This window comes from Streptomyces spectabilis (assembly GCF_008704795.1).
In the GTDB taxonomy this organism is placed as follows: Bacteria; Actinomycetota; Actinomycetes; order Streptomycetales; family Streptomycetaceae; genus Streptomyces; species Streptomyces spectabilis.
This window is the reverse complement of the sequence record NZ_CP023690.1, coordinates 1990172-2046865: the sequence shown is the minus strand read 5'-3', so window position 1 is coordinate 2046865 and position 56694 is coordinate 1990172. Positions and strand designations below refer to the sequence as shown.

The following is a 56694-nucleotide window of genomic DNA, read 5'->3' as shown; positions in this document are numbered from 1 at the left end:
GCAGGGCGTAGTCCGTCCCCGCGCCGAAGACGAGCACGGTGAGGATGCCCGCGCTCTGGCCGTTGACCGTCAGGCCCGCGTGCTCGGCTAGCACGTAGATCAGCGCCTGGGCGACGAAGAGCGAGACGACCGCGGAGAACAGCGGGACGAGCAGGAGGACGGGGCTGCGATAGGTGATCAGGAGCGCCACCACGACGACGGCGCCCGCGGAGAGCAGGAGCGTCGAGTCGATGTCGGCGAAGGCCTTTGAGAACTCCGCATTGATCCCGGCCGGGCCGGTGACGTAGACGTCCAGGCCGTCGGCGCTCTCGCCCACCGCGTCGCGCACGTCGTCGACGGCGTCCGGCAGGTCGTTGTAGGTGTCGTTGTTCACCGTGAGCGGCACGTACACCTGGGCCGCGCGGGCCTCGCCGCCCTTCTTGCCGCCGTCCTTCCTGTCGAAGGCCGGGCCGCGGGTCTCGTCCCCGCGGATCCAGTGGGAGCGCAGCTGCTTGATCCCGCCGACGCCCTTGTCGATGCGCTCGCGGTCCGCGGCCGTCAAGGGGCCGCCCTCGCGCGCGTACACGACGACCATCGGCATCGTCTCGGGCCTGAACTCCTCGGAGATGTCCAGGACTTGGGTGGATTCGGCGGACCGCGGCACCCAGGACGAGGTGGTGTTGTCCTGCTCGTCGGCGAGCTTCTGCGCGAACGGCGCCGCGACGACGAGGACGACCAGCCAGAACCCGAGCACCAGCCACTTGACGCGCGGCCCGCACACCAGCCACGCCACCCCCTGGCGGGCCTGGCCCCGCTCGCGCTGCGTTCTCGGCGTTCCTGGCATAGGTGCCCCCTGCCGCCCCACGCGCTGCCGGTGGACGGCCAGCATGGCACGCGCCGTGCGGGTGCGGGAGGGCGCGAGGGGACGGCCCGCGCACCGCGGCGGGACCGGGGCGGGCAACCACCGCCGGGCATGGCAGGCTTGGGGGCATGGCCCCGCAGATCAACCCCAGCATCCTGTCCGCCGACTTCGCCCGCCTCGCCGAGGAGGCGAAGGCCGTCGAGGGCGCGGACTGGCTCCATGTCGACGTCATGGACAACCACTTCGTGCCGAACCTCACCCTCGGGGTGCCGGTCGTAGAGTCCCTGGCCCGTGCGACGGACACGCCGCTGGACTGCCATCTGATGATGGAGGACCCGGATCGCTGGGCCCCGCAGTACGTCGAAGCGGGTGCCGGGTCGGTCACCTTCCACGCGGAGGCCGCCGCGGCGCCCGTCCGGCTCGCCCGCGAGATCCGCGCCAAGGGCGCCCGCGCCTCCATGGCGCTCAAGCCCGCGACGCCCGTCGAGCCGTACGAGGACCTGCTCCCCGAGCTCGACATGCTGCTGATCATGACGGTCGAGCCCGGCTTCGGCGGCCAGGCCTTCCTCGACATCATGCTCCCCAAGATCCGCCGCACCCGTGAGCTCATCGGCAAGCACGGCCTCGACCTGTGGCTCCAGGTCGACGGCGGCGTCTCGGCCGCCACCATCGAGCGCTGCGCCGAGGCGGGCGCCGACGTCTTCGTCGCCGGATCCGCCGTGTACGGCGCCGAGGACCCGGCCGAGGCGGTCCGCTCCCTGCGCGCCCAGGCCGCGGCCACGACGGCGACCGCCGGATGGGCGTGCGGTCACTGAGCCCCCCTGCGGCCAACGGCTTGGCCACGGGAACGTGAACGCGGCCCATCGAGGCTGATCAAGTACGCCGGATCTGCGAGGATGAACAGCGAATCCAGGTGTACGAATGTCGTGAACAGCAGTGAGCAGTGAGGAGAGCGCCGTGTCGGCCATGTCGGCGGGTCGGTCAGCCATGCGGATGGGACCCGCGGAGCTGGTGCAGGCGGCGGCCATGGCCCGCCGCTTCTATCTCGAGGGCAAGTCCAAGATCCAGATCGCCGAGGAGTTCGGCGTCAGCCGCTTCAAGGTGGCCCGGGTCCTGGAGACCGCTCTCGAACGGGACCTTGTACGGATCGAGATCCGCGTGCCCGCGGAGCTGGACGCCGAGCGCTCCGACGCGCTCCGCGCCCGCTACGGCCTGCGGCACGCCGTCGTCGTCGAATCGCCGTCCTCCACGGACGACGTCGACGAGTCGCCCGACCCGGAGAACCTCGGCGAGGTCGCGGCGGGCCTGCTCGGCGAGCTGGTGGCCGAGGGCGACGTCCTCGGCCTCGCGTGGGGCCGCTCGACCATCAACATGGCGGCGGCCCTCGAAGCGCTGCCGCCGTGCACCGTCGTGCAGCTGACGGGCGTGTACGACGCGGGCACCGCGGAGCGCGGCTCCGTCGAGGCCGTGCGCCGCGCCGCCCAGGTCTCCGGCGGCGACGCCCACCCCATCTACGCGCCGATGCTCCTGCCGGACGCGGCGACGGCCACCGCCCTGCGGCACCAGACGGGCATCGCCCGCGCCTTCGAGTACTTCGACAAGGTGACCGTCGCCGCGGTGTCCATCGGCTCCTGGGAGCCGGGCATCTCCACGGTGCACGACATGCTCACGGACGAGGAGCGGGCGCACTACGCCTCGCTCGGCGTCGCCGCCGAGATGTCCGCGCACCTCTTCGACGCCGAGGGCCGCCGCGTCGGGCGCGACCTCGGCGAGCGCTGCATCACCGTCGAGGCGGACCGGCTGCGCCGCATCCCGGAGGTCGTCGCGATCGCCGGAGGCCAGCGCAAGGCCGCGGCCATCGACGCGGTGCTCCGCTCCGGGCTCGTGACCAGCCTGGTCACGGACACGGCGGCGGCCGACCACCTCCTGGAGGCGGGTCCGGCGCCGCGCCCCGCGCTCGACCGCGCGGACCCGGACGGGGTCTGACCCGCGGCGGGACGACCAGGGGCCCGGTGGTGTCCGGCGTCCGGACGCCGGCGCGTGCCGGTGCGCGGAGGCTGTGGCAGCATCGGGCCCATGATCATTCGGTCGGCGGGGCGCGTCCTGTGCGCGCTGCTCGTCTGTCTCGCGGCCCTCGCGATGGGCTGCGGCACCCAGCGGGACAGCGGCGCGGCACGCGACGGCGGCGCGGCCTCGACGCCCGCCTGGGCGCGCGGCATGCCGACCGTCACGGTCGACCGGCTGCCCGCCGAGGCCCGCAGGACCCTGCGCCTCATCGACGAGGGCGGCCCCTTCCCGTACCCGAAGGACGGCACCGTCTTCGGCAACTTCGAGGGCCGGCTGCCCCGTGAGCCGCGCGGCTACTACCGCGAGTACACCGTCCGTACGCCGGGAGAGCGCGGCCGCGGCGCCCGGCGCCTGGTCACAGGCCGCGAGCACGAGACGTACTACACGGACGACCACTACGCGTCGTTCAAGGCGGTGCTGAGATGACGGAGGCACGAGCGTGACGACGGGTGACTGGGCGGGCGGGGACCCCGCGGCGGCGGACGGCGGCTCACCGGGGGCGCTCGCGGGAGTGCTCGGGGCCGTGCGCGGCACCGGGTGGAGCACCGTCGCCCTGGAGCTGGGCGGCGTCCGGGACAAGGACGCCTTCATGGAGCGGTGCGCCACCGCGTTCGCGCTGCCGGGGTGGTTCGGGCGCAACTGGGACGCGCTGGCCGACTGTCTGACGGACCTGTCGTGGCAGGGGCCCGCCCAGGGGCGCCTGGTGGCCGTCACCGGCTGGCAGGAGTACGCGCGCGCGGCACCCGGCGACTGGGAGATCGCGCAGGACGTCTTCGCCGCGGCGGTCGAGCACTGGCGGGACACGGACACGGCACTGGAGATCGTGCTGGCGCTGGGTCCTTCGGACTGACGGCGTACGCCGGACCGGGGCCTGCCCGTCGCGGGTGCCCGGTCCGCACCGCACTCTCCACCGGATCGGGCAGGGCGTACAGGGCGAAGCCGCTGTGCCCGTGCTGGGCAGCACCGAGCGCGTCGAGGCGGCGACGGCCGAAGATCCGGCCGGAACCGAACCGTCGCCATCTTGGAGGATCTGACCAGGGGGTTCCCGCGCCCCCTGGGTGATCGTCCCAGGCGGCGCAATCGGTTGGGCATGGGACAATGAAGTACGTGCTTTTCCCCCGGCTGTCCGGTTCGGGGGCCACCTCTGATCGACTGGGATGAGCAGCACGTGCGTTTCCTCAATGACATTCAGCCTGCGTACGACCTGACGTACGACGACGTCTTCATGGTCCCGAGGCGCTCCGCCGTCGGCTCCCGCCAGGGTGTCGACCTCGCCTCGCCCGACGGCACCGGCACCACGATCCCGCTGGTCGTCGCCAACATGACGGCGATCGCGGGCCGTCGCATGGCCGAGACCGTCGCCCGGCGCGGCGGCCTCGTCGTCATCCCGCAGGACATCCCGATCGAGGTCGTTACCGAGGTCATCTCCTGGGTGAAGACGCGCCACCACGTCCTGGACACCCCGATCGTCCTCACGCCGTCGCAGACCGTCGCGGACGCGCTCGCGCTGCTGCCCAAGCGTGCGCACAACGCGGGCGTCGTGGTGGACGCGGACCACAAGCCGGTCGGCGTGGTCACGGACGCGGACCTGAGCGGCGTCGACCGCTTCACGCAGCTGGCCGAGGTCATGTCCAAGGACCTGGTGCTGCTCGACGCGGACATCGACCCGCGCGACGCGTTCAACAAGCTGGACGGCGCCAACCGCCGCTACGCGCCCGCCGTGGACAAGGACGGCCGCCTCGCGGGCATCCTCACCCGCACCGGCGCCCTGCGCGCGACCCTCTACAAGCCCGCCCTGGACGCGGACGGCAAGCTGCGCATCGCCGCCGCCGTCGGCATCAACGGCGACGTGGCGGGCAAGGCCAAGCAGCTGCTCGACGCGGGCGTCGACACGCTCGTCGTGGACACCGCGCACGGCCACCAGGAGTCGATGATCGCCGCGGTCAAGGCCGTGCGCGCGCTCGACCCGCAGGTGCCGATCGTGGCGGGCAACATCGTCGCCGCCGAGGGCGTGCGCGACCTGATCGAGGCCGGTGCCGACATCATCAAGGTCGGCGTGGGCCCCGGCGCCATGTGCACCACCCGCATGATGACCGGCGTCGGCCGTCCGCAGTTCTCCGCCGTCCTGGAGTGCGCCGCCGAGGCCAAGAAGTTCGGCAAGCACGTGTGGGCCGACGGCGGTGTCCGCCACCCGCGCGACGTCGCCATGGCGCTCGCCGCCGGCGCGTCGAACGTCATGGTCGGCTCCTGGTTCGCGGGCACGTTCGAGTCCCCGGGCGACCTCCAGCACGACGCCCAGGGGCGCGCCTACAAGGAGTCCTTCGGCATGGCCTCGGCCCGTGCCGTGCGCAACCGCACGTCCGACGAGTCGGCGTACGACCGCGCCCGCAAGGCGCTCTTCGAGGAGGGCATCTCGACCTCCCGCATGTTCCTCGACCCGGCCCGTCCGGGCGTCGAGGACCTGATCGACTCGATCATCGCGGGCGTCCGCTCCTCCTGCACCTACGCGGGCGCCGGCTCCCTCGAGGAGTTCGCCGACAAGGCCACCGTCGGCATCCAGAGCGCCGCCGGATACGCCGAGGGCAAGCCGCTGCACGCCAGCTGGAGCTGACCTCCCGGCCCTTCGGGCCAACTCATCGACGGCCCCCGCGAGTTCGCTCGCGGGGGCCGTCGGCGTTGCGCGCAGGGGTCGGAAAGATCACAAACGGAATACGGATCGGTCGACGCACGGGATACGGGGGTCGTGCCGGTGGCGGCCGGAGCGGAAACAAACGGAATCCCCGGAGGGGGGCAAAACGGGCGTCACGCAACGGACGAAAGGGGCGGCGCAATAAAGGTCCGTACAATCGATGCTCACGCAACGATCTTCCGCCGGTGCGCAACGTTGCTGCATTTCGGCTGGGAAGCGGAACCGCTTAGAGTCTGGCGCTGTACGTGGCGTGGCGGGGACTGCCTGCTCGGTGGGTTCCCGTGGTGATGCTCGGGCTGCCGTGGGTCCCGGCCATTTCGACCGGCAGCGATTAAGGAGCCACCCGTGCTCGACCAGGGCGCACCCCCGAAGACCCGCCCCCGCCCCCAGGGCGGCGCCGGTTTCGGCAGCCGAATAACGCGGCGCAAGCCGGTGGACCGCCTGGTCGCCGAGGGCGGCCAGGGCGAGGGCGGCACGCTCCGCCGGACCCTCGGCATGTGGCAGCTGACCATGATCAGCATCGGTGCGACGCTCGGCACCGGCATCTTCGTGGTGCTCGGCGAGAGCGTCCCCAAGGCCGGTCCGGCCGTGACGATCTCCTTCGTCATCGCCGGTCTCACGGCCCTGTTCTCGGCCCTGTCCTACGCCGAGCTGGCGGGCACCATCCCGGTCGCCGGATCCTCGTACTCGTACGCCTACGCGACCATGGGCGAGCTCGTGGCCTGGGTCTGCGGCTGGTGCCTCGTCCTGGAGTACGGCGTGTCCGTCGCGGCCGTCGCCGTCGGCTGGGGCGAGTACCTGAACGAGCTGCTCGACGGCACGATCGGCGTCACCATCCCGGACGCGCTCTCCGCGGCGCCCGGCGAGGTCGACGGCGCCATCATCAACCTGCCCGGCCTGATCGTCGTCCTGCTCGCCATGGTGTTCCTGCTCGGCGGCGCCAAGGAGTCCGCCCGCGCGAACACGATCATGGTCATCGTGAAGATCGCGGCCCTCGTGCTGTTCTGCGCGGTCGGCTTCACGGGCTTCAAGTCCGGCAACTACTCCGACTTCATGCCGCTCGGCGTCGCCGGGGTCAGCGCGGCCGGAGCCAGCCTGTTCTTCTCCTACATCGGCTTCGACGCCGCCTCCACCGCCGGTGAGGAGGCCAAGAACCCGCAGCGCGACCTGCCCCGCGCGATCATGCTCTCGCTGATCATCGTCACCGCCCTGTACGTCCTGGTCGCCGCCGTCGCCGTCGGCGCCTGGAACTGGAAGGACTTCGAGGGCTCCGAGGCGTCGCTGACCGCGATCATGAACGACGTCACCGGCCAGAACGTCTGGGGCACGCTGCTCGCCGCAGGCGCCGTCATCTCCATCGCCAGCGTCGTCCTGACCGTCCTCTACGGCCAGACCCGCGTCCTCTTCGCGATGTCCCGCGACGGCCTCGTGCCCAAGACGTTCGCCAAGGTCAGCGGCAAGACCGGCACGCCCCGCGTGAACACCGTCCTCGTGTCCCTGTTCTGCGGCGCCCTCGCCTCGGTGATCCCGCTCGGCAAGCTCGTCGACGCCACCAGCATCGGCACGCTCTTCGCCTTCGGCCTGGTCAACGTCGCCGTGATCATCCTGCGCCGCACCCGGCCCGACATGCCGCGCACCTTCCGGGTGCCGCTCGGCTGGCTCTTCCCGGTGCTCGGCTTCGGCTTCTGCGCGTACAACATGTACAACCTCGACGCGGCCACCTGGAAGGTATTCGGTGTCTGGATGGTCGTCGGGCTCGTGTTCTACTTCCTGTACGGGATGCGCCGCTCCCGCCTGGAGACCGAATCGCCCGCCGCAGAGGTCTCCGCAGTGAAGTGACACGCAGAGAAGTGAACGACCCCCTGTGCGACTGAACGATCTCGACGAACGCATCGTGCACGCCCTCGCCGAGGACGCCCGCCGCTCCTACGCCGACATCGGCCAGCTCGTCGGCCTGTCCGCGCCCGCCGTGAAGCGGCGCGTGGACCGGCTGCGGGCCACCGGAGCGATCACCGGGTTCACCGTCCGCGTCGACCCGGCCGCGCTCGGCTGGGAGACCGAGGGGTTCATCGAGATCTACTGTCGCCGCAACACCTCTCCGGAGGCGATCCAGCGCGGTCTGGAGCGCTACCCGGAGGTCGCGTCCGCCTCCACCGTCACCGGGGAGGCGGACGCGCTCGTGCAGATCTTCGCCGCGGACATGCGGCATTTCGAGCGGGTCCTTGAGCGGATCGCGGGGGAGCCGTTCGTGGAGCGCACCAAGTCGGTGCTGGTGCTTTCGCCGCTGATGCGGCGCTTCTCCTCCGGGTCGCCTGCCTAGTTCTTCGGCCGCGGGCGCGTCGTCGCTGGTCGCGCAGTTCCCCGCGCCCCTTCGGGGCGCTTCCTCTAGGAGCGCGGGCCGCCCGACCCCCGTGCGGGCTGCCCGCGCTCCGGCTCAGCGGGCCTCGGGGTACGGCGGGGTCCACGGGGTCACGTGGAAGTCGCCCGTGCCCTTCTTGACCACTTCGAAGGGGGCGGCGCTGTTGCACTTCGGCAGCTTCTTGTCGCCGGTCGGGCGGCCGGTGGCGGCCCAGCTGTAGCCGACGCGGTCCAGCTTGCCCGGGCCCTTGTCGTGGACGCTGAAGCCGACGCGGCCGCCCTCGATCTTCTTGAGGTTGGTCTCGGTGACGATGCCGGTCACCGTCGCCACCTTGCCGCCCGTCACCAGGCAGTCGATCCGGCCCTTGGCCCAGCCGCCCTTGCCGCCCGGCCTGTCCAGGTGCACGAACGTGAAGGTGCCGGTGGCCTTGCTCGGGTCGCCGTTGTTCCGCTTCGCCAGATGCGCGTCGAACGTGAACGTCACGTCCTCGGTGGTCTTGCGGAACATCTTGGCCTTGCCGGTCAGCGCGGCCGCCTCACGGGTCTCCGCCTTCTTCTCGGCGCGGTGGACTCCGGCGGGGCGCGTGACGTCCTCGCCGGACGCGGCGGCTGCACCCGCCACACCCGCGGTGACCAGGAGCGCGGCGCCCACGGCGAGGGCGCGGGTGCTGTTGCGGGTGAAGGTGGTGCGGCTCACGGGAAGTCCTCCGTCTGTCGAAGCGGCCCGGTCGTTCCGGGTGACTTCACGATCCCCCGGGGAGGGGCCCCGGCACGTCGGGCCCGAGGCTGTTCTCCGCTTCCCCCGCGCGGGGGAGCCGCGGGGCGGCCGTCTGCGCCCCAGGTCTGACCCCCGTAGCACAGGGGGTGGCGCGCGTACGCGCCTCGTACGCCGTCCATACGCCACCCGTACGCCGCCCCGCAACGAATCTCCGCCCGGGGCCTTCGACGCGCAACGGATCGCACGGGCAGGCGCAACGGTCATGTCTTGTCCCGTCACTCCCGCGAAACGTACGGTCTATCCGACTCACCCGCCCTTGTCCGCGTCCCTTCTGTGCCCCCGAGGTCCGCCATGCCGCCGCTGCGCACCGCCCTGCTCCAGAGCTCGGGGCGTCCCGGCTCCGTCGCCGCCAACCTCAAGGTCCTGGACGAGGCCGCCGCCCGCGCCGCGGCCGCCGGGGCGCGGCTCCTGGTGACGCCGGAGATGTTCCTGACGGGCTACGCCATCGGCGACGACGTGCCGCGCCTGGCCGAGCCCGCGGACGGCGACGCGGCGGACGCCGTCGCCGAGATCGCCGTGCGCCACGGCCTGGCCGTCGCCTACGCCTACCCGGAGCGCGACGGCGAGCAGGTGTACAACGCCGTCCAGCTCATCGACGCCGACGGCACCCGGCTCGCCAACTACCGCAAGACCCACCTCTTCGGCTGCTTCGAGCGCGACCACTTCACGCCCGGCGACCGGGCCGTCGTCCAGGCCGAGCTCGACGGCGTCCGGATCGGCCTGATGATCTGCTACGACGTGGAGTTCCCCGAGAACGTCCGCGCGCACGCCCTCGCGGGCACCGACCTGCTGCTCGTCCCGACGGCCCAGATGCACCCCTTCCAGTTCGTCGCCGAGTCGGTCGTGCCCGTGCGGGCCTTCGAGAACCAGATGTACGTGGCGTACGTCAACCGCGTCGGCCACGAGGGCGAGTTCGAGTTCGTCGGCCTGTCGACGCTCGCGGGCCCCGACGGCGTGGCCCGCGCCCGTGCCGGGCGCGGCGACGAGCTGGTGTTCGCCGACGCCGACCCGGAGTTCCTGGCCGCCTCCCGCGAGGCCAACCCCTATCTGCGCGACCGCCGCCCCGGCCTGTACGCGTCCCTCGGCTGAGGCCGAACCCCCACCCGCACCACCGTTCCGTACTGTGCAAGGAGTCCGTACCCCATGACGTCCACGGTGCCCACCGCCGTCCAGCACACCGACGCGCAGCCGCCCATCACCATGTTCGGGCCGGACTTCCCGTACGCGTACGACGACTTCCTCGCCCACCCGGCGGGGCTGGGTCAGATACCCGCGACCGAGCACGGCACCGAGGTCGCCGTCATCGGCGGCGGTCTGTCCGGCATCGTGGCGGCGTACGAGCTGATGAAGATGGGCCTCAAGCCCGTCGTGTACGAGGCCGACCAGATCGGCGGCCGGCTGCGCACCGTCGGCTTCGAGGGCTGCGACCCGGGCCTGACCGCCGAGATGGGCGCGATGCGCTTCCCGCCGTCCTCGACGGCGCTCCAGCACTACATCGACCTGGTGGGCCTGGAGACCCGGCCGTTCCCCAACCCCCTCGCGGAGTCGACGCCGTCGACCGTCGTCGACCTCAAGGGCGAGTCGCACTACGCCGAGACCGTCGCCGACCTGCCGCAGGTCTACCGCGACGTGGCGAAGGCGTGGAACGACTGCCTGGAGGAGGGCGCGGACTTCTCCGACATGAACCGCGCGCTGCGCGAGCGCGACGTGCCGCGCATCCGCGAGATCTGGGCCAAGCTGGTCGAGAAGCTCGACAACCAGACCTTCTACGGCTTCCTCTGCGAGTCCGAGGCCTTCAAGTCCTTCCGGCACCGCGAGATCTTCGGCCAGGTCGGCTTCGGCACCGGCGGCTGGGACACCGACTTCCCGAACTCCATCCTGGAGATCCTGCGCGTCGTCTACACCGAGGCCGACGACCACCACCGCGGCATCGTCGGCGGCTCCCAGCAGCTGCCGCTGCGCCTGTGGGACCGCGAGCCGCAGAAGATCGTGCACTGGCCGCTGGGCACCTCCCTGGCCGAGCTGCACGAGGGCCGCGCGCCGAAGCCCGCCGTGACCCGGCTGCACCGCACCGCGGGCAACAACATCACGGTCACCGACGCGAACGGCGACATCCGCACCTACCGGACGGCGATCTTCACCGCGCAGTCCTGGATGCTGCTCTCCAAGATCGAGTGCGACGACTCACTGTTCCCCATCGACCACTGGACGGCGATGGAGCGCACCCACTACATGGAGTCCAGCAAGCTCTTCGTCCCGGTGGACCGGCCGTTCTGGCTGGACAAGGACGAGGAGACCGGGCGTGACGTCATGTCGATGACGCTCACCGACCGGATGACGCGCGGAACCTACCTGCTGGATGACGGACCGGACAAGCCCGCCGTCATCTGCCTGTCCTACACCTGGTGCGACGACAGCCTGAAGTGGCTGCCCCTGTCGGCGAACGAGCGCATGGACGTCATGCTCAAGTCGCTCGGCGAGATCTACCCGAAGGTCGACATCCGCAAGCACATCATCGGCAACCCGGTGACCGTGTCCTGGGAGAACGAGCCCTACTTCATGGGCGCGTTCAAGGCCAACCTGCCGGGCCACTACCGCTACCAGCGCCGTCTGTTCACGCACTTCATGCAGGACCGCCTCCCCGAGGACAAGCGCGGCATCTTCCTCGCGGGCGACGACATCTCCTGGACGGCGGGCTGGGCCGAGGGCGCCGTGACGACGGCCCTGAACGCCGTGTGGGGCGTCATGCACCACCTGGGCGGCGCGACCGACGCGACCAACCCCGGCCCCGGCGACCTCTACGACGAGATCGCTCCGGTCGAGCTGCCGGAGGACTGAGGCGACCGGGGCCCCGCACCCCAGGGGCGGGGCCCCGGCGCCGCGCTACACCCCCGCGGCCCGTGCCGCCGCGTACAGCTCGGCGGCGACGTCCTTGAGCTCCTGCGCGTCGCGCACACCGGCCTGGACGTCGACGAGGATCTCGTCCAGGCCCACCGCGGCGTGCGCGGCCAGGTCCTCGGTGATCTGCTCGACGCTGCCCCGGAACGGCGCCCGGTCGGGGCCGTCGTAGGCCTTGGGGGTGTACTGGGGGTTCACCCGCAGCACGGTCCGGACGGGCTCCGCGCGGCCGCGCTCGGCGGCCGCCTCGCGGACCCGCCGCCACTGCTCGGCGAGCTTGTCGGCGCCCGTGCCGATCGGCATCCAGCCGTCCGCGCGGTCCACCAGGCGGCGCAGCGCGCGCGGGCCGTTCGCGGGCAGCAGGATCGGGATGGGCCGGGCGGGCTTGGGGCCGACCTCCGACGGCACGATTCGCGTCAGCTCGCCCTCGTACGCCACCGGGTCCGGGCCCCACACCGCCCGGCACACGTCGATGACCTCGTCGAGGACCGCGCCGCGCCGCTCGAAGGGGGCCGCCGCCGCGGCCGCGTACTCGTCCACGGACCAGCCGGTGCCGAGGCCCGCGACCACCCGGCCGCCGCTCGCCGCGTCGAGCGAGGCCAGCGAGCGGGCCAGCTGGAACGGCACGTGCAGCGGGGCCACCAGGACGCTGGTGCCGAGCCGGGCCCGCTCGGTGGCCGTCGCGGCGAGCGCCAGCGTGACCAGCGGGTCGGCGACCGAGCGGTAGTCGTCGGGCCAGGGCAGGCCCGGGACGCCGTACAGGCCGTGGGCCGCGGGGTCCGGGAACAGGACGCGCTCGAAGACCCACACGCTGTCGAAGCCGGTCCGCTCGGCGAAGCGCGCCACGTCCGGGACGTCGCGCCCCAGGTCGGCCCACTTCAGCTGCGGCAGACCAAGGCCGAGTCGGGTCGTCATCGTCGTCCTCCTGCGGTCGGGAGCGCGCTGTCCGGTTCAACGTACGACGATCAAAAGGGAGTTCCGGGGCGTGCGCCCCGAGTCGGCCGGATCGGTGCGGCGTCAGTCGGGCAGCGGCGTGAGCAGCATCCGCCCCACCAGGCCCACCGCTCCATCGAGCCGCTCCCGCAACTCCCCGGCGAGTCCCGGGAACTGGCGCAGCGCCCACAGGGCGCGCGCGGTCGACCAGGCGCTGTCCCGGGCCCGCTCTAGGCTCCAGGAGCCCAGCAGATGGGTGAGGGGATCGGCGACCTGGAACACGTCGGGGCCCGGCATCAGCTCTTCGCGGACGCGCTCCTCCAGCGACACGAGGATGTCGCCCACGCGGTCGAACTCGTCCTCCAGGTCGGCCGGTTCGCAGCCGATGGAGCGGCAGGTGTCCACCACGGCGAGCGCCAGGTCGTGCCCGATGTGCGCGTTGACGCCCGCGAGGGCGAACTGCAGCGGCCGTACGCCGGGATGCCGCCGGAGCTGGAACAGCGGGCGCCAGCAGGCGGGCGGGCACCGGTCGGCGGCCACCGCGTCCACGGCCGCCAGATAGCGCTCGGCGAAGCGGACGTCCAGCGTGACGGCGGCCTCGACGTCCTCGAACGCGCCCGCGCCGACGTGCCGGCCGACCTCCTGAGTCACCGCGAGGTACACGCGGTTGAAGACCGCGACGCCGTCCCGGCGCGGCCACGTCCTGTCAAGGGCGCGCATGCGCGCCACCACCGCGTCCACTCCCCGCGCCACCACGTCCACTCCGTGCGCCGGGTGAGTGCACTCGGCCAACCGCTCCAACCGCGCCATGGGGGCAGGGTCCCAGCCCTAGCCTTGCGCAGGGGTCCGCCGGGCGGGCGCTTCCCCAGAACGGGGGAACGGCCCGCGAGGACCCCGGGGGAGCGGCACGAGGGGGGAGCGGGACGTGGGGGAGACACGTGCGCGCGGCCGCGGCGGACGGCGGCGCGGGCTCGGCGGGGTCACGGCGACGGCGGCCCTGCTGGTCGCGGCCGTCGGGGTGCTGGCCGGAGCGGTGACGGTGGCCGGGGACGACGGGACGGGCGGAGGCCGGAGCGGGACCGGGGCCGTGGAGGGGTCGCGGTCGGGCCCGGAGCCGCCCGGGCCCGCGTCGTCGGCGCGGCCGTCGCCCGGACGGCCCGGAGCGGGCGGTGCCGACCGCCTCTTCCGGTACGAGGGCGCGCAGGCCGTGGCGTGGGTGCGGGCGCACGGGGACGACCCGAGGCAGCCGCTGATCGCGTCCAGGATCGCGGCGCGGCCCGCCGCCGTGTGGTTCACCGACCCCCGGCCGTGGGCCATATCGGCGCGGGTGCGGGCCGTGACGTCCCGGGCGGGCGACCGGGTGCCGGTGCTCGTCGCGTACGCCATTCCGAACCGCGACTGCGGCGGTCCCTCACGGGGCGGCGCGCCGCACCTCGCCGCGTACGGGCAGTGGATCAAGCGGTTCGCGGCGGGCCTCGGCTCCCGCGAGGTGGTCGTCATCCTGGAGCCGGACGCCGTCGCGCTCGCGGACTGTCTGTCGCCCGGCGAGCGGTCGCGCCGGTTCGCGGCGCTCGCCCGCGCGGGCCGCGTCCTGAAGCGGGCGAATCCCGCGGCGCGCGTCTACCACGACGGCGGGCACTCGGGCTGGCACCGGGCCGAGCGGCAGGCGGCCGCGCTGCGGCGCGCGGGCGCGGCGTCGCCCGCCGGGTCGGACGGCGTGTTCACGAACGTGTCCAACTTCCACCGCACGGCCACCGAAGCGGCCTACGCGCGCCGGGTCCTCGCCGCCCTGGGCGGGCCGCGCGGCCTCGGCGCCGTCATCGACACCAGCCGCAACGGCAACGGCGCCCCGGCAGACGGCCAGTGGTGCGACCCGGCGGGGCGCAGCGTCGGCCGCCCGCCCACGCTGCGCACCGGCGCGGCCCGCATCGACGCCTATCTGTGGGTCAAGCTGCCCGGGGAGTCGGACGGGTGCCGGGGCCGGCCCGGCACCTTCTCGCCCGCCTACGCCTACGACTTGGCGCGCGGCTGAGCGGTGGGTCCTGCCGCCTTCCGGTCCCCGTCCGCCTCCTGCTCGTCGTACGACGACGTGCCCGAGTCCAGCAGCGGTTCCTGGGACTTGAGGTGGGCGGGGGCGAAGGCGCGCAGCACGTGGTAGCCGGTGATCACCACGATGGTGCCGAGGGCGATGCCGCTGAGGGAGAAGGTGTCGGTGAACTTCAGCGAGACGTTGCCGACGCCGATGATGATGCCCGCGGCGGCCGGGACGAGGTTCAGCGGGTTGCGCAGGTCGACCCCGGCGTTGATCCAGATCTGGGCGCCGAGCAGGCCGATCATGCCGTACAGGATGACGGTGATGCCGCCGAGCACGCCGCCGGGGATCGCGGCGACGACCGCGCCGAACTTCGGGCACAGGCCGAAGAGCAGCGCGAAGGCGGCGGCCGCCCAGTACGCGGCCGTGGAGTAGACGCGGGTCGCGGCCATCACGCCGATGTTCTCGGAGTACGTGGTGTTGGGCGGGCCGCCGACCGCGGTGGACAGCATGGACGCGGCGCCGTCCGCGGAGATCGCCGTGCCGAGCTTGTCGTCCAGCGGGTCGCCGGTCATCTCGCCGACCGCCTTGACGTGGCCCGCGTTCTCGGCGACCAGGGCGATCACGACGGGCAGCGCGACGAGGATCGCCGACCACTCGAAGCTCGGCCCGTGGAAGGTGGGCAGCCCGATCCAGTCCGCGTGGCCCACCGCCGACAGGTCCAGACGCCAGTGGTCGGTGACCTTGCCGGAGCCGTCGGCCGAGTGGATCTTGCCGAAGACCGCGTCGAGGGCCCAGGACAGCGCGTAGCCGAAGATCAGCCCCAGGAAGATCGCGACCCGGGACCAGAAACCGCGCAGGCACACCACGGCCAATCCGGTGAACAGCATGACGCACAGCGCCGTCCACTGGTCCTGCGGCCAGTACGTCGCGGCCGTGACCGGGGCGAGGTTGAAGCCGATCAGCATGACGACCGCGCCGGTGACGATCGGGGGCATCGCCGCGTGGATGATCCGCGCGCCGAACCGCTGCACGGCGAGCCCCACCACGAACAGCGCCGCGCCCACCACGAACACCGCGCCCGTCACCGTGGCGCTGGAGCCGCCCTGGGCGCGGATCACGGCCGCCACGCCCACGAACGACAGCGAGCAGCCGAGGTAGCTGGGCACCCGGCCGCGGGTGGCGAGCAGGAAGATGACGGTCGCGACGCCCGACATCATGATCGCGAGGTTCGGGTCGAGGCCCATGAGGACCGGGGCGACGAACGACGCCCCGAACATCGCCACCACGTGCTGGGCGCCGAGGCCGAACGTGCGGGGCCACGAGAGCCGTTCGTCGGGTCGGACGACGGCCCCGGGCGCGGGGGTGCGCCCGTCGCCGTGCAGTCTCCAGCGCACGCCGAGATCCATGGTGAGTTCGCTTTCTGTGCGCGGGACGAGCTGTGCCGTCGCGGGGGACGGGCCGTGTCGTCATGTGGACGATCAGCGTCGACATGTTAATGCGACGTAAGTGCGACTTCTTTCCGACGGCTTCCGGTACGGTGGCGCAGCCAGGTCGATGAACTACGTTCACGTATCTGATCGGAGTGTCATGAGAGCCCGCTTCTTCGCCCGCTTCTTCGTCCGCTCCTCCATAGGTGCCCTGCTGGCGGCGGTGACCCTCGCCGCGGTGCCCCTGCCCGCTCCCGCCGCCGCGGCGGGGCCGCGCGTCGTGCCCGACACCGTCGTCCTCGACGGCCGGCGCCTCGCCGCCGCCAAACAGCGCCTGGACAAGGGCGACCCCCGACTATGGCGCGCCCTGCGGGGCCTGACGGCCCGCGCCGACCGCTGGCTCGGCCAGGGCCCCTGGACCGTTGTCGACAAACCGAGGCCCGCGCCCGGCGGCGACCCGCACGACTATCTGAGCCAGGCCCCCTACTGGTGGCCGACCGCGCCGAGGACCCCCGAGAACCCCTGGGGCTGCCCGTACGAGCAGCGCGACGGCGAGCGCAACCCCGAGGTCGACACCGGCACCGACCGCCGCGACCTGGAGAACGTCTTCGACTCCGCCTACGAGCTGTCCCTCGCCTGGTACTACACGGGCGAGCGGAGGTACGCCGAGCACGCCGCGACCGTCCTGCGCACCTGGTTCCTGGACCCGGCGACCCGGATGAACCCGCGCCTCGACCACGGTCAGTTCATCCCCTGCAAGTACGACGGCCGCGCCATCGGCATCATCGACTTCTCGCAGTCCTACACGAGCGTCCTGGACGCCCAGGCGATCCTCGCCGCGGGCGCCCCCGGCTGGACGCGGACCGACCGCGCGCGGATGACCGACTGGAACGAGGACTTCCGCGACTGGCTGACGCACAGCGACTTCGGCAGGCAGGAACGCGCCGCGAAGAACAACCACGGCACCTTCTACGACCTCCAGCTCGCCGGCCTCGCCCTCGCCACCGGCGACGAGGCCCTCGCCCGCAAGACGGTCCGGGACGCGCGCGCCCTGCGGATCGACCCGCAGATCGCCGCCGACGGCGGCCAGCCGCAGGAGCTGGGCCGCACCCGCAGCTGGCACTACTCGACCTTCGACCTGGTCGCCTACGCGCGCCTGGCCGACATCGGCCGGCACGTGGGCGTCGACCTCTGGGCCCACCGCGGCCCCGCCGGGCAGAGCCTGGTCAAGGCCGTCCGCTATCTGCTGCCCGCCGCCACCGGGGAGCGGCCGTGGCCCCACCCCGAGCTCGACTTCCGCCGGTACGCGGCGACCGACGTCGTGCACGCGGCCGCCGACGCGGGCGACCGGGCGGCACGGGCCGCGGTGGCGCAGCTCGCGGCCCCGCCCGGCGGCGATCTGTGGGCGCTGCGGCCCGCGGCGGAGCAGCTGGACTCCCTCGCGGGCTGAGGCCGCCTCAGCCCTTGCGGTCCACCGGCGCCGTCTGCGGGGCGGACGCCTGCGCGGGCGTCCGCCCGGCCGTGCGCAGCACCCCGGCGAAGACCATGAGCCCGCACGCGAGCACGGTGACCAGACCGAAGGAGGTGACCAGGCTGGTGGCGTCGGCGAGCGTGCCGATCGCCGACGGCGCGATCAGGCTCGACGTGTACGTGATGGTGGCGACGCCCGCGATGGCCTGGCTGGGGTTGGGCCCGCTGCGCCCGGCCGCGGCGAACGCCAGCGGCACGACGACGGCGATGCCGAGGCCCATCAGCGCGAAGCCGGTCATGGCGAGGGCCGCGTTCGGCGCCGTCACCACCAGGAGCCCGCCGAGCGCGGCGAACGCCCCGCTCACGCGCACCGTGCGCACCGCGCCGAACCGGTCGACCACCTTGTCGCCCGCGAACCGGGCGATGGCCATGGTCAGCGTGAAGCCCGTGGTGCACGCGGCGGCCAGTCCCGCCGACGAGTCGAGCACGTCCTTCAGATACACCGCCGACCAGTCCAGGCTCGCCCCCTCCGCGAACACCGCGCAGAATCCGACCGCGCCGATGAGCAGCGCCGACTTCGGCGGCAGCGTGAAGCGCGGCGGCGCCTCCTCCTCCGGCGCGCTGCGCAGGTCGAGCACGCCCTGACAGGCCACGAGACCGGCCACGGTGAGCACCGCGGCGGCGAGCGCGTGGTGCACGCGCGCGTCCGAGCCGAGGTGCGCCGCGACCGTGCCGCCCGCCGAGCCGAGCAGGGCACCCGCGCTCCACATGCCGTGCAGGCCGGACATGATGGACTTCTCCATGCGGGTCTCGACCTCGATGCCGAGCGCGTTCATCGCGACGTCCGCCATGCCCGAGGTCGCGCCGTACACGAAGAGGGCCGCGCACAGCGTGACCAGGTTCGGCGCGAGCGAGGGGAGCGTGAGCGCCAGCGTCCACAGCGCGAGCAGCCCGCGCAGCGCGGCGCGGGCGCCGAAGCGATGGCTCACCCAGCCCGCGAGCGGCATCGCCACCGAGGCGCCGATCGCGGGGAACGCGAGCGCGAGGCCGAGCATCCCGGCGCTGACATCCGCGTGGTCCTGGATCCACGGCACCCGGGTCGCGAACGACCCGGCGACCGAGCCGTGCACGCAGAAGATGACCGCGACCGCGAGCCGCGCCCGGCTCAACTGCGGTTTGCTGTACACCACTTGGCCCTGCCCCTCACTCATCCGCTCCACCCCTTCACCGTCCCCTCCGGGACCGCCGCAGTAAACTATCAGGAACCCTGCCTGATAGAAGAGGGTCAGGGAACCGAATATCGCGCGCAGCACGGACGCCGCCCCGGCGGACCGGTACGAGCGCTGTGGAAGGATCCGGCCATGCCCGCATCACCGAGCACCGCTCGGGCCATCAACGACCGGCTCGCGCTGCGCCTCCTGCAAAGCGAAGGCCCCTTGACGGCAGGGCAGTTGAAGCAGCTCACCGGCCTGTCCCGCCCCTCCGTCGCGGACCTCGTGGAGCGGCTGCAGGACTCCGGCCTGATCGCGGTCGTCGGCGAGGCGGGGGAGCGTCGCCGGGGCCCCAACGCGCGCCTGTACGGCATCGTCGCCGACCGGGCCCAGCTGGCCGCCCTCGACGTCCGCACGGAGAGCGTCGCCATCGTGGTCGCCGATCTGCTGGGCACGCCGCTCGCCGAGGCCTCTCTCCCGATGGGTGACGGCACGGGCACCGGGAGCGCCGTCGAGCGGGCCGTCGCCCTCGTCGAGCGCACCGCGGGCGCGGCCGGTGCCACGCGACTGCACACGGTCGGCGTGGGCGCGCCGGGCCTGATCGACCCCGCGACCGGCGACCTGCGCGACTCGGCGGGCCTGCCCGCCTGGCACCGCCGTCTGGTGACCGCCCTGACGGACCGGCTCCCGGCGCGCGTCCTGGTGGAGAACGAGACCAATCTGGCCGCCCGCGCCGAGCGGCGCGACGGCGCCGCGCACGACCGCGACACCTTCGTGCTCCTGTGGCTCGGCGCGGGCACGGGCGCGGCCGTCGTCCTGGACGGCGTGCTGCGCAGGGGCGCGTCCGGCGGCACCGGCGAGATCGGCTTCCTGCCGGTGCCGGGCACCGACGGGCTGCCCTCGGCGACCGCCTGCGACGGCGGCTTCCACACGCTCGCCGGGTCGGGGGCCGTGGCGGACCTGGCGGCGGACCACGGCCTGAAGGCCGAGCCCGAACCGGGCGAGCTGCCCGCCGCCGCGCTCGTGCGGCACGCGGTGGAGACGGCCCACGAGCCGTTCCTGGCCGCGCTCGCCGGGCGCGTGGCCATCGGCGCCGCCTCCGTCGCGGCCGTGCTCGATCCCGGGTGCGTGGTGCTCGGCGGGGAGCTGGGGCGTGCGGGGGGTCAGGCGCTGGCCGAGCGCGTGGGGGAGCGGGTCGCCGCGATGTCGCCGCTGCGGACGGAGGTGCGGGCCAGTGCGCTGGGCGGCGCGGCGGTGTTGCGGGGGGCGTTGCTCACCGCGCGGGATGCAGCGCAGGAAGAGCTTTTTGCGACGTAAGCGTCGTTGGGGTTGGGCTGCCTCGGTCTCTGCGGGTGGGGGGTGGCTGGTCGCGCCCGCGCGGCGGAGCCGCATATTGACACAGTCCCGCGCCCCCTCGGGGCGCTCCAGTAACGCAGTGTGTGGAGAGCCCGGCGGCGGGGCAAGGGCAGTTCTTCCCGCCGCCGGGCGTATGGGGGGCGTTCGTTCAGAGGGTCAGCAGGCTCCCAGGTCCTGCCAGACGCCCCACTGACCGGTGGCGCCGGGCTCCTCGCCCTTCGTCCACCACTTGGCCTTCCAGGTGTGCGACTTGTGGGACACGGTGGTCCCGGAGCCGTACTCCGAGGTCGCGCTCCACGCGGGCGGGGTGCACTTGCCGGGCGGGTCCGTCGGCCCGGGCGGGTCCGTCGGGCCGGGGCCCGTGCCGGGCTCGACCACCGTCGTGCCGCGCGCCAGGCCACCGGCGAGCGCGTAGGTCGTACCGCCGATGTTCACCGTCCAGTTCGAGGGCGTCGACACCGGCAGGTAGTAGTTGAACGACAGGTCCACGGACGCGCCGGGCGCGAGGGTCTGCCAGGCGGGCAGCTTCAGCGAGACGCGGTGGAAGTCGCCCTTCAGACCGCCCACGTTGGTCCCGGTGTGGCCGCTGCTGATCACCTTCGTGCCGAAGCCGGACTGGTCGGAGGCGTTGGCGGGGGCCGAGGTGGAGTAGTCGAACTGGAACTCCGTGCCGCCGGGCAGCGTCGTCTTCGTGTTGTTGGTGATCTTCAGCTTGGGCGTGATCGGGTAGTTGGAGTCGCCGAGCTTGAAGTCGCCGAACTCCACGCCGATGTCCACGGCCTTCGCCGGCAGGTCCTTGCCCGCGACCTTCGCGCCGTACGGGGTGGCCGACTTGAACTTCTCGTACATGGCCGTGGTGAGCGTGTCACCGATCTCGTACTGGCCCTTGCCGGCGTTGAACCTGTAGTCACCGGCCAGCTCCCACACCATGGTGCCGCCGATGCCCTTGTCGACCACGTAGTCGGCCTTGGCCTTCACGGACTGCTCGTCCTCGGTGGACAGGAACACCTTCTTGTCGGCGTTCCACAGCCAGGGCGCGACCAGCGTCGAGTCGTACTTGCGGGCGTAGGTGCCGGTGAGCTTGGTGTCGGCGGGGAAGCCGTACTTGGTCACGTAGTCCCCGACGACGCCCTTCTCCAGGTTCTTGGCGTGCCACATCGGGTTCGACCCGGCCGGGGACTCCTTGCCGTTGTCGTCCTTGTCGTGCCACAGGTTGTCGATGCCGACCGCGCCGTCACCGCACTTGGTGAGCCCTGAACCGGCCGGGCAGTTCGTCGTGGCCGCCTTGCCCCACAGGCCGTCCGTGCCGCCCTGCACGTTCTTGAAGCCGCGCGTGTAGTACGGAAGGCCGATGTTGATGCGCCCCGCGGGCATCGAGCCGCGGAAGTAGTGGTAGGCCCAGTCGGTGTTGAGATAGCCGATGCCGCCGTACTGCTGGCTGCCGTACACGCCCGCGGCCGCGAGCTCGCCGTCCTTGCCGTCGTCGTACAGCGAGGCGTTCGGGCCCACGTACTCGTTCCAGGCGCCGTGCAGGTCGTACGACATGATGTTGACGTAGTCCAGGTACTTCTGGACCTGGAAGGTCTCCATGCCGCGCAGCAGATAGCCGGAGGAGGGCGCGGCGACGGTCAGCAGGTAGTGCCTGCCGTCGGCGGCCCCGGCCTTGTCGAGCTTCTCGCGCAGCGTCTTCATCAGTACCGCGTAGCCCTTGACCAGGCCCGCGCGGCGGCCGTTGGCGAGCTGCCAGTCGAGCGGGTTGCCCGCGTCCTTCATCGTCGTCGGGTACTCGTAGTCGATGTCGACGCCGTTGAAGCCGTACTTCCTGATGAACTCGACGGTGGAGTCGGCGAAGGTGCTGATGCCCGCCTGGTTCACCGAGCCGTCGGCGTTGGTGGCCATCGAGTAGAAGCCGCCGGAGTTCACGCGCTTGCCGTCGTCGCCGAAGTAGCCGCCGGTCTCGGCCCAACCGCCCACGGAGACCAGGGTCTTCACGTTCGGGTGCTTCTTCTTGAACTTGTTCAGGAGGTTGAAGTGGCCCTTGTAGGCGAACCCGGGGTCCATCTCGGCGCCCGCGACGCCCGGCCACGTCATGCCGGTGGCGGCGTTCTTCTCGCCGTCGGAGCCGACGGAGATCTTGTTGTCCTTGTCGACGTGCGCGAAGGCGTAGTTGAGGTGGGTGACCTTGTCCCAGGGGATGTCGGACGCCAGGTAGGCGGGCTCGCCGTTCTTGCCGGTGCGCCAGCCGGTGAAGTAGCCGATCACGCGGCGCTGGTGGTCGGCGCCCATCTTCTCGCGGCCGTCGGCGTCGTAGACGGAACAGTAGGGGACGTCGACGCCGGGGGTCTGGTAGAGGCCGTCGGGTCTGCACGACTCGTTGGCCACGGGGTCCGCGGCCTGGGACGTCGTCGCGGCGAGCGTGCTCAGGAGCAGACCGGCGACGGCGGCGCCGGTGGCCAGGAGCGTGGTTCTCGCGCGAGTGGGGGTGGGCACGTTGTTCCTCCTGGGGAGGCTCGGTGTCGCACAACGGACGGGGACGTCGGCCCACGATGTGCGCACACCGGGCGGGCCTTTCCGCAGAGTGACGCAGACGTTAAAAGGACTAGACCAGAGCGTCAATAGGTATGGACCAACCCTGTTGCGGAGGGGGATTCGCCATTTCCGGACCGGCCCTCGGCGGAATCCGGTCAGAACGGGGCGACATGATCCGGCCGGGCCGTGTCAGGGGGTGCGCGTCGCGTTCTGTGAGCCAGCCCACAGAAGGCGGCCCGCACGGCCGCTACCGGGCGTGGCACACTGGCTGCGTACCAAAAGCAGCGCACTCCGGGGTCGGTGTAATTCCGAACCGGCGGTTACAGTCCGCGACCCGGTCACCTCCAGTGGCCGGTTGACCAGGTGAAACTCCTGGACCGACGGTGAAAGTCCGGATGGGAGGCAGTGCGCGGCGAGTGGGCACACCTCTGTGTGCCGTGTCGTCGTAGTGGCTTGTTCCTGACAGGGGACAGGTCCCTTCCGGCGTCCGCGGCCCCCTGTGCTCCCGCTCGTACGTATGCGTCGTCATCGACGTGCCCCGGAGTCCGTGCCCGAAGAGGCAGGAGGACCCGGTGGCCACCCAGGCCGAAGCAGCCGCCATGCGGCACGCGCTCGCACTCGCCGTGCGCGGACTCGGCTTCACCAGCCCCAACCCGGTCGTCGGCTGCGTCATCGTCGACGCCACCGGACGCACCGTCGGCGAGGGCTACCACCAGCGCGCGGGCGGCCCGCACGCCGAGGTCCACGCCCTGCGCGCGGCGGGCGACCGGGCCCGCGGCGCCACCGCCGTCGTCACCCTCGAACCCTGCAACCACACCGGCCGCACAGGGCCCTGCGCCCAGGCCCTCGTCGACGCCGGGATCACCCGCGTCGTCTATGCGGTCGGCGACCCGAACCCGCAGGCCACCGGCGGCGCGACCACCCTGCGCGCGGCCGGGGTCGACGTCGAGGCGGGCCTGCTCGCGGCCGAGGGCGAGGAGGCCAACGCCGCCTGGCTGACCTCCGTGCGCCGCGGCCGCCCCCACGTCACCTGGAAGTACGCCGCCACGCTCGACGGCCGCACCGCCGCCGCCGACGGCACCAGCCGCTGGCTCACCTCCGCCGAGGCCCGCGCCGACGTGCACCGCCTGCGCGCCGAGTGCGACGCCGTCGTGGTCGGCTCCGGCACCCAGCGCGCCGACGACCCGCACCTCGCCGTGCGCGGCATCGAGGGCGCCCGCCAGCCGCTGCGGGTCGTCGTCGACACCCGCGGCACCGCCGTGCGCCCCGGCGCCCGCGTCCTGGACGACGCGGCCCCCACGCTGATCGCGGTGGCCGACGACTCCGACGACGCGGTGGCCGCCCCGTCCGGCGCCGACACGGTGCGCCTGCCGCGGGCCGCGGGAGGCCTGGACGTCACGGCCCTGCTCGCCGCGCTGCACGCCCGCGACGTGCGCTCCGTCCTGCTCGAGGGCGGCGCCACGCTCGCCGGAGCCTTCGTCGCCGCGGGCGCCGTCGACCGCGTCGTCGGCTATCTCGCGCCCGCGCTGCTCGGCGCGGGCCCCGCCGTCCTCAGCGGCGGCGGAATCACCACCGTCACCGAAGCGTTGCGGCTCGACATGACCGAGGCCGTCCGCATCGGACCCGATCTGCGGATCACCGCCACCCTCGCAACGAAGGAGCACTGAGCGTGTTCACCGGAATCGTCGAAGAGCTGGGCGAAGTCACCGCCGTCGAGACCCTGGCCGACGCGTCCCGCTTCCGCCTGCGCGGTCCCGTCGTCACCGACGGCGCGAAGCACGGCGACTCCATCGCCGTCAACGGCGTATGTCTGACCGTCGTCGACCACGAGGGCGACGAGTTCACCGCCGACGTGATGGCCGAGACGCTGAACCGCTCCAGCCTCGGCGCGCTCGCGCCCGGCTCGAAGGTCAACCTGGAGCGCCCCACCGCCGTGGGCGCCCGGCTCGGCGGGCACATCGTGCAGGGCCACGTGGACGGCACCGGCACCGTGCTCGACCGCAAGACCTCCGAGAACTGGGAGATCGTCAAGATCGCCCTGCCCGCCGACCTCGCCCGCTACGTGGTCGAGAAGGGCTCCATCACCGTCGACGGGGTCAGCCTGACCGTCGTCGACGCCGGGCCCGACTACTTCACCGTCAGCCTCATCCCCACGACGCTCGCGCTCACCACGCTCGGCGTCAAGCAGTCCGGCGACCCCGTCAACCTCGAGGTCGACATCATCGCCAAGTACGTGGAGCGCCTGCTCGGCTCCCGCGCCCAGACACAGGAGACCACTCGATGAACCAGTTCGACTGGCTCAACGCGGAGGCCTTCACGGCCTTCGGCCAGCACATCATGTGGTCCGACATGGTCGGCAACAGCGTCGGCCTGATCGCCCTCGCCCTCGGCTGGCGCCGCTCGATCTGGACCTGGCCCGCCCAGTTCCTGTCCGGCGTGATCCTCGTGGCCGCGTACGCCTCCGCGCAGCTCTCCGGCGGCGTCGGCAAGCAGCTCCTCGTCATCGGCGTCGCGGTGTGGGGCTGGCGGCAGTGGACCCGCGGCAGCCAGAAGGCGCAGGACGGATCCATCGCCGTCCGCTTCGCCACCTGGAAGGAGCGCGGACTGCTCATCGGCGGCACGGCGGTCGGCACCCTCGCGGTCGGCGCGCTGTTCTCCGCCGTGCCCGACCTGTCCTGGAACCCCTGGCCGGACGCCTACATATTCGTCGGCACGCTCGCCGCGATGGTCGCCCAGGCACGCGGCCTGGTCGAGTTCTGGTTCGCGTGGCTGCTCGTCGACGTCGTCGGGGTGCCGCTCGCGTTCTCCAGCGGACTCGCCTTCTCCGGCCTCGTGTACGTCGTCTACCTCGCCCTGGTGCTGTGGGGCCTGCGCGACTGGTGGCTGCGCTCGCGCGGCGCCGCCGCCCCGCAGCCGCAGCCCGTCATCGAAGGAGCCCCGGCATGACCACCCACACGCCTCCCGCCGCCCCCGATGACGCCGGGCCGGTGCACCCCTTCTACTACACGACCGACAACTCCGAGGACCTCTGCCTCGACCCCGTCGAACTGGCCGTCCGGGACATCGCCGCGGGCCGCCCCGTCGTGGTCGTCGACGACGAGAACCGGGAGAACGAGGGCGACCTCGTCGTCGCCGCCGAGAAGGCGACCCCCGAGATCGTCGCCTTCATGATGACCGAGTGCCGCGGCCTGATCTGCGCCCCCATGGAGGCCGACGAGCTCGACCGCCTCGAACTGCCGCAGATGGTCACGGAGAACACCGAGTCGATGAGCACGGCCTTCACCGTGACCGTCGACGCGGGCCCCGCGCACGGCGTGACCACCGGCATCTCCGCCGCCGACCGCGCCACCACCCTCCAGATGCTCGCCGGCGGCAAGGCCAAGGCCGACGACTTCGTCCGCCCCGGCCACATCTTCCCGCTGCGCGCCAAGGACGGCGGCGTCCTCGCCCGACCCGGGCACACCGAGGCCGCCGTCGACCTCGCGCGGCTCGCCGGCCTGCGCCCCGCCGGGGCCATCGTCGAGATCGCCGGCGAGGACGGACGCATGCTGCGCCTGCCCCAGCTGATCCCCTTCGCACGGAAGCACGGACTGACCATCATCTCCATCGAGGACCTGATCGACTACCGGCGCTCCGCCGAACCCACCGTGCGCCGCGAGGCCGAGGTCCACCTGCCCACGGCCTTCGGCGAGTTCACCGCGTACGGCTACCGCTCCACCGCCGACGGCGTCGAGCACGTGGCGCTCGTCCACGGCGACATCCAGGACGGCGAGGACGTCCTGGTGCGCGTCCACTCCGAGTGCCTGACCGGCGACGTCTTCCACTCCCTGCGCTGCGACTGCGGCCCCCAGCTCCAGGAGTCCATGCGGCGCATCGCCGCGGCGGGCCGAGGCGTCGTGGTCTATCTGCGCGGCCACGAGGGCCGCGGCATCGGCCTGATGTCCAAGCTGCGCGCGTACGAGCTCCAGGAGCGCGGCAGCGACACCCTGGACGCCAATCTGGAGCTGGGCCTGCCCGCCGACGCCCGCGACTACGGCGCGGGTGCCCAGATCCTCGACGACCTCGGCGTGCGCAGCCTGCGCCTGCTGACCAACAACCCCGACAAGACCGAGGCGCTCGCCCGCCACGGCCTCAAGGTCATCGCCCGCGAGCCCATGCCGGTCACCGCGGGCGAGCACAACCTGCGCTATCTGCGCACCAAGCGCGACCGCATGGGCCACGACCTGCCCTGGCTCGACGCCACGGACATGTCCGCCTGCGGCAATCAGTGACCCAACCAGTGACCGTCCTCCCCACCACCCCTAGGAGAAGCGCGTGAGCGGCAAGGGTGCCCCCGAACTGAGCGTGAAGAACTGCGGTGACCTGCGCGTCGCCGTCATCGCCGCCCTGTGGCACGAGAAGGTCATGGACGGCCTCGTCGACGGCGCGCTGCGCGCCCTGCACGAGCTCGGCATCGACGAGCCGACGCTCCTTCGCGTGCCCGGCAGCTTCGAGCTGCCGGTCGTCGCCAAGGTCCTCGCGGGCCGCGGCTACGACGCGATCGTCGCCCTCGGCGTCGTGATCCGCGGGGGCACCCCGCACTTCGAGTACGTGTGCCAGGGCGTCACCCAGGGCCTGACCCAGGTGTCCGTCGACACCGGCGTGCCGATCGGCTTCGGCGTGCTGACCTGCGACACCGACGAGCAGGCCCTGGACCGCGCGGGCCTGGAGGGCTCCACCGAGGACAAGGGGCACGAGGCGGTCACGGCCGCCGTCGCGACGGCGGCCACCCTGCGCAGCATCTCCGAGCCCTGGCGCTGAGGGCCCACCCGGGGGCGCGTAGAGTGAACGGCATCATGTCCAAGAAGACTTTCGAGGAGCTCTTCACCGAGCTCCAGCACAAGGCAGCCCACGGCGACCCCGCCACCTCCCGCACCGCGGAACTGGTGGACAAGGGCGTCCATGCCATCGGCAAGAAGGTCGTCGAGGAGGCCGCCGAGGTGTGGATGGCCGCCGAGTACGAGGGCAAGGAAGCCGCCGCCGAGGAGATCTCGCAGCTCCTGTACCACGTACAGGTGATGATGGTCGCCCGCGGCATCTCCCTCAGCGACGTATACGCCCACCTCTAGGACGAACGTTCTATCCGGCGCGCATGTAGTACGCCGCCCTGCCCCGCATCTACACACCCGCACCTTCACGCAAAGGAATCCGACCTCATGCTGCGCATCGCCGTCCCCAACAAGGGTTCACTGTCCGGACCTGCGTCGGCGATGCTGCATGAGGCCGGATACCAGCAGCGCCGCGAGTCCAAGGAACTCGTCATCGTCGACCCCGAGAACGAGGTCGAGTTCTTCTACCTGCGCCCGCGCGACATCGCCATCTACGTCTCCTCGGGCAAGCTCGACATCGGCATCACCGGCCGCGACCTGCTGATCGACTCCGGCGCCAACGCCGAGGAGATCCTGCCGCTCGGCTTCGCCCGCTCCACCTTCCGCTTCGCCGCCAAGCCGGGCACCGCGCAGGGCCTCGCGGACCTCGCGGGCCGCACCGTCGCCACCTCCTACGAGGGCATCGTCGCCAAGCACCTGGCCGACAGCGGCGTCGACGCCTCCGTCATCCACCTGGACGGCGCCGTCGAGACCGCCATCGAACTGGGCGTCGCCCAGGTGATCGCGGACGTCGTGGAGACCGGCACCAGCCTGCGCAACGCGGGCCTCGAGGTGTTCGGCGAGCCGATCATGAAGTCCGAGGCCGTGGTCATCCGGCGCACCGGCGCCGAGGCCGACGACCCCAAGGTGCAGCAGTTCCTGCGCCGCCTCCAGGGCGTCCTGGTCGCCCGTACGTACGTGATGATGGACTACGACTGCCGCGCCGAGCACCTGGAGCAGGCCGTGGCCCTCACCCCCGGCCTGGAGTCGCCGACCATCTCCCCGCTGCACAACGAGGGCTGGGTCGCCGTCCGCTCGATGGTGCCCACCAAGGACGCCCAGCGGGTCATGGACGACCTGTACGCCATCGGCGCGCGCGCCATCCTGACCACGGCGATCCACGCCTGCCGCCTGTGACCGGACAGGGAAGCACCGTCATGACTGAGTCCTCCGCCCCGCCCGCGCTCCCGGTCACCTTCCGGCCCGGACGCACCCGCGCCGTCCTGCTCGCCGCCGCGGCCGCCATCTTCGCGGTCCTGGTGGTGATCGCGGTGATCCTGCCCGACCTCAACCCGGGCGAGCGCGTCAGCTTCGTCTTCACCGGAGCACTGCTCTCCGGTGCGCTCGTGCTGCTCAGCAGGCCCAAGGTGATCGCCGACGAGTCCGGCGTGACCGTCGTCAACATCGCCACCCGGCGCCGTCTCGCCTGGGCCGAGATCGTCCAGGTCAATCTGCGCCCCGGGGACCCCTGGGTGTTCCTCAACCTCACCGACGGCACCAGCCTGCCGGCCCTCGGCATCCAGCCGGGCATCGCCAAGCAGCAGGCCATCAGCGACGCCCGGGCGCTGCGCGCCCTCGCCGACGCGCGTTCGGGCAGCGAGCACGGCTGACCCCGGCGGGGGGTCTTGATTAACCTGGTGGCGGGGTCGGCCCGGTGTGCCGCCCCGCCCCTGCCGGGCCCGCGGCCCCCAGGGGCTCCTGCTACCCGAGGAGTGACTCCCTCCGGCGATGGACGGATCGTCCTGTAGTACCTGCGCCGCCCCCTCCCGACATACCGGGACCCGCGCACCGGGCGAGGCGGCGGCATCATGACCATCCCCCTGCTGCTCCTCGGAGCGGCCTTCCTGCTGATCCTCGCCAACGGCTTCTTCGTCGCTGCCGAGTTCGGCCTCGTCACCGTCGAGCGACCCGATGCCGAGAAGGCGGCGGCCGACGGCGACCGCCGCGCCCGCAGGGTCGTGAGCTCCCTGAAGGAGCTGTCCTTCCAGCTGTCGGGCACACAGCTCGGCATCACCCTCACCTCCCTCGTCGTCGGCATGCTCGCCGAACCGGCCCTCGCGCACCTGCTCGCGGGCCCGTTCACCTCCGTGGGTCTGCCCGAAGCGGCGGTTCCCGGCGTGTCCGTGGCCGTCGGCATGCTCCTCGCGTCCGCCGTGCAGATGGTGATCGGCGAACTCGTGCCGAAGAACTGGGCGGTGTCGAGGCCGCTCCAGGTGGCCCGCTTCGTGGCGGGGCCGCAGCACGTCTTCGCACGGCTGTTCCGGCCGGTGATCGCCGCCCTGAACGCCGTGGCCAACCGGCTCGTCCGCGCCCTCGGCGTCGAGCCCACCGAGGAGCTGGCCTCCGCCCGCACCCCCGGCGAACTGGTGTCGCTCGCCCGGCACTCGGCCCGCGCCGGGGCCCTGGAGCAGGACACCGCCGACCTGTTCGTGCGCACCCTCTCGCTCGGCGAGCTCACCGCGCAGCACGTGCTGACGCCGCGCGTGAAGGTCAGCGCGCTGCAGTCGTCCGCGACCGCCGAGGACGTGGTCAACCTGACCCGCGCCACCGGTCTGTCCCGCTTCCCGGTCTACCGCGAGCGGATCGACGAGATCGTCGGCGTGGTCCACCTCAAGGACGCCCTCGCCGTGCCCGGGCACGCACGCCTTCGCACGCCCGTGAGCCGCATCGCCAAGGCGCCGCTGCTCGTCCCCGAGACGCTGCCCGTGCAGCCCCTCCTGGAGCGGCTCCGCAGCGAGCAGCCGATGGCCGTCGTCGTCGACGAGTACGGCGGCACGGCGGGCGTCGTCACCCTGGAGGACATCGTCGAGGAGCTCGTCGGCGAGGTCCGCGACGAGCACGACCGCCAGGACCTGCCCGAGCTCGCCGCGGCTCCGCCCGAGGACGGCCGCCCGGCCTGGGACGCCGACGGCGGCTGCCGCGTCGACACGCTCCAGCGCATAGGACTCGACGTCCCCGAGGGGCCGTACGAGACGGTGGCCGGGCTCGTCGCCGATCTGCTCGGGCGCATCCCGGCGCCCGGCGACCGGGCCGAGCTGCCGGGCTGGCGGCTCGCGGTGCGCCAGGTCGGGCACTACCGCGCCGAGCGCGTACGGCTCGTACGGACCGCGGGCACGCGGGCGGGCGGCGACCCGGCGACCGCCGCCGCGGGGGAAAGGGCCGTCGCGGAGGCGGTGGTATGAGCGCCCTCCAGCTCCTCCTCGCCCTCCTGCTCGTGCTCGCCAACGGCTTCTTCGTGGGGGCCGAGTTCGCGCTCGTCTCCGTGCGCCGCAGCCAGATCGAGCCGCTCGGCACGGCCCGGGCCCGCCAGGTCCTGTACGGCCTCGAACACCTGCCGCAGATGATGGCCGCCGCCCAGTTCGGCATCACCGTCTGCTCGTTGACGCTCGGCGCGGTCGCCGAGCCGACGGTGGCGCACCTCCTGGAGCCGCTGTTCGAGGCGGCCCATCTGCCGGAGAGCGTGATCCACCCCCTCGGGTACGTGATCGCGCTCGCGGTGGTCGTCTTCCTGCACCTCGTCATCGGCGAGATGGTCCCGAAGAACCTCGCGATGGCGGCGCCGGAGCGGACCGCGCTCTGGCTCAGTCCGGGCCTGGTCGCCTTCGCCCGGCTGTGCCGCCCGGTGACGGCCGCGCTCGGCGCCTGCGCCCGGGTGATCCTGCGGCTGTTCCGGGTCGAGCCCAAGGACGAGGTCGAGGCGGTCTTCACCAGCGTGCAGCTGGGCCGTCTGGTCGAGGACGCGGGCCAGGCGGGCCTGCTCGACCCGCAGGAGCAGGAGCGCCTGGAGGACGCCCTCGAACTGGGCTCGCGCCCGGTCACCGACGTCCTGCTCGACAGCGCGTCCCTGGTCACCGTCGGCCCGTCGGTCACCCCCGACCAGGTCGTCGACCTCACCGCCCGCACCGGCTACTCCCGCTTCCCGGTCCGCGCGGAGAGCGGTGCCTTCATGGGCTATCTGCACGTCAAGGACGTCCTCGACCTGGAGGACACCGACCGTGCGGTGCCGCAGCACGTCTGGCACCAGATGACGACGCTGCGGGCCGAACTGCCCCTGGACGACGCCCTGTCGGTGATGCGGCACGCCGCGACCCACCTGGCGCAGGTCGCCGACGCCTCCGGCCGGATCCTCGGTCTCGTGGCCCTGGAGGACGTCCTGGAGCTCCTGGTCGGCGAGGTCAGGGACCCGGCCCACCGGGTGACGGTGCCACGGGCGACACGGGGGAAGGAACTGGTGCGCTGACCGATCAGCGCCGGACGGGCATGTCCAGCCCGTCCGGCGCTTGAGGACGAGCGCGCGGCGCGACAGCCTGTCCGGGCGGCCCCCGGCCTCACGCCCGCCCGAGGCCGGCGTCGCGGGCCCGCACGATGGCCGTGGCGCGGTCCGCGACCTGGAGCTTCACAAAGATCGCCGAGACGTGGTTGCTGATGGTCTTCGGCGCCAGCTGGAGCCTGCGGGCGATCGCCGGATTGGCCATGCCCGCGGCGATCAGGTCGAGCACCTCCAGCTCGCGCGCCGTCAGTTCCGGGAACGGCGAGCGCGCCGCGGCGTCCCGCGGCCGGGCCATCCACTCGGCCACGCGGCGGGCGATGCGCGGCCCGAAGATGGCCTCTCCCGCGGCCACGCAGCGGACCGCGCGCACGATCTCGTCCTGCGCCGCGCCCTTGAGGATGTAGCCGCGGGCGCCCGCCCGCATCGCCGCGAACACCGACTCGTCGTCCTCGAACATCGTCAGGACGAGCACCGCCGTGTCCGGGGCGGACGCGAGCACTTCCCGGGTCGCGCTGACCCCGTCGAGGTCCGGCATCTCCAGGTCGATGACGAGCACCAGGGGCCGGTGGAGCAGCGTCTCGCGCACGGCGTCACGGCCGCCCGACGCCTCGCCGACCACTCTGATGCCGTCGATGGACCCGAGCAGTGCCCGCAGGCCCCCGCGGACCACGGGGTGGTCGTCGGCCAGGACCACGGTGAGCTCACTGGAATCGGCGGGCGTCGTCAAGGCGCGGCTCCCAACGGCGGCGGTGCGTCCTGCCATGCCTACCCATCGTTCCGGACGGCGGACCCTCCGTCCTGGGCGCGGGCACCCGTATCGGCCGGGAGGACTTCCCGGTACGGGAAGGAGTGCGGGCCCTGACCCGAAGGACCCGCCCGAGACCATGCTGAGCCTGGAAACGGGGGGCAGCCGGGCCCGTGCCAACGGGCCCGGCCGGCCGAGAAGCCCCGCAAAGCCGATGACCAGGCCCCGGAACGGAGGCACACCCGATGCGCCGGACACCTCCCCGCGGGGCACCGCCCTTGAGCCCGCCGGTCTGCATGTGCGCGGCCCGGCACGTGCTCGTTCCCGCGAGCCCGCACCCCAAGGACAAGGAGAACGGCAATGCGCGACACACTCAAGGCAGTTGGCGTGGCGACCCTTGCCGCGGCGGCCCTCTGCGCCGGTCTCGCCGGGACGACAGCGGCGGCCGCGGCGGGGGGAGGTGGTGCCGTCACGAGGGTGGTGGCGGCGGGTGAGTACGTCCACCAGGCGTGGACCGGGATCCTGTACGGCTGACGGAATCAGGGACCTCAGCCGTACAGCGCCGCGCTGGTGCTAGTCGGACCGCAACGGGAGGACGGCACTCACCTCCCCGCCCTCCGGCCCGGGTCGGCACCGGCACCAGCCGGCGAGCTCGGCGGCCCGCTCCGCCATCGTGGACAGACCGACACCGGCCTGCCACGGCAGGGCGGACGGGCCGCCGTTGTCGGTGACCTCGATGCGCAGCGCGTCGTCGACCCGCACCCGGACCAGGGCGTGGTCGGCCCGCGAGTGCCGGGCGGCGTTCGTCAGCGCCTCGGTCGCGATCCGGTACGCCGCGACCTCGACCGCGGCCGGCAGCTGGGGGAGCCTGCCGGGCGCGTCGATGGTGATGGCGAGCGGCGCGCCGCCGACGCGGTGGCTCAGCCGCTCGGCCTGCCGGGCGAGGGCGGCGACGAGCCCCAGCTCGTCGAGCGCGGGCGGCCGCAGCCCCTCGACGAGACGGCGGATCTCGTCGATGGCGCCGCTCGCGTGCCCGCGCAGCTGGTCCAGGAGGAGCTCGGCCGTGGCCGGGTCGGAGCGGACCAGGTTGCGCGCCGCGTCGGCGGTGAAGGCGAGGCCGGTGAGGGTGGGGCCGAGCCCGTCGTGCAGATCGCGGCGCAGCCGTCTGCGCTCCTCCTCGCGGGCCGAGACCAGGCGCTCGCGCGAGGACTGGAGCTGCTCGGACAGGACGGTCGCGCGCACCGCGACCCCCAGCGGCACCACCAGGACCTGCAGGGTGCGCAGGTCCTCCGCGTCGAGCCGGGCCTGCCCCCTGCGGGTGCCCACGACCAGCTCGGCCGCCTTGGTGCCGGGCGCGGGCAGCGGCACCATCGCGCAGCCGGGCGGCGGGGTGCCGGAGGCCGCCACCGCCCGCCCTTCCAGGTGGAAGGCGGCGTACGGCACGCGCAGCGCGTCGCGGACCGCGAGGAGCAGTCCGTCCAGGCCGGTCTCGTCGGTGAGCCGGGCGCCGAGCCGGTTGAGCGCGCGCACCGGGTCGCTCCGGTCGCCGTAGAGGAGCCGGTCGATGCCGTGCTGGAGCACGCCGCGCACGGGGTGGAAGGCGATCGCGACGGCGATGGCGACCAGGGCGGCGCCGCCGATGTGGAAGGTCTCCCGCAGCACCCGGTCGAGGAAGAGCACCACGGCCGTGTAGACGCCGAGCACCCCGAGGGACAGCGTCATGTACAGCAGGGCGCGGGAGACCACCCACTGGATGTCGAGGACCTGCGGGCACAGGATCGCGACCGCCATGGCGATCGGCTGGGCGGTGATGAGGACCTGGAGCGCCTCCGCGTTCATGCCGAGCGGCCACCAGGGCACCGCGCAGAGCACCGCGAGCATCAGCCACAGCATCTGGCGGCGCAGCCGCTCGTCGCCCCAGCGGTAGCGCACTATCAGGGCGGCGAGGTCGATGAGCATGGGCACGAAGATGCCCAGGAGGTCGGTCTGCGCCCGGTACGGTTCGAGCGGCGGCCAGCTGAGGTCCCGCAGATACCCCGAGGGACCGCCGAGCGCGTACGGCTCCGGCGTCGTCACGCTCCACAGCCAGAACAGGCCCCCGAGGGCGGCGGTGCCCCAGGCCACCGGCCGCCAGCGCGGGCCCGGCAGGCTCCCGGTGGGGAAGAACAGCAGCGCGAGGGGCACGAAGAGCCGCAGGCCGAGCGGCCAGAAGGCGAGCGCGAGGGTCACCAGGACGCGGAGCGTCGCCGGGTCCCAGTCCGCGTGCAGGCCGAGGGCGAGGAGGCCGAGGCTCAGGACGGTCCCGGCGTGCGCCGCGCCGCCGCCGAGCAGGAGCCAGCCGATGGGGTTGCGAGGGCGGCGCCAGGCCACGGCGACCCCGCAGACCGCGAAGACGAGGGACAGGGTGGTGTCCGTCACGACGAAGCTGTCGACGGCGAGCTGGAAGCCGAGCCCGCAGGCGATCCACAGGGCCACACCGGTGCCGGTGGCCGTCGTGACGGCGGCGAAGAATCCCCATGCCAGCCAGGTGGTCATCGTCGCGCACCCCCACCGTGTCCGCGCGCCCTTGTGGTCAGGGTCGCGGACTTCTGGCCACGGCTGGGACGACCGGGCGGCAAATGCCTCTAAGGGATGACAGGCGGGGCCGTTCCGCGCGGCGGAACGGTCATCCCGTACCGCCCGGGCCCGTGGGGCCCCGGCCCGAGAGGACCTCGCCGTACGCCTGCATCAGATCGGGCAGGCGCAGCGTGGCCAGGTCGGTGCGGGTCGGCTCGCCCGGATAGCCGGAGAGCCGCAGGTCGCGATAGGCGCAGCTCTTCTCGTAGAGCGTGCGCAGGAACCTTCCGTTGCCCAGCTCGTCGATCCAGGACTGGTCGACCACGTGTCCGCTGATGGACCGCAGCTCGTCGAGGGCCTCCTCGTCCCAGGCGTCGCCGTTCTCCCCGGCGAGCACCTCGCCGATCGCGGTGAGTTCGAGCGGGCGGTACGAGGGGAAGTCGACGCGGGTGGTGAAGCGCGAGGACAGGCCGGGGTTGGCGGCGAGCAGGCGGTCCATGCCCTCCGGATAGCCGGCGAGGATCACCACGAGGTGGTCGCGGTTGTCCTCGGCCCGCTTCAGGAGGACCTGCAGCGCCTCGTCGCCGTACGCGTCGCCCTTGCCGTAGCCGGAGTTGGACAGGGCGTAGGCCTCGTCGACGAAGAGGACGCCGCCGATGGCGGAGTCGATGAGCTCGTTGGCCTTGACGGCCGTCTGGCCCAGGTACTCACCGACCAGGTCCGCGCGCTGGGCCTCCACGAGGTGGTCGCCGCCCAGCAGGCCGAGCGCGTAGAAGACCCGGCCGAGGATGCGGGCCACGGTCGTCTTGCCGGTGCCGGAGGGCCCGGAGAAGACGAAGTGTCGTTTCGGCGGCTGCACCGGCAGGCCCTGGGCCGCCCGCAGACGGGCCATGTTGAGCTGCGCCGACAGCGCCTTGACCTGCCGCTTGACGGGTTCGAGCCCGACCATGCGCTCCAGCTCGGCGATGGCCTGGGCGAGCAGCGCCGGATCGGTGGGCCCCGGCGGCAGCTGCGGCGGCGGGGGCTTGACGGGGATGATCGCCTTCTCGCGCACGGCGTCGGGGGCGGGCGGGTCCGCGGGCCCCGTGCCCGGGGGCAGCTCGGGCTCGGTGACCTTCAGATCGCGGCCCTCGGCGCCGAACAGCGCGTCCACGCCGTCGGGTCCGTCGAGCACGTCCTGGCCGAGCCCGGCGAGGGTGACGGCGGCGAGGTCGGTGCCGTCGTCGAAGCCGTCGCTCTCGGCGATGGCCGCGAGCCGCGCGGAGGTGTCCATGAAGGCCGGGTCGACCCGGTGCACCGCGCGGTACAGCGGCAGGGCGGCGGCGGACCGGCCGGTGCCCTCGTGCGCGCGGGCCAGCCAGTAGCGCAGCTCCTTGCGCTGCGGCTGCTCGCTGCGGCAGCGCATCAGGGCGGCGGAGAGCAGCGGCTCCGCCTGGCCGTACATGTCGAGCCGGACCCGGGCCATGCCGCCGAACAGGCCCGCCTCGATGCCGAGCATCGCGTCGTCGATCAGCGGGTCGGTGTGCCGCACCAGCTGCTCCCAGTCCTTGACCAGGTAGGCGCGGCAGGCGTGCAGAAAGCGCACCTGGCTGTCGGTGTCGACGGGCGGAAGGCCCGCGAGGGCCCGGTCGAGCTCCGGGACGTGCCGGCCGTCCAGCCAGTGCGAGGCGTGCGCGAGCAGCAGGTCGCGGACGGACTCCAGGACGGGCTGGACCCACCAGCCGAGCCAGTACCAGGAGTTGAGGGTGCGGCCGTGCCGGGTGCGCTGCTCGCCGAAGCGGTCCCGGTGCTGGTACATCCGCAGCAACGCCGTCGTGGTGTCGACGCGCAGCGCGTGCAGTCCGAGCCAGCCGTCGGCCATGCCCGGGTCGATGCGCACCGCGGCCCGGAACTCCTCCTCCGCCTGCGGATAGGCGCCCATCGTGTAGGCGTCGACCCCCCGCAGCCAGGCGAGGTCGGCCGGGGCGGCCCGGCCCTGCGTGCCGAAGTCCATCACGTCCCCCACAAGCCGTGCCCCCGTGTGTGTGCCACCGGGCCGGTGCCCGTCGGCGACCGATCTGAACCGCCGTGCTGCGGACGGGAGTTGACCCGGTGCGCGAAGCCGCCGTCCGTTCGGCCGTACCGAGAGGCATCGTACCTGCGGAGAGGTGCCCGGCCGTAGGGTGCGGGGGCGCGGGATCGGGCGCGGAAGGCGCGGTCGTCGCCGGGGTGGGAGCGGGTGCGTTGGTGACCCAGCGTGAGCGAATGGCGGCTCGTGGCGCCTGCGGAACGGGGCCTCAGGACAGAACGAAGCCCCCGATCACGGGGGAACAACCGGGGGCTTCGCGTATGGGGGCGGCCCGAAAGGCCGCTCCTTGAGAACGTAAGTCCTGTAAGGCCCCTCGGTCAAGCAGAGTTGGGCCACTCACGGAAACTGGCCACGTGGTCGGAAACGGACTTTCCAAAGTTTCAGCGCGCTGCCGACGGGCCTTCACCCTGAGTGACGATTTGGGCGTCCGCTGCCGTCCCGGCGGGCCCCGTCAGCACCTCGTACCCCTGGGGCAACTCCCGTACCAGAAGCTCCGCGTACGGCCGGGACGGGTCTTCGGCGAAATGACGCCGTTCGGCGCCTTCCCAGCCGTCCCAGAAGTCGCGCTGCTCCGGTCCGTCCCGGTGGCGCCCGCGGGCCCAGGACGCGGCCCGCGGCAGCTCCATCCACAGCAGTCGCGCCAGAAACGGGCGTAGCACGTGACGGCCCGCGCCGACACCCTCGATGAGGACGACAGGGGCGGCGGGCAGGGGGCGGCTTGCCGGACCGAAGCGGCGCGCGTGCCAGTCGTACGCCTCGTAGTGCGCCGCTCGGCCCCGGGACAGGGGGGTGATGACCTGGTGCCGCAGCCGGTCGGTCCAGTCGAAGAGCGCCTCGTGGCTCGCGATGTCGTCGAGCCTGAGCACCGGGGCGCCGCCGAGCGCGTCGGCGAGCCGTGCGGCGAACGTCGACTTGCCCGAGCCCGCGTGCCCGTCGACGGCGACCAGCCGGACCGGGCCGCAGGACGGGGGGAGCGCGGACAGCGCACGGGCGAGGCGCGGGAGAGGCGTGGGGCGCCGGGTCATTGTCATCATCCACCAGCCTAGGCCCCCGCTCCGATTTCCGAACAGTTGCGCGGTTCAGCGTGGCGTCGCAGGTCATACCAGTGGTAGAGGCCAATATTGGTGGGTGCCGCCGAAGTCCGTTCCCTGGCAGAAACCGCCATCGAACGGCCATAGTTGGCGCACTGTCGTGCACCTGACGAGTCTCGTCCGGGCCTCGCCCCGGCGGGCTTCGTCCCGGCGGGCCCCGCTCCGGGGCCCGTCACCCGATGCGTCCGGCTGCCGCCGGAACCCACGTCGACTGGGGGTTCCCCGTCCATGGACCGAGCTGAAGACATGTCCCGCAGAAGACTCCTCACCGCCGCCGCGGGCGCCGCGGCCGCCGTTTCCGTCGCGGCCGCCGCGACCCCGGCGGGCGCCGCCACCGCCCGCCGCCGCCCGCCCCGCGCCGACCGTCCGGTGGACAACCGCGCCTGGACCTCGCGCAAGGACTGGAACACGGGCACCGGAGCGGGCACCCGCGTCGCGGGCAGGGCCCGCCCCGGCGTCGAGATCGACGAGCCCCTGGGCACCACGGACTACGCCGACCCGCACACCGGCAGGACGAGCACCTGGGAGTACGCCCGCTGGACCGGCCCCGTGCACCGCTCCACCGTGCCCGGCACGGAGGTCATCGCCTCCTGGAACGCCCGCACGCCCAGCGGCACCTGGATCCAGGTCGAGCTGGAGGGCACCTACTCCGACGGCACCAGGACGCCGTGGTACGTCCTCGGCCGCTGGGCCTCGGGCGACGACCGGCAGGACCCGGCGGCCCCGGTCATACGGCGCACCTCGGTCGACGGCCAGGAGGACGGCAGGTCGACCGTGTGGACGGACACGCTGTCCCTCGACGACCCCACGACCGGCCTGCGGCTCGTCTCGTACCGGCTGCGGCTGACCCTCTACCGCGAGCCCGGGACCGCGCTCACCCCCACGGTGTGGCGGCTCGGCGCGATGACCTCGGACGTGCCCGACCGCTTCACGGTGCCCGCGTCCGAGCCGGGGCGCGCCGGGGAGCTGGCGGTGCCGCGCTACTCGCAGGAGATCCACAAGGGCCAGTACCCGGAGTACGACAACGGCGGCGAGGCCTGGTGCAGCCCCACCTCGTCCCAGATGATCCTGGAGTACTGGGGCCGCGGGCCCACGGCCGCGGACCTGGCCTGGGTCGACCCCTCCTTCGCCGATCCGCAGGTGTGCCACGCGGCGCGCTTCACCTACGACTACCAGTACGGCGGCTGCGGGAACTGGCCGTTCAACGCCGCCTACGCCGCGACGTACCGGGACATGCAGGGCGTCGTCACCCGGCTCGGGTCGCTCACCGACCTGGAGACGCTGATCGCCGCCGGGATCCCCGCCATAACGTCGCAGTCGTTCCTGAAGGAGGAGCTGACCGGCGCGGGCTACGGCACCGCGGGCCACCTGATGACGGTCGTCGGCTTCACGGACACCGGTGACGTGATCGCCAACGACCCGGCGTCGCCCAGCAACGCCGCGGTGCGGCGCGTCTACCGGCGGCGCGAGTGGGAGAACATCTGGCTGCGGACCAAGCGCAAGAACGCGCAGGGCAAGGTCGTCTCCGGCACGGGCGGCGTCTGCTATCTGTACTTCCCGCTGCGCCCGACGACCGCGCAGGTGCGGGCGCTCGCCGCGGTGGGCGTGCGCTGACGGCTCCGGGGAGCCCGCGGGGAGGTCCCGCCCAGGGCGCGGGACCTCCGTGCGGGACCTCCGTGGCCGCGGCGGGCGGTCAGGTCGCCGGGTCCACCACCCAGTCCGGGTGGCCGGGCATCGGCGGGGTCTTCGCCCCGTACAGCCACGGCTTGAGGAAGCCCTCCAGATCCTGGCCCGTGACCCGCGAGGCGAGGTCGACGTAGTCCTGGGTGCTCGCGGCCTTCCCGCGGTACTGGGTGACCCAGGCCCGCTCGATCTTCTGGAAGGCGGCGTCGCCCACGTGCTCGCGCAGCGCGTACAGGACGAGCGCCGAGCCGTCGTAGCGCATGCGCTTGAAGAGGTTGGGCTCGGTGGGCTCGGCGGGCGCGCCGAAGTCCTTGCGCCACTGGTCGTGCGCCTTGTACGCGGCCTTCATCGCCGCCTCGAAGCTGTCGCCGCCGTGGGCCTGTGAGTACAGCCGCTCGTAGAAGCGGGCGTGGCCCTCGCTGACCCACAGGTCGGACCAGCTCTTGAGCGCGACGCTGTCGCCGAACCACTGGTGGGTCAGCTCGTGCACCAGGTTCCGCTCGGCGTCGACCTGGGTGCCGAGCAGATCGGCCTTGGGGACGAGCGAGAGGGTCTGGGTCTCCAGGGCGACCCCGAGGTCGGTGTCGCCGACGAGGATGCCGTAGCGGTTGAAGGGGTAGGGCCCGAGCCTCTCCTGGAGCCAGGCCAGGTGGTCGGCGGTGAGCTCGCGGTACTTCGCGGTCGGCTCGACGAGGGCGTCCGGCACCACGTCGCGGATCGGCAGGCCGCCCGGGCCCGTCCGGTCGTCGAGGGTGAACTTGCCGACGGCCAGCTGCACCAGCTGCGTGGACAGCGGCTGCTCGGAGTCGTACGTCCAGCGCACCCGGTCGCCCGGCCCGGCGCTCTTGTCGACCAGCTTGCCGTTGGCGACGGCCGTCAGGTCCTTCGGCGTGGTGATGCGGAAGGTGATGGGCGCGCGCTGGCTGGGGTGGTCGTTGGCGGGGAAGATCAGCCGGGCGCCGTTGGGCTGGGGGTAGACCACCGTGCCGTCGGGCGTGGGGATCCAGCCGTAGTCCTCGATGGCGTCGTCGCGGTGGCGGACCTGGGTGGGGTCGGCGGTGTAGGTCACCTTCACCGTGAAGGAACGGCCCTTGGGGAGCGGCGACTTGGGCGTGACGGTCAGCTCGTCGCCGGCGCGCGCCGTGCCCGCGGCCTTGCCGTCGACGGTGACCGCGTGCAGGGTGTTGCCGCCGAAGTCGAGGTTGAAGCGGGACAGGGCCTGGGTGGCGGTGGCCTTGATCGTCGCCGTGGCCTCGAACGGCGTCCTGGGCGCCTGCCAGTCGAAGTCCAGGAGGTAGCGGTCGACCTTGTAGCCGCCGTTGCCGTCGAGCGGGAACATCGGGTCGCCGAGCCCCGGGGCGCCGGGGGAGGGCTTGGCCTCCGCGGTCGAGCCGGAGGTGGCGTACGAGACCGGTCCGGTGAGGGCGGCCGCCACGGTCACGGCTGCCGCCAGGGCGAGCCGCGCTCCGCGGCGGGGCGTCGGGAACGTACTCATCGGAAACCCTTCGGTCGATGGTGCGCGGACGTACGCCGTCTTAGACGCACGGCAGGGGGTCCGAGTTGTGGGGTGACCAACGTCTCGCCCGATACGAGTGATTTCGCTGGCATGGTGGAGGGGGCAGTGGGAGGGGCCGCTGCCGGCCAGTGGGGGGAAGCCACTGCCGGACGACGTAATCGAGAGTTGCCATGACCGCGAGCTCCGCCACCGCCACCGTTCTCCAGGCCCGTGAGGGGCTCCGGGCCCGCACCGGCGGCCCCGACGAGGACGGCCCCAAGCTCCTGGAACACGTCCTCGGCTGGACGCTCGTCGTGCTGCTCGCGATGCTCGTCACGCAGACCGGTCTGATGTGACCCCGGTCATGCCCGCGGTGGTGTCGTCCAGGCCCGCGCGCCAGTGCCGGTGGGGCACGCCCACCAGGTCGTAGAGCAGTCGTACGGGCGAGCGCCGGGGCAGCAGGACGAGGCCCGCGAGCACCGCGAACAGCGGCAGGCCCAGCCAGGCGCCGAGCAGCCGCACCAGCGCGCTCGCGGTGACCGCGCCGAGGAGCGGCAGGCCGTGGACGCCGGCCGCGGCGATCGCCACGGCGAGGACGCGGTGCACCTTGCGGTCCTCGTCGGCGCCGGGCAGGGACCAGCCCTCCATCAGCCAGCCGATCTCCGTGATCAGCATGGTGCCGATGACGGCCGCGCCGAAGACGAGCAGCGCGAGGAACGTGCCGGAGGTCAGGAAGTCCAGGGCGTTGTTCACCACGCCGTCCTGCGGCCAGTCGGCCCAGTCGCGCGCCCCGGGCGAGAGGAACCGCTCGTACCCGCTGCCGTCCCAGCCGTGCACCAGGACGCCGAACAGCAGGAAGTAGCCGCCCACGCACTGCAGGTAGGCCCAGTAGCCCGCGCCCACGAGCACCAGGACCTGCGCCGCGAGGAACCCGAGGACGGCGCCCACCGGGATGCCGCCCGCGTAGAGCAGGACGAAGCCCGCCCACACCCCGTCATGGCCTCCGGCGACGTGCATGGTCGCCCAGGACGGGTTCTGCCACAGCAGGAAGAGCCCCGTCGGCACCATGAGCACGGCCGCGAAGAGCAGGGTGAGCGCCAGATAGGGGTTGGCGGCCCGGCTGCGGGTGCGCGGGCCCTCGCCCGCGTTGATCCGCTCCCACACCTGGAGCTGGCGCCCCGCGGCGAGCGCGAAGGTCGCGCCCACCGCGTACGCCCAGAACAGCGCTGCCTGGATCTGGATCACGATGACCTCTCGGATGACCTCTCAGGGGTGCGCCCGTGACCTCAGGGGTGCGCCCGCAGACTGAGTCCGCCCGCGGTGATCACGTCCGAGGTGACCAGGGCCTGCTCGGCGCTCACGTCGGTCATGAAGACGAACGGCGGCACCAGCGGCGGCACGGGCAGCCGGTCGGGCGTGAAGGTCAGGCACAGCAGGCCCTGGATGCAGCCTTTGAACTTGGTGAGATAGAGCGTGACCTTGCCGTTCAGGTCCAAGGTGTCGGCGCCCAGGGCCAGTTCGCGGCTCCCGTCGCGGGTGCGCAGCCGGTAGTCGGTGAGCGAGGCCGCGTTCATGCGCAGCTCCATCACCTTCAGCGGCCCGTCGGCGGTGGGGATGTCGCGCACGCCCGCCACGATGAAGCCCTTCGGCGCGAACAGCGTCGTCGTGACGGTCGGCGGCGTCCGCGCCGCCACGACGGCCCCGTCACCGGGCGCCCGCGGGGCCGCGAGTGCCCCGCCCGCGGGCTCGGCCTTCGCCGGGGCGGCGCCCCACAACGCCGCCCCGGCGAGGGCCACCGGAAGCAGGACGGCGAGGGTCCGCGTGCCCTGTCCGTCGCGGATCCCGGGCCGCCGTGCCTCCTCCTGGCCGTCCTCGGGCACCGGCGTCCACCCGAAGCCCATCGCGCTGCCCACGATGCCGAGCAGCATCCCGACCAGGAAGCCGCCGAGGTTGGTCGCCGCGAACGACAGGACCGACAGGATCAGCGCGTTGACGGACACGTAGTGGTGCGCCTGCGGCAGCAGCCACAGGAAAAGACCGGCGACCATCAGCGCGATCCCGATGCCGATCGCGGCGATCCCGCCGAGCCCGAGGCTCACCAGGACCGTCAGCGGCGACAGCGGCACGACCAGGAGTTCCGCGCCGCCCAGGAGGAGCAGGAGCCCGCCCCAGAACGGCCGGGTGCGCCGCCACCTGCGCACCGTCCGGCGCAGCTCCCTGAGCGGAAGGCGCTCGTCGAGCCAGCCGCCCCGGCGCGGTGCGCCGGGCCCGCTCAGAAGCACTTCTTGCCGTCCAGGCTGACGTCCACCCGCATGCCCTTGAGGCGGAAGTTGCCGCCGGTCGCCGACCAGGCGTGCGACTTGACCCCGGACACCTCGATGTCCCCGGCCTGGAGGCCGAACTTGCCCTTCTCGCCCTTGACCCCGGGCACCTCGTCGAGCGTGGAGGCGTCCCTGCCGATCTCGGCGGTGCCGAAGCGGGCGTCGCCGACGAGGTCCTCGGCATCGATGATCAGGTTGCTCGCGGTGACCTTGCCCGCGTCGCCGCCCGCCGTCAGCTTGAACACCACGGTGCCCAGGGGCGTCTTGACCGAGGCGGCCTGACAGATGTCGGACAGCGTCGCGTCGCCGATGCCGAGCAGCGCCACGGGGTGGCCCTTGCCGTCGACGCTCCGGTCGGTCTCCACATAGCTGGCCAGGCCCTGGCTCGTCAGCTTGCCCGACGAGACCTGGAAGCTGGTGCCGGAGACCGCGAAGGACGCGGCGAGCGCGCCCTCCGCCATGATCGACGCCATCGCGCCCACCGCGACGAACGCGGGCAGCGCGATGACGGCCGTCTTCTTCCAGTTGGTTCTGCCCTCGGGGGCGGACCCCGCTGCGGGCCGCTTGTCTGCGCTCACTGTCTTCCTCCCGTACGAGTTCAGCCGTACCGCGCGTGCGTAAGGGGAGTGCGTTACAGGGCGCCGTCGGGCGTGCCGCGCCGTTCCGGGCAGACGGTGGGGGTCTGCCATACTGCGGCTCATCCCAAGGCAGTTGGAGACTAGGGCCGAAATTGAATAATAGTCAACAGCGCGGTGGCGACCGTTCCGCCGACGCGGACCGCCCGCAGGCGCGCGGCTCCGACCGCTCCGTGGCGCGACGCGCCGAACTCATCGCCATCGGCCGGAAGTTGTTCGCCGACACGTCCTACGACGCGCTCTCGATGGACGACATCGCGAGACAGGCGCGGGTCGCCAAGGGGTTGATCTACTACTACTTCAAATCCAAACGCGGGTACTACCTGGCGATCATCGAGGACTCGGTGGCCGACCTGGTCCAGCGGGCGGCGGGCGACACCGAACTCCCGCCCGTGGAGCGGGTGCACCGCACCATCGAGGGCTATCTGCGCTACGCCGAGCACCACCAGGCGGCCTACCGCACCATCGTCAGCGGCGGCGTCGGCTTCGACGCCGAGGTGCACGCCATCCGGGACGGCGTGCGCGAGGCGATGGTCGGCACGATCGCCGACGGGGCGTACGGCCGCCGCGCGATCCCCGCGCTCGCGCGCACGGCGCTGCTCGGCTGGCTGTGCAGCGTCGAGGGGATCACGCTCGACTGGATCGGCCGCAGGGACGCGGCGGGCGAGCGGGAGCTGCCCCGGGACACCGTGCGCGAGCTGCTCGTGCGCACGCTCCGCGAAACCCTGAACGTCATCGAGGAGTTCGAGCCCGCGTGCCCCGCGCCGCCGCCGTGAGACGACGAGGGGGCGGGAGCCCGCCGGCTCCCGCCCCCGATCGTCAGAGGTGGACGACTAGTTGATCGCCTTGATCAGCTCGCCGTTCGTGGTGTCACCGCTGAGCTCCCAGAAGAAGGTGCCTCCCAGGCCCTGCTGGTTCTTGTAGTTCATCTTCCCGGCGATGGTGGCCGGGGTGTCGTAGCTCCACCAGTTGGTGCCGCAGTGCGCGTACGCGGTCCCGCCGACGGTGCCGTTGGCCGGGCACTTGGTCTTGAGCACCTTGTAGTCGTCGATGCCCTGCTCGTACGTGCCCTGCGCCGGTCCCGTCGCGGTGCCGCCCGGGGCCTTCTGGGTGACGCCGGTCCAGCCGCGGCCGTAGAAGCCGATGCCGAGCAGCAGCTTGTCGGACGGGATGCCCATCCCCTTGAGCTTGGCGATCGTCGCCTGCGAGTGGTACTCGGCCTTCGGGATGCCGGTGTAGGAGCTGAGCGGCGAGTGCGGCGCCGTCGGTCCCTTGGCGTCCCACGCGCCGAAGAAGTCGTACGTCATCGGGTTGTACCAGTCGACGTACTGGGCGGCGCCCGCGTAGTCCGCGGCGTCGATCTTGCCGCCGGAGGAGGCGTCGGCCGGGATGGCGGCCGTGACCAGGTTGTTCGAGCCGAACTTGGCGCGCACCGCGGACATCAGGTTCTTGTACGCGGCCCGCCCGCTGGTGTCGCAGCTCAGCCCGCAGGCGTTGGGGTACTCCCAGTCGATGTCGATGCCGTCGAAGACGTCCGCCCACTTGGAGTTCTCGACCAGGTCGTAGCAGGACTGGGCGAAGGCCTGCGGGTTCTTCGCGGCCTCGGTGAAGCCGCCGGACCAGGTCCAGCCGCCGAAGGACCACAGGACCTTGAGGTTCGGGTGCTTCTTCTTCAGCTTGCGCAGCTGGTTGAAGTTGCCGCGCAGCGGCTGGTCCCAGGTGTCGGCCACGCCGTCGACGCTCTGGTCGGCGGAGTAGGCCTTGTCGGTCGCGGCGTAGGCGTCGCCCATCGTGCACTTGCCGCCCTGGACGTTGCCGAAGGCGTAGTTGATGTGCGTGAGCTTGTTGGCGGAGCCCGACGTCTCGACGTTCTTGACGTGGTAGTTCCGGCCGTAGACGCCCCATTCGGTGAAGTAGCCGACGACGCGAGAGCCCGCCTGGGCCTCGGCGGCCTTCGGGGCGGCGTTCTGGTCGGCCGTGGCGGTGCCCGCACCGGCGAGCAGGCCCGCGCCCAGGACGGCGGTACAGGCGGTGGCCACGAGCGCCCGGAAGGGGGCGCGGAGGCGGTGTGGTCTTGGCATCGCTGTCTCCTCGTGGGGGGAGAGGGGAGCAAAGGGGGATGGTGCTGTTGACCAAAGAACAGTCGCGCTTTGAATTGGCATGAACGCGAAAGATTCCGTGCCGCTGGACTCTAGGGAGGACTAGACCATTGCGTCAATGGTTCGGACCAATTCCCGTTTCCCTCCGTCCTCCTGGCCTGTTTCCGCCCGGTGCGAGAAGTGGCTGGTGAAGATCGGAAGGCGGCCGGGAGAACCCGTGACGCCATGCCGCCGATCGGGCATACTCAACGCGCCACAGTCGCTGGTCAGCAGCTTCCGCGATCCGGAAGGGCAGCATCGGCGTGGCAGTGTCCCGGCGGCGTCGTCACACCCCGTGCGCGCGTCCGCCGCAAGTGCCCGACAGGGGAACAGGGGAGAGGAGAGCGGGATGGCCGACGGAGCCGTGCAGCCGGTGGAGCGCCAACTGCCCACGGAGGAGGCCCGGGATCTCCTGGCGCTCGTCCGCGATCTTGTCCAGCGGGAGATCGCCCCGCACGCGGCCGACGAGGAGGCCGCGGGCCGCTTCCCGCGCGAACTCTTCGCGCTGCTCTCGGAGTCGGGTCTGCTCGGACTGCCCTACGACTCCGCGTTCGGCGGCGGCGACCAGCCGTACGAGGTGTACCTCCAGGTCCTCGAAGAGCTGGCCGCGGCCCGTCTCACGGTCGGCCTCGGCGTCAGCGTGCACTCCCTCTCCTGCCACGCCCTCGCGGGCTACGGCACCAAGGAGCAGCGGGCCGAGCACCTCCCGCGGATGCTGGGCGGCAAACTCCTCGGCGCCTACTGCCTGTCGGAGCCCTCCTCCGGCTCGGACGCCGCCTCGCTGCGCACCAAGGCGGTGCGTGAGGGCGACGACTGGGTCCTCACCGGGACGAAGGCCTGGATCACGCACGGCGGCATCGCCGACTTCTACACGGTGCTCGCCCGCACCGGCGGCGAGGGCGCCAAGGGCGTCACGGCCTTCCTGGTGCCGGGCGACGCGGAGGGGCTCTCGGCCGCCGCTCCGGAGAAGAAGATGGGCATGAACGGCTCGCCCACGGCGCAGCTCCACTTCGACGGGGTCCGGGTGCCGGACGCCCGCCGCCTCGGCGACGAGGGCCAGGGCTTCGCGATCGCCCTGTCCGCGCTCGACTCGGGGCGGCTCGGGATCGCGGCGTGCGCGATCGGCGTGGCCCAGGCGGCGCTCGACGAGGCGCTGACGTACGCGACCGAGCGCCGGCAGTTCGGGCGGCCCATCGCCGACTTCCAGGGCCTGCGCTTCATGCTCGCCGACATGGCGACCCAGATCGAGGCGGGGCGGGCGCTGTATCTGGCGGCGGCCCGGCTGCGGGACGCGGGCAAGCCGTTCTCCAAGCAGGCGGCGATGGCCAAACTCCTGTGCACCGACGCCGCGATGAAGGTCACCACGGACGCCGTGCAGGTCCTGGGCGGCTACGGCTACACCGCCGACTTCCCGGTCGAGCGCTATATGCGCGAGGCCAAGGTGCTCCAGATCGTCGAGGGCACCAACCAGATCCAGCGGATGGTCATCGCCCGCCACCTCGCGGGCCCCGACTCACGCTGACCCGGGCCGCAGGCCGAAGGAGCTCTGCGGGGCGGGGCTGATCAGCAGGCGGGGGTCCGGCGCCGCCGGGCGGGCGTCCCGCTCCGCACCCGGCTCCGGGCCGGGATCCGGGGGGACCGGCGGGACCTGCGGGTGCCGGGCCCGGCCGTAGCCGTCGTGACCGCCGACGGGCAGGGTGTCGTCCCCGGCGCCGCGCGTGCCGTACGGGGCGCCCCGGCCCGTCTCGTACCGCGCGCCGGGAGCCAGGTCGTAGGGGGAGTCGAAGGACATGTCCTGGGGCGCCCCGAAGTGGCCCGTGAACTGGCCGCTCGGCGCGGGCGGGGCCGCGAGGCGCACCCACTCGGGGTCGTGGCGCCCCGGCAGCGTCCGGCCGCGGTCGGACCAGAGGCGCACCAGCGCGCGGTAGATGGGCGGATCCTGGGGCGGCGCGGGCTGCGGAGGCGGCGGCTGGTGCTGCGGGGAGTAGCCGGATGGTGCGTACGAGGTCTGCGGGGCGTAAGGGGCCTGTGGGGAGTACGACTGCTGCTGTGCGTAGGGGGACCGGCGAGGAACCGATTCTGCGGTGGTGGACTGTGGCGCGAGCGTACGGCGGTGCTGGCCTGCCGGAGCGTGTGTGGGGGTCATGTCCGGCCAACGCGCACCGCGGTGGCCAGGTCACCATCGGGTCGAATCGAGAGTGCGTTCAGGGTTCGCCGCCGCGCGGCGCACGCGTCGCACCGCACCAGCGCCGCCGTACGCGGCGGCACGCCGTCGCGGACGCACGCGCCGTCGGTGCCTCGCGCGCCCGCCATCCGAGCCGTACGCGCCAGGTGCTGACACGTGTATGGCTCCCGTGCGGCATCTGACGTACCGTCAATTCCGGTCCGGGCGCGCGCCACCCGGCCCTCCCGACCACCCTGTCCCCAGGGAGGCACCCCGTGCCGGACGACCGCCCCGTGCCCCTCGACGAGTACCCCGTCCACCAAGTGCCGCTGTCCATGAAGCACGTGGCCACCGGCGACCGCAACGCCTATGACCGGTGCATCTTCCACCTCTTCGACCACGAGGGCCGAGCGCTCCTGATCCTCGGCCTCGGCGTCTATCCGAACGCGGGTGTCATCGACGCGTACGCCACCCTGCGCACCGGCGATACGCTGCACGCCGTACGCGCGTCCGACGCGCTCGGCGACGACCGTATGGAACTCTCCGTCGGCCCCCTCCGCATCCTGGTCGAGGAGCCGCTGCGCCGGCTCCGCCTCACCTGCGCCGCCGACCCCGACGACGCGCGCTCGCTCGCGTACGACCTCACCTGGCACGCCGACTTCCCCGCCCTGTGGGAGCCGCACCACCTCCAGCGGCGCGGCGGCAGGCTCACCCTCGAAGGCCGCCGGTTCGTGCAGGCGGGCCACTGCGCCGGAACGATACGCCTCGACGGCGAGGACATCCCGGTGACGCCCGGGGAGTGGACGGCGACCCGCGACCGGAGCTGGGGCGTGCGGCCGATCCCCGGCGAGGAGGGCGGCCGCCTCGCCGAGGAGTTCCCCACGGACGGCTTCCACTGGATCTGGTGCCCGGTCCGCTTCGACGACCGCTTCCTGATGGTCATCACCCAGGAGGACGCCGACGGCTACCGCACCCTCAACGACGCGACCCTCGTCCGCCCGGGCGACCCCGACCGCCAACTCGGCTGGCCCCGGGCCGACATCGCCTACCGCTCCGGCACCCGGCACCCCGAGTCCGCGGTCGTCCACCTGACCGATCCGCTCACCCGCAAGCCGGTCGAGCTCGGCGTCGAGGTCCTCACCTCGCTGCCGCTCGCCGTCGGCGCGGGGTACCCGCCCGCGGACGACTGGCAGCACGGCACCTGGCGCGGCCGCTCCTGGTGCGAGCGCCGCGCCTACGACCTGTCGGACCCCGCGGCCCACCCCCTCGCCGCGTACGGCGTCGTCGACCACGCGGCCCGCTGCACCCTCGACGGCCGGACCGGCCACGGGATCTTCGAGCACGGCACGTTCGGCCGCCACGACCCGAGCGGCTTCACCGGCTTCGGCTCCGTCGCGCCCTGAGCGGCGCCTGCCCGCCCCCTGAGAGGAGCGCCGACATGGCCACCGCACCCCGGCCCCGCACCACCACGCGCGATCCCGAGGCGCTCGCCCGCCGCCTGACCGACTGGCTCGGCGCGCGGCTGCCCGGCGCCAGGGCGGTCGACGTGACCGTGCCCGAGTCCAACGGCATGTCGAGCGAGACGCTCCTGTTCACCCTCGACCACCCCCGGCCGCCCGTGCGCGCCTGCGTGGCACGGCTCGCGGCGGACCCGGCCGCGTACACGGTCTTCCCGGTGTACGACATGGAGCGCCAGTACCGGACCCTGCGGCTCGTGGCCGAGCGCACCGACGTGCCGGTGCCGCGCGTGCTGTGGCTGGAGGAGGACCCGGGTCCGCTCGGCGCGCCGTTCTTCGTGATGGAGCGCGTCGCGGGCCGGGTGCCGCCGGACGTCATGCCGTACACCTACGAGGGCAACTGGCTGCACGCGGCGAGCGACGCCGAGCGCACGCACCTGGAGGACGCCACGGTCGGCGTCCTGGCCCGGCTGCACGACCAGGTCCCGGCCGAGGAGGCGGCGTTCCTCGCGCTGCCCGGCGACGGCGATCCGCTGCGCCGCCACGTGACGGCACAGCGGGCGTACTACGCGTGGGTGGTGCGGGGCCTGCCCCGCTCACCCCTCATCGAGAGCGCCTTCGGGCGCCTGGCGGACCTGTGGCCCGCCGACCCCGGCGAGACGGTCCTGAACTGGGGCGACGCCCGCATCGGCAACATCGTCTACGACGGCTTCGACCCGGCCGCCGTGCTCGACTGGGAGATGGCCTGCCTCGGGCCGCGCGAGGTCGACCTCGGCTGGACCGTGTATCTGCACCGGTTCTTCCAGGACCTGACGGCGGGTTTCGGGCAGCGTGGACTGCCCGGCTTCCTGCGCCGCGACCGCGTCGAGGACCGCTATGCGGAGCTGACCGGCCACCGGCCGCGCGACATGGACTTCTACACGCTGTACGCGGCGCTGCGGCACGCCATCGTCATGCTGCGCGTCGCCCACCGGCAGGTGCACTTCGGGGAGGCGGCGGTGCCGGACGACCCCGACACCCTGATCCTGCACCACGCGAGCCTCGCGGCGATGGTGCGCGGCGACTACTGGTGACGGCCCGCCGGTGGTGACGGGCCGTCGCGGGAACGGACCGGATGCGGCGGATCAGGCCGCGGCGCGGCGGACCTGCCGGGGCACCCGCATCGGACGTGAGCCGGGCCCGCCCACGTGCGAGAACGGCTGCGTGCGCCAGTCCAGGCCCTGGGGGAGCGTCAGGAGCCGGGCGGTGTCCTGCTCCTGCGGCTCGGGCGACTCGTCCGCGGACTCGGCCTCGGTCGCGGGGCGGCCCGTGCCCGCGCAGACGGTGAGCCCGAAGGGGTTCCACGGAGTGGGGCACAGGGCGTGCTCGGGCAGGACGTCCTCGTCCGCCAGGAGCGCGATGGGCTGCCCGCAGTCGGGGCAGGTCACGCGGTACATCTCCAGGGTGTCGTAGGTGTCGAAATCCTCGTCGTCGGCGTCGGCGGGTTCGACGCCCTCCGGTGCGGGTTCGAGCAGTTCGACGATCTGCTGCTTGCGGCGCGCGGGACGACCGGGGCGCTTCAGGTTATGCATGGGAATCTCCCCCTCGGGTGGGCCGACAAGGCACTGCGGCCTCGACCACACGAAGCACTTCCCGCCCCGTCCTGGCGGTAATCGCGGCACTTCCGCGGACCCGCCCCCTGATGTGTGGTGTTCGTCACATGCCGGATGAAGATGCCGCTGTGCGCGGGGCGGCTCCCGAGGCGTGCGCAGGTATGCGGAGGTGCGGGGAGTCATGCGGAGCGATCCCCTCCCGCGGTCCCTTCCGCCGACGCGTCCGTGGCACCGGGAGCCAGGGCCGCGGGCGCCCTGCTCGCGCCGCTCCCGCCCTCGCGCGGGCGGCGCCCGGGGGCCGCCCCGGTGCCTTCCGGACGTCACTCAGGTATCGGCGAGGATCAAGGGCACTGTAGGTTCGGCGCATGGAGGAGCTGGACCGACAGATCGTGCAGCTGCTCGTCAAGGACGGGCGGATGAGCTACACCGACCTGGGCAAGGCCACGGGCCTGTCCACGTCTGCCGTGCACCAGCGGGTGCGCCGGCTCGAACAGCGCGGGGTGATCCGCGGGTACGCCGCGGTCGTCGACCCCGAAGCCGTGGGCCTGCCGCTCACCGCCTTCATCGCGGTGAAGCCGTTCGACCCCAGCGCGCCTGACGACATCGCCGAGCGCCTGGCCGGAGTGCCCGAGATCGAGGCCTGCCACAGCGTGGCGGGCGCGGAGAACTACCTCCTGAAGGTCCGGGTCGCGACCCCGCACGAGCTGGAGAACCTGCTGGCCAGGCTGCGCTCGCTGGCCGGGGTCTCCACCCACACGACGGTGGTCCTGTCGACGCCGTACGAGGCGCGGCCGCCGCGGATCTGAGCGGCCCGCGGGCCCGCCGCGGCGGGCCCGGCCCGGCGCGCCACCCCGGCGGCACGCCGACCGCGCGCAGGCGCGAGACTGTCCCCATGAGCGAGCGCACCACCCCCGAGAGCGGGCACCGCACCGTCCTGCTGCGCGGCGGAGAAGTCCACAGCCCCGCCGATCCCTTCGCGACCGCGATGGTCGTCGAGCGCGGCCATGTCGCCTGGGTCGGCTCCGAGGGCGCCGCCGACGCCTTCGCGGACGGCGTCGACGAGGTCGTCCACCTCGAAGGCGCCCTCGTCACCCCCGCGTTCACCGATGCCCATGTGCACACCACGGGCGCAGGGCTCGCGCTCACGGGCCTGGACCTCTCGCGCGCCGGAAGCCTGGCCGAAGCCCTCGTTCTCGTCCGCGAACACGCCGCGGCGCGCCCGGACGACCGCGTGCTGCTCGGGCACGGCTGGGACGCCGCCCGCTGGCCCGACGGCCGCCCGCCCACGCGCGCGGAGCTCGACGAGGCCGCCGGGGGCCGCCCGCTGTACCTGTCGCGCGTCGACGTGCACTCCGCCGTCGTCACCACCGCCCTCCTGGACCTGGTCCCCGGGGTCGCCGACGCGGCCGGGTTCCGCGCCGACGCGCCGCTGACCGCCGACGCCCACCACGCGGTGCGCGAGGCCGCCCACGGGGCCGTCACGCCGCTCCAGCGCGCCGCTGCCCAGCGCGCCGCGCTCCGCCGCGCCGCGTCGCTGGGCATCGGCTCCGTGCACGAGTGCGCGGGCCCCACCATCTCCAGCGAGGACGACTTCACGGGCCTGCTGCGCCTGGCGGCCGACGAGCCCGGGCCGCGCGTCGTCGGCTACTGGGGCGAGCCGGGCGCCGAAGGCGTGGCCCGCGCGCGGGAGCTCGGCGCCCGGGGCGCCGCAGGTGACCTCTTCGTGGACGGCTCCCTCGGCTCGCACACGGCCTGGCTGCACGAGCCGTACGAAGACACGGACGCCGGCGGCACCGGCAACGCCTACCTGAGCGCCGCCGACGTCGCGGACCACGTCGCCGCCTGCGCCGAAGCGGGCCTCCAGGCGGGCTTCCACGCCATCGGGGACGCCGCCGTGACCGCCGTGACGGACGGCGTGCGCGCCGCCGCCGACAAGGTTGGCCTCGCCCGCGTCCGCGCCGCCCGGCACCGGGTCGAGCACGCCGAGATGCTCACCCCCGAGACCGTCGCCGCCTTCGCCGAGTTCGGTCTGACCGCCTCCGTGCAGCCCGCGTTCGACGCGCTGTGGGGCGGCGACGACGGCATGTACGCCCGGCGGCTCGGCGCCGAGCGCGCCCGCACCCTCAACCCGTACGCGGCCCTGCTGCGCGCCGGTGTGCCGCTCGCCTTCGGCTCCGACAGCCCGGTCACGCCGCTCGACCCGTGGGGCACCGTCCGCGCCGCCGCCTTCCACCGCACGGCCGGGCAGCGGGTGTCCGTGCGCGCCGCCTTCACCGCCCACACGCGCGGCGGCTGGCGGGCCACCGGCCGCGACGACGCGGGCGTCCTGGTGCCCGGCGCCCCCGCCGACTACGCCGTGTGGCGCACCGGCGAGCTCGTCGTCCAGGCCCCCGACGACCGGGTCGCCCGCTGGTCCACCGACCCGCGCTCCGGCACCCCGGGCCTGCCCGACCTGACGCCCGGCACCGAGCTGCCCGTCTGTCTGCGCACGGTGGTCGCGGGCGAGACCGTCTTCGTACGGCCGGGCGAGTGACGCCGGTGCGGCCGCGCGGCTCCGAACGGGGCCTGGCGGCGCGTCGCGCGCGCCGGGGCCTCTCGCCACTGACCTGCTGATCTACGGAAACGCCGCAGGTCACACGGGTATTGACAGACGGCCGCCGTACACCGGTAGTTTCGGCCGCGTCCACCACAGGACGTCCGACCGGTGTACCTGCACGCAGTCGTCGAACGCCGCTGGGTCACGGGTGGTGCGCCACACCGGCGCACCGCCACAGGGAGCCAGGTCCAGCGCCCGCGACGCCCGGGCGCGGGAACGCGATCGCCGGGGCAAGGACGTCCCTCCCGCTCCATGGGAGATCGGGGGAGGTGCGACCCGGGTGGGGCCCGGAAGCTCAGTAGACAACGGCTCTCGGTCGATCCGCAGCCAGCGGGTCCCAGGCCGGCCCGAAGGGCACCGGGCCCCGACCCGCAGGATCGCTTCCGCACGGGTACGAGAGCCCCAGGCCCGGGCCACTATGGTGGTCCCCTGCGTACGAACGAAGGGGCAGTAGTGAGCAACGGCGGCGGGATCGGCGAAGCGGCGGACGAGGGACGGCAGTTCGGCCCGCTCGGCCAGGCCTTGGTGATCATCCCGACCTACAACGAGGCGGAGAACATCCAGGCGATCGTGGGCCGGGTGCGCACCGCTGTGCCCGAGGCGCACGTGCTCGTCGCCGACGACAACAGCCCCGACGGCACCGGGAAGATCGCGGACGAGCTGGCGGGTGAGGACGACCACGTCCACGTGCTGCACCGCAAGGGCAAGGAGGGCCTCGGCGCCGCCTATCTCGCGGGCTTCTCCTGGGGTCTGGAGCACGGCTACGGCGTCCTGGTCGAGATGGACGCCGACGGCTCGCACCAGCCCGAGGAACTGCCGCGCCTGCTCACCGCCCTCAAGGGCGCCGACCTGGTGCTCGGCTCGCGCTGGGTGCCGGGCGGACGGGTCGTCAACTGGCCCAAGTCGCGCGAGTTCCTGTCGCGCGGCGGCAGCACGTACTCCCGGCTGCTCCTCGACGTGCCGATCCGCGACGTCACCGGCGGCTACCGCGCCTTCCGCAGCGAGACCCTGGCAGGGCTCGGGCTCGGCGACGTGGCGTCCCAGGGCTACTGCTTCCAGGTCGACCTGGCCCGGCGGGCCGTCAAGGCGGGCTACCACGTCGTGGAGGTGCCCATCACCTTCGTGGAGCGGGAGCACGGCGACAGCAAGATGAGCCGTGACATCGTCGCCGAGGCGCTGTGGCGGGTCACCGCCTGGGGCGTGGGGGAGCGGGTCGGCAAGGCCCTGGGCCGCAAGCCGTCCGACCCCCGCTCCTGATCACCCCGCTTATCCCGGTCTGAGCCGGGGCCAGGCACACTGGGAGCATGACGACTGGCGCACCGCCTCCCCTCAAGCCCGCCCGGCCCCGGCGCTCCCGCGTCCTCAGGTTCCTGCCCCTCGGCCTCGTCGCCTGGCTGGTCCTGGAGATCTGGCTGCTCACCGTGGTGGCGGGCGCGTCGAGCGGCCTGACCGTGTTCCTGCTGCTCGTGGGCGGCCTGGTGCTCGGCTCCTTCGTCATCAAGCGGGCCGGCCGCCGCGCCTTCAAGAACCTGAGCGAGGCGCTGCGACAGCAGCAGCAGGGCCTGGCCCCCGCGCAGGACCAGGGCGGCGGCAGCGCCCTCACCATGCTCGGCGGGCTCCTGCTGATCATGCCGGGCCTGATCTCGGACGCCCTGGGCCTGCTGCTGCTCGTGCCGCCGCTGCAGAAGGTCCTCAGCCGCAGCGCCGAGCGCGCCTTCGACCGCAAGCTCCGCGCGGCCGCGGCGTCCGCCCCCGGAGGCCTCGGGGACGCCTTCCAGCAGGCGCGCATGCACCACCCCGACGGCAAGGTCGTCCAGGGCGAGGTGATCCGTGAGGACCAGCCCCCGGCCCGTCCGGGCGGCTATCCGGACGACCCCCAGCTCCCGCGCTGACGCGCCCGTCAGCGGCGCCGCCAGCATGACGAGGGCGCCGACAGCACGACGAGGGCCGGGCCCGCTGCAGAGCAGCGGGCCCGGCCCTCGTCGTTACTGCTTGACCGCCGTGCGCTTACGCGGACTTGCGGCTGTCGCGCGGGTGCACCGCGATGTTCATCGCGCCGGACCTGAGGACCGCCAAGCGCTCCTCAAGGACCTCCTCGAGTTCTTCTCGAGTACGGCGCTCCATGAGCATGTCCCAGTGCGTACGCGCCGGCTTGCCCTTCTTCTCCTCGGGGCCGTCCCCGTCTACGAGGAGTGCCTGGGCCCCGCAGACCTTGCACTCCCACTCCGGCGGAATCTCCGCCTCGACCGAGAACGGCATCTCGAAACGATGTCCGTTCTGGCATGCGTACTCCACGGCCTGGCGAGGGGCCAGGTCGATGCCGCGGTCGGTCTCGTAGCTTGTCACCACGAGGCGCGTGCCGCGAAGAGCTCGCTCACTCATGA

52 protein-coding genes and 1 riboswitch (1 of these 53 running past the window's edge) are annotated in these 56694 nt (G+C 72.9%); of the genes, 33 read left to right on the top strand and 19 right to left on the bottom strand.

Features of this window, described 5'->3' with window-relative positions:
- A protein-coding gene (locus CP982_RS08620) for an MMPL family transporter (RefSeq protein ID WP_150509978.1) crosses the window boundary here: on the bottom strand, positions 1-823 show its start. It extends 1370 nt beyond the left edge of the window; the window shows 823 of its 2193 coding nt (coding positions 1-823); it begins with the start codon at positions 821-823; its stop codon lies beyond the left edge, outside the window.
- A 146-nt stretch (positions 824-969) separates the two neighbouring features.
- Here CP982_RS08620 and rpe point away from each other — a divergent pair, with 146 nt between their 5' ends.
- From rpe to CP982_RS08585, 7 genes are all read left to right on the top strand, one after another.
- Positions 970-1656, top strand: a complete 687-nt coding sequence (gene rpe / locus CP982_RS08615) for a ribulose-phosphate 3-epimerase (RefSeq protein ID WP_150509977.1) — start codon at positions 970-972, stop codon at positions 1654-1656.
- Between the two features lie 172 nt (positions 1657-1828).
- Positions 1829-2827, top strand: a complete 999-nt coding sequence (locus CP982_RS08610) for a sugar-binding transcriptional regulator (RefSeq protein ID WP_229879019.1) — start codon at positions 1829-1831, stop codon at positions 2825-2827.
- A gap of 90 nt (positions 2828-2917) precedes the next feature.
- Positions 2918-3334, top strand: a complete 417-nt coding sequence (locus CP982_RS08605; protein WP_150509976.1) for a guanyl-specific ribonuclease — start codon at positions 2918-2920, stop codon at positions 3332-3334.
- Between the two features lie 13 nt (positions 3335-3347).
- Positions 3348-3758: a barstar family protein gene (locus CP982_RS08600; protein ID WP_150509975.1), complete on the top strand. Its 411-nt coding sequence runs from the start codon at positions 3348-3350 to the stop codon at positions 3756-3758.
- 318 nt (positions 3759-4076) lie between these two features.
- Positions 4077-5519, top strand: coding sequence for a GuaB1 family IMP dehydrogenase-related protein (locus tag CP982_RS08595; protein WP_150509974.1), 1443 nt, complete (start codon positions 4077-4079; stop codon positions 5517-5519).
- A gap of 423 nt (positions 5520-5942) precedes the next feature.
- A complete protein-coding gene (locus CP982_RS08590; protein WP_150509973.1) occupies positions 5943-7436 on the top strand; it encodes an amino acid permease in 1494 nt (497 codons plus the stop codon).
- 25 nt (positions 7437-7461) lie between these two features.
- Complete coding sequence (locus tag CP982_RS08585; protein WP_144002316.1) at positions 7462-7917, top strand: Lrp/AsnC family transcriptional regulator; 456 nt, start codon at positions 7462-7464, stop codon at positions 7915-7917.
- 114 nt (positions 7918-8031) lie between these two features.
- On the opposite strand, the gene CP982_RS08580 is transcribed toward CP982_RS08585, so the two are convergent.
- Positions 8032-8652, bottom strand: coding sequence for a Repetin (locus tag CP982_RS08580; RefSeq protein ID WP_150509972.1), 621 nt, complete (start codon positions 8650-8652; stop codon positions 8032-8034).
- Positions 8653-9024: 372 nt separating this feature from the next.
- Between CP982_RS08580 and CP982_RS08575 the strand changes: the two genes are divergently transcribed.
- Positions 9025-9822, top strand: a complete 798-nt coding sequence (locus CP982_RS08575; protein ID WP_184925420.1) for a carbon-nitrogen hydrolase family protein — start codon at positions 9025-9027, stop codon at positions 9820-9822.
- Between the two features lie 54 nt (positions 9823-9876).
- Positions 9877-11571, top strand: a complete 1695-nt coding sequence (locus CP982_RS08570; RefSeq protein WP_150509971.1) for a flavin monoamine oxidase family protein — start codon at positions 9877-9879, stop codon at positions 11569-11571.
- A 45-nt stretch (positions 11572-11616) separates the two neighbouring features.
- Here CP982_RS08570 and CP982_RS08565 read toward each other — a convergent pair whose 3' ends face one another.
- On the bottom strand, positions 11617-12546 hold the full coding sequence (locus tag CP982_RS08565) for an LLM class F420-dependent oxidoreductase (RefSeq protein WP_150509970.1): 930 nt from the start codon (positions 12544-12546) through the stop codon (positions 11617-11619).
- A gap of 102 nt (positions 12547-12648) precedes the next feature.
- Complete coding sequence (locus CP982_RS08560; RefSeq protein WP_221515411.1) at positions 12649-13374, bottom strand: DUF5995 family protein; 726 nt, start codon at positions 13372-13374, stop codon at positions 12649-12651.
- Between the two features lie 115 nt (positions 13375-13489).
- Here CP982_RS08560 and CP982_RS08555 point away from each other — a divergent pair, with 115 nt between their 5' ends.
- Positions 13490-14596: a glycoside hydrolase family 6 protein gene (locus tag CP982_RS08555; protein ID WP_150509969.1), complete on the top strand. Its 1107-nt coding sequence runs from the start codon at positions 13490-13492 to the stop codon at positions 14594-14596.
- Here the strand turns inward: CP982_RS08555 and CP982_RS08550 are convergent.
- Positions 14575-16005 (bottom strand): uracil-xanthine permease family protein, encoded by a 1431-nt coding sequence (locus tag CP982_RS08550; RefSeq protein WP_150509968.1) that lies wholly within the window; start codon positions 16003-16005, stop codon positions 14575-14577. The genes CP982_RS08555 and CP982_RS08550 overlap by 22 nt on opposite strands.
- Positions 16006-16186: 181 nt before the next feature.
- Here CP982_RS08550 and CP982_RS08545 point away from each other — a divergent pair, with 181 nt between their 5' ends.
- Positions 16187-17476, top strand: coding sequence for an alginate lyase family protein (locus CP982_RS08545; protein ID WP_150509967.1), 1290 nt, complete (start codon positions 16187-16189; stop codon positions 17474-17476).
- Between the two features lie 7 nt (positions 17477-17483).
- Here CP982_RS08545 and CP982_RS08540 read toward each other — a convergent pair whose 3' ends face one another.
- Positions 17484-18707: an MFS transporter gene (locus CP982_RS08540; RefSeq protein ID WP_150509966.1), complete on the bottom strand. Its 1224-nt coding sequence runs from the start codon at positions 18705-18707 to the stop codon at positions 17484-17486.
- A 150-nt stretch (positions 18708-18857) separates the two neighbouring features.
- Between CP982_RS08540 and CP982_RS08535 the strand changes: the two genes are divergently transcribed.
- Complete coding sequence (locus tag CP982_RS08535; protein ID WP_150509965.1) at positions 18858-20024, top strand: ROK family transcriptional regulator; 1167 nt, start codon at positions 18858-18860, stop codon at positions 20022-20024.
- 195 nt (positions 20025-20219) lie between these two features.
- On the opposite strand, the gene CP982_RS08530 is transcribed toward CP982_RS08535, so the two are convergent.
- Entirely contained in the window at positions 20220-22553 is a 2334-nt protein-coding gene (locus CP982_RS08530; RefSeq protein WP_150509964.1) for a chitinase C-terminal domain-containing protein, read from the bottom strand.
- 321 nt (positions 22554-22874) lie between these two features.
- Positions 22875-23005, top strand: a riboswitch (FMN riboswitch).
- A 159-nt stretch (positions 23006-23164) separates the two neighbouring features.
- Here CP982_RS08530 and ribD point away from each other — a divergent pair.
- From ribD to CP982_RS08480, 10 genes are all read left to right on the top strand, one after another.
- Positions 23165-24259 (top strand): bifunctional diaminohydroxyphosphoribosylaminopyrimidine deaminase/5-amino-6-(5-phosphoribosylamino)uracil reductase RibD, encoded by a 1095-nt coding sequence (gene ribD, locus CP982_RS08525; protein WP_150509963.1) that lies wholly within the window; start codon positions 23165-23167, stop codon positions 24257-24259.
- Positions 24260-24261: 2 nt separating this feature from the next.
- Positions 24262-24876 carry a riboflavin synthase gene (locus CP982_RS08520; protein ID WP_150509962.1) on the top strand — a complete coding sequence of 205 codons (615 nt, stop codon included), beginning with the start codon at positions 24262-24264 and terminating at the stop codon, positions 24874-24876.
- Positions 24873-25538 (top strand): nicotinamide mononucleotide transporter family protein, encoded by a 666-nt coding sequence (locus tag CP982_RS08515; RefSeq protein ID WP_150509961.1) that lies wholly within the window; start codon positions 24873-24875, stop codon positions 25536-25538. Before CP982_RS08520 ends, CP982_RS08515 begins: the two co-directional genes overlap by 4 nt.
- A complete protein-coding gene (locus CP982_RS08510; protein WP_150509960.1) occupies positions 25535-26863 on the top strand; it encodes a bifunctional 3,4-dihydroxy-2-butanone-4-phosphate synthase/GTP cyclohydrolase II in 1329 nt (442 codons plus the stop codon). The genes CP982_RS08515 and CP982_RS08510 overlap by 4 nt, the downstream gene beginning before the upstream one ends.
- 43 nt (positions 26864-26906) lie before the next feature.
- Positions 26907-27392, top strand: coding sequence for a 6,7-dimethyl-8-ribityllumazine synthase (gene ribH, locus CP982_RS08505; RefSeq protein WP_150509959.1), 486 nt, complete (start codon positions 26907-26909; stop codon positions 27390-27392).
- Positions 27393-27427: 35 nt separating this feature from the next.
- On the top strand, positions 27428-27700 hold the full coding sequence (locus CP982_RS08500; RefSeq protein ID WP_030674739.1) for a phosphoribosyl-ATP diphosphatase: 273 nt from the start codon (positions 27428-27430) through the stop codon (positions 27698-27700).
- Between the two features lie 87 nt (positions 27701-27787).
- Complete coding sequence (gene hisG / locus CP982_RS08495) at positions 27788-28636, top strand: ATP phosphoribosyltransferase (RefSeq protein ID WP_150509958.1); 849 nt, start codon at positions 27788-27790, stop codon at positions 28634-28636.
- Between the two features lie 20 nt (positions 28637-28656).
- Positions 28657-29109, top strand: coding sequence for a PH domain-containing protein (locus CP982_RS08490; RefSeq protein ID WP_150509957.1), 453 nt, complete (start codon positions 28657-28659; stop codon positions 29107-29109).
- A 198-nt stretch (positions 29110-29307) separates the two neighbouring features.
- A complete protein-coding gene (locus CP982_RS08485; protein ID WP_150509956.1) occupies positions 29308-30681 on the top strand; it encodes a hemolysin family protein in 1374 nt (457 codons plus the stop codon).
- Complete coding sequence (locus tag CP982_RS08480; RefSeq protein WP_150509955.1) at positions 30678-31739, top strand: hemolysin family protein; 1062 nt, start codon at positions 30678-30680, stop codon at positions 31737-31739. The genes CP982_RS08485 and CP982_RS08480 overlap by 4 nt, the downstream gene beginning before the upstream one ends.
- A gap of 88 nt (positions 31740-31827) precedes the next feature.
- Here CP982_RS08480 and CP982_RS08475 read toward each other — a convergent pair whose 3' ends face one another.
- Positions 31828-32532 carry a response regulator gene (locus CP982_RS08475; protein WP_051854841.1) on the bottom strand — a complete coding sequence of 235 codons (705 nt, stop codon included), beginning with the start codon at positions 32530-32532 and terminating at the stop codon, positions 31828-31830.
- Between the two features lie 342 nt (positions 32533-32874).
- On the opposite strand from CP982_RS08475, the gene CP982_RS41625 reads away from it, so the two are divergent.
- Entirely contained in the window at positions 32875-33048 is a 174-nt protein-coding gene (locus CP982_RS41625; protein WP_170316393.1) for a hypothetical protein, read from the top strand.
- Positions 33049-33087: 39 nt separating this feature from the next.
- Here the strand turns inward: CP982_RS41625 and CP982_RS08470 are convergent, their stop codons facing one another.
- The 3 genes from CP982_RS08470 to CP982_RS08460 form a co-directional block, all read right to left on the bottom strand.
- Positions 33088-35049: a sensor histidine kinase gene (locus CP982_RS08470; protein ID WP_150509954.1), complete on the bottom strand. Its 1962-nt coding sequence runs from the start codon at positions 35047-35049 to the stop codon at positions 33088-33090.
- Positions 35050-35179: 130 nt separating this feature from the next.
- Complete coding sequence (locus CP982_RS08465) at positions 35180-37063, bottom strand: AAA family ATPase (protein ID WP_150509953.1); 1884 nt, start codon at positions 37061-37063, stop codon at positions 35180-35182.
- A gap of 455 nt (positions 37064-37518) precedes the next feature.
- On the bottom strand, positions 37519-38169 hold the full coding sequence (locus CP982_RS08460) for a uridine kinase family protein (RefSeq protein WP_150515382.1): 651 nt from the start codon (positions 38167-38169) through the stop codon (positions 37519-37521).
- Between the two features lie 288 nt (positions 38170-38457).
- On the opposite strand from CP982_RS08460, the gene CP982_RS08455 reads away from it, so the two are divergent.
- Complete coding sequence (locus tag CP982_RS08455; RefSeq protein ID WP_150509952.1) at positions 38458-39843, top strand: C39 family peptidase; 1386 nt, start codon at positions 38458-38460, stop codon at positions 39841-39843.
- Between the two features lie 79 nt (positions 39844-39922).
- Here CP982_RS08455 and CP982_RS08450 read toward each other — a convergent pair whose 3' ends face one another.
- Positions 39923-41407: a M1 family metallopeptidase gene (locus CP982_RS08450; RefSeq protein ID WP_184925417.1), complete on the bottom strand. Its 1485-nt coding sequence runs from the start codon at positions 41405-41407 to the stop codon at positions 39923-39925.
- Positions 41408-41598: 191 nt separating this feature from the next.
- On the opposite strand from CP982_RS08450, the gene CP982_RS08445 reads away from it, so the two are divergent.
- Positions 41599-41763 carry an SCO1431 family membrane protein gene (locus tag CP982_RS08445; RefSeq protein ID WP_150509951.1) on the top strand — a complete coding sequence of 55 codons (165 nt, stop codon included), beginning with the start codon at positions 41599-41601 and terminating at the stop codon, positions 41761-41763.
- On the opposite strand, the gene CP982_RS08440 is transcribed toward CP982_RS08445, so the two are convergent.
- From CP982_RS08440 to CP982_RS08430, 3 genes are read right to left on the bottom strand one after another with little or no spacing between them, the layout of a single operon-like run.
- Positions 41741-42652, bottom strand: coding sequence for a hypothetical protein (locus CP982_RS08440; protein ID WP_150509950.1), 912 nt, complete (start codon positions 42650-42652; stop codon positions 41741-41743). The two genes, CP982_RS08445 and CP982_RS08440, sit on opposite strands and share 23 nt — an antisense overlap.
- A gap of 41 nt (positions 42653-42693) precedes the next feature.
- Positions 42694-43689, bottom strand: coding sequence for a DUF6114 domain-containing protein (locus CP982_RS08435; protein WP_184925414.1), 996 nt, complete (start codon positions 43687-43689; stop codon positions 42694-42696).
- Positions 43680-44201: a DUF6230 family protein gene (locus CP982_RS08430; protein ID WP_221515444.1), complete on the bottom strand. Its 522-nt coding sequence runs from the start codon at positions 44199-44201 to the stop codon at positions 43680-43682. The genes CP982_RS08435 and CP982_RS08430 overlap by 10 nt, the downstream gene beginning before the upstream one ends.
- A 257-nt stretch (positions 44202-44458) precedes the next feature.
- On the opposite strand from CP982_RS08430, the gene CP982_RS08425 reads away from it, so the two are divergent.
- On the top strand, positions 44459-45139 hold the full coding sequence (locus CP982_RS08425; RefSeq protein ID WP_150509949.1) for a TetR/AcrR family transcriptional regulator: 681 nt from the start codon (positions 44459-44461) through the stop codon (positions 45137-45139).
- 57 nt (positions 45140-45196) lie between these two features.
- Here CP982_RS08425 and CP982_RS08420 read toward each other — a convergent pair whose 3' ends face one another.
- Positions 45197-46444, bottom strand: a complete 1248-nt coding sequence (locus CP982_RS08420) for a glycoside hydrolase family 18 protein (protein WP_150509948.1) — start codon at positions 46442-46444, stop codon at positions 45197-45199.
- A gap of 406 nt (positions 46445-46850) precedes the next feature.
- On the opposite strand from CP982_RS08420, the gene CP982_RS08415 reads away from it, so the two are divergent.
- Complete coding sequence (locus tag CP982_RS08415) at positions 46851-48023, top strand: acyl-CoA dehydrogenase family protein (RefSeq protein WP_150509947.1); 1173 nt, start codon at positions 46851-46853, stop codon at positions 48021-48023.
- Here CP982_RS08415 and CP982_RS08410 read toward each other — a convergent pair.
- Positions 48015-48647 (bottom strand): hypothetical protein, encoded by a 633-nt coding sequence (locus CP982_RS08410; RefSeq protein WP_150509946.1) that lies wholly within the window; start codon positions 48645-48647, stop codon positions 48015-48017. The genes CP982_RS08415 and CP982_RS08410 overlap by 9 nt on opposite strands.
- 293 nt (positions 48648-48940) lie before the next feature.
- Here CP982_RS08410 and CP982_RS08405 point away from each other — a divergent pair, with 293 nt between their 5' ends.
- The gene (locus CP982_RS08405; protein ID WP_150509945.1) at positions 48941-50068 is read left to right on the top strand and encodes an Rv3169 family protein; all 1128 of its coding nucleotides are present in this window, start codon (positions 48941-48943) and stop codon (positions 50066-50068) included.
- 35 nt (positions 50069-50103) lie between these two features.
- Entirely contained in the window at positions 50104-51195 is a 1092-nt protein-coding gene (locus CP982_RS08400; RefSeq protein WP_150509944.1) for a phosphotransferase family protein, read from the top strand.
- Between the two features lie 51 nt (positions 51196-51246).
- Here CP982_RS08400 and CP982_RS08395 read toward each other — a convergent pair whose 3' ends face one another.
- Positions 51247-51693 carry a hypothetical protein gene (locus tag CP982_RS08395; protein ID WP_150509943.1) on the bottom strand — a complete coding sequence of 149 codons (447 nt, stop codon included), beginning with the start codon at positions 51691-51693 and terminating at the stop codon, positions 51247-51249.
- Positions 51694-52079: 386 nt separating this feature from the next.
- Between CP982_RS08395 and CP982_RS08390 the strand changes: the two genes are divergently transcribed.
- The 4 genes from CP982_RS08390 (at position 52080) to fxsA (ending at position 56202) form a co-directional block, all read left to right on the top strand.
- On the top strand, positions 52080-52520 hold the full coding sequence (locus tag CP982_RS08390; protein ID WP_030674680.1) for an Lrp/AsnC family transcriptional regulator: 441 nt from the start codon (positions 52080-52082) through the stop codon (positions 52518-52520).
- 86 nt (positions 52521-52606) lie between these two features.
- Positions 52607-54247 (top strand): amidohydrolase, encoded by a 1641-nt coding sequence (locus CP982_RS08385; RefSeq protein ID WP_150509942.1) that lies wholly within the window; start codon positions 52607-52609, stop codon positions 54245-54247.
- Positions 54248-54763: 516 nt separating this feature from the next.
- On the top strand, positions 54764-55567 hold the full coding sequence (locus tag CP982_RS08380) for a polyprenol monophosphomannose synthase (RefSeq protein ID WP_150509941.1): 804 nt from the start codon (positions 54764-54766) through the stop codon (positions 55565-55567).
- 47 nt (positions 55568-55614) lie between these two features.
- A complete protein-coding gene (gene fxsA / locus CP982_RS08375) occupies positions 55615-56202 on the top strand; it encodes an FxsA family membrane protein (RefSeq protein ID WP_150509940.1) in 588 nt (195 codons plus the stop codon).
- A 115-nt stretch (positions 56203-56317) separates the two neighbouring features.
- On the opposite strand, the gene CP982_RS08370 is transcribed toward fxsA, so the two are convergent.
- Positions 56318-56692 (bottom strand): RNA polymerase-binding protein RbpA, encoded by a 375-nt coding sequence (locus tag CP982_RS08370; RefSeq protein ID WP_030360404.1) that lies wholly within the window; start codon positions 56690-56692, stop codon positions 56318-56320.
- Positions 56693-56694 lie beyond the last annotated feature (2 nt).

Coding starts and splice junctions, on each gene's coding strand:
- CP982_RS08535 (WP_150509965.1), top strand. CDS start 18,858: ATGCCCGCATCACCGAGCACCGCTCGGGCCATCAACGACCGGCTCGCG.
- CP982_RS08560 (WP_221515411.1), bottom strand. CDS start 13,374: ATGGCGCGGTTGGAGCGGTTGGCCGAGTGCACTCACCCGGCGCACGGA.
- CP982_RS08480 (WP_150509955.1), top strand. CDS start 30,678: ATGAGCGCCCTCCAGCTCCTCCTCGCCCTCCTGCTCGTGCTCGCCAAC.
- CP982_RS08400 (WP_150509944.1), top strand. CDS start 50,104: ATGGCCACCGCACCCCGGCCCCGCACCACCACGCGCGATCCCGAGGCG.
- CP982_RS08545 (WP_150509967.1), top strand. CDS start 16,187: ATGAGAGCCCGCTTCTTCGCCCGCTTCTTCGTCCGCTCCTCCATAGGT.
- CP982_RS08370 (WP_030360404.1), bottom strand. CDS start 56,692: ATGAGTGAGCGAGCTCTTCGCGGCACGCGCCTCGTGGTGACAAGCTAC.
- CP982_RS08420 (WP_150509948.1), bottom strand. CDS start 46,444: ATGCCAAGACCACACCGCCTCCGCGCCCCCTTCCGGGCGCTCGTGGCC.
- CP982_RS08410 (WP_150509946.1), bottom strand. CDS start 48,647: ATGACCCCCACACACGCTCCGGCAGGCCAGCACCGCCGTACGCTCGCG.
- CP982_RS41625 (WP_170316393.1), top strand. CDS start 32,875: ATGCGCGACACACTCAAGGCAGTTGGCGTGGCGACCCTTGCCGCGGCG.
- rpe (WP_150509977.1), top strand. CDS start 970: ATGGCCCCGCAGATCAACCCCAGCATCCTGTCCGCCGACTTCGCCCGC.
- CP982_RS08390 (WP_030674680.1), top strand. CDS start 52,080: ATGGAGGAGCTGGACCGACAGATCGTGCAGCTGCTCGTCAAGGACGGG.
- CP982_RS08540 (WP_150509966.1), bottom strand. CDS start 18,707: ATGAGTGAGGGGCAGGGCCAAGTGGTGTACAGCAAACCGCAGTTGAGC.
- CP982_RS08510 (WP_150509960.1), top strand. CDS start 25,535: ATGACCACCCACACGCCTCCCGCCGCCCCCGATGACGCCGGGCCGGTG.
- CP982_RS08430 (WP_221515444.1), bottom strand. CDS start 44,201: ATGGCGTCGATCATGGCGGAGGGCGCGCTCGCCGCGTCCTTCGCGGTC.
- CP982_RS08415 (WP_150509947.1), top strand. CDS start 46,851: ATGGCCGACGGAGCCGTGCAGCCGGTGGAGCGCCAACTGCCCACGGAG.
- CP982_RS08610 (WP_229879019.1), top strand. CDS start 1,829: ATGCGGATGGGACCCGCGGAGCTGGTGCAGGCGGCGGCCATGGCCCGC.
- CP982_RS08550 (WP_150509968.1), bottom strand. CDS start 16,005: ATGGATCTCGGCGTGCGCTGGAGACTGCACGGCGACGGGCGCACCCCC.
- CP982_RS08465 (WP_150509953.1), bottom strand. CDS start 37,063: ATGGACTTCGGCACGCAGGGCCGGGCCGCCCCGGCCGACCTCGCCTGG.
- CP982_RS08565 (WP_150509970.1), bottom strand. CDS start 12,546: ATGACGACCCGACTCGGCCTTGGTCTGCCGCAGCTGAAGTGGGCCGAC.
- CP982_RS08385 (WP_150509942.1), top strand. CDS start 52,607: ATGAGCGAGCGCACCACCCCCGAGAGCGGGCACCGCACCGTCCTGCTG.
- hisG (WP_150509958.1), top strand. CDS start 27,788: ATGCTGCGCATCGCCGTCCCCAACAAGGGTTCACTGTCCGGACCTGCG.
- CP982_RS08460 (WP_150515382.1), bottom strand. CDS start 38,169: ATGACAATGACCCGGCGCCCCACGCCTCTCCCGCGCCTCGCCCGTGCG.
- CP982_RS08515 (WP_150509961.1), top strand. CDS start 24,873: ATGAACCAGTTCGACTGGCTCAACGCGGAGGCCTTCACGGCCTTCGGC.
- CP982_RS08395 (WP_150509943.1), bottom strand. CDS start 51,693: ATGCATAACCTGAAGCGCCCCGGTCGTCCCGCGCGCCGCAAGCAGCAG.
- CP982_RS08455 (WP_150509952.1), top strand. CDS start 38,458: ATGGACCGAGCTGAAGACATGTCCCGCAGAAGACTCCTCACCGCCGCC.
- CP982_RS08450 (WP_184925417.1), bottom strand. CDS start 41,407: ATGAGTACGTTCCCGACGCCCCGCCGCGGAGCGCGGCTCGCCCTGGCG.
- CP982_RS08500 (WP_030674739.1), top strand. CDS start 27,428: ATGTCCAAGAAGACTTTCGAGGAGCTCTTCACCGAGCTCCAGCACAAG.
- CP982_RS08570 (WP_150509971.1), top strand. CDS start 9,877: ATGACGTCCACGGTGCCCACCGCCGTCCAGCACACCGACGCGCAGCCG.
- CP982_RS08470 (WP_150509954.1), bottom strand. CDS start 35,049: ATGACCACCTGGCTGGCATGGGGATTCTTCGCCGCCGTCACGACGGCC.
- CP982_RS08490 (WP_150509957.1), top strand. CDS start 28,657: ATGACTGAGTCCTCCGCCCCGCCCGCGCTCCCGGTCACCTTCCGGCCC.
- CP982_RS08575 (WP_184925420.1), top strand. CDS start 9,025: ATGCCGCCGCTGCGCACCGCCCTGCTCCAGAGCTCGGGGCGTCCCGGC.
- CP982_RS08485 (WP_150509956.1), top strand. CDS start 29,308: ATGACCATCCCCCTGCTGCTCCTCGGAGCGGCCTTCCTGCTGATCCTC.
- CP982_RS08445 (WP_150509951.1), top strand. CDS start 41,599: ATGACCGCGAGCTCCGCCACCGCCACCGTTCTCCAGGCCCGTGAGGGG.
- fxsA (WP_150509940.1), top strand. CDS start 55,615: ATGACGACTGGCGCACCGCCTCCCCTCAAGCCCGCCCGGCCCCGGCGC.
- CP982_RS08475 (WP_051854841.1), bottom strand. CDS start 32,532: ATGGCAGGACGCACCGCCGCCGTTGGGAGCCGCGCCTTGACGACGCCC.
- CP982_RS08605 (WP_150509976.1), top strand. CDS start 2,918: ATGATCATTCGGTCGGCGGGGCGCGTCCTGTGCGCGCTGCTCGTCTGT.